General features: G+C 39.1%; 70 protein-coding genes (2 of these 70 running past the window's edge). 29 read left to right on the top strand and 41 right to left on the bottom strand.

Annotated elements, in window-relative coordinates:
* Together WIW72_RS01830 and amrS are read right to left on the bottom strand one after the other, a co-directional pair.
* Positions 1-620 carry the 5' portion of an enoyl-CoA hydratase/isomerase family protein gene (locus WIW72_RS01830; RefSeq protein ID WP_337701594.1) on the bottom strand. Its footprint begins 154 nt before the window's first position, so the window shows 620 of its 774 coding nt (coding positions 1-620); its start codon is at positions 618-620; its stop codon lies off the left edge, out of view.
* Between the two features lie 32 nt (positions 621-652).
* Complete coding sequence (amrS, locus tag WIW72_RS01835; protein ID WP_337701592.1) at positions 653-1708, bottom strand: AmmeMemoRadiSam system radical SAM enzyme; 1056 nt, start codon at positions 1706-1708, stop codon at positions 653-655.
* 55 nt (positions 1709-1763) lie between these two features.
* Here amrS and WIW72_RS01840 point away from each other — a divergent pair, with 55 nt between their 5' ends.
* Positions 1764-2228, top strand: coding sequence for a DUF309 domain-containing protein (locus WIW72_RS01840; RefSeq protein WP_337701590.1), 465 nt, complete (start codon positions 1764-1766; stop codon positions 2226-2228).
* Here the strand turns inward: WIW72_RS01840 and WIW72_RS01845 are convergent.
* Positions 2157-2645 (bottom strand): adenosine-specific kinase, encoded by a 489-nt coding sequence (locus WIW72_RS01845; RefSeq protein ID WP_337701588.1) that lies wholly within the window; start codon positions 2643-2645, stop codon positions 2157-2159. The genes WIW72_RS01840 and WIW72_RS01845 overlap by 72 nt on opposite strands.
* An 89-nt stretch (positions 2646-2734) precedes the next feature.
* Positions 2735-3130, bottom strand: a complete 396-nt coding sequence (locus WIW72_RS01850) for a hypothetical protein (RefSeq protein WP_337701586.1) — start codon at positions 3128-3130, stop codon at positions 2735-2737.
* A gap of 50 nt (positions 3131-3180) precedes the next feature.
* On the opposite strand from WIW72_RS01850, the gene WIW72_RS01855 reads away from it, so the two are divergent.
* Positions 3181-3735, top strand: coding sequence for a hypothetical protein (locus WIW72_RS01855; RefSeq protein ID WP_337701584.1), 555 nt, complete (start codon positions 3181-3183; stop codon positions 3733-3735).
* On the opposite strand, the gene WIW72_RS01860 is transcribed toward WIW72_RS01855, so the two are convergent.
* The gene (locus WIW72_RS01860; protein ID WP_337701583.1) at positions 3716-3910 is read right to left on the bottom strand and encodes a hypothetical protein; all 195 of its coding nucleotides are present in this window, start codon (positions 3908-3910) and stop codon (positions 3716-3718) included. The genes WIW72_RS01855 and WIW72_RS01860 overlap by 20 nt on opposite strands.
* Before the next feature lie 34 nt (positions 3911-3944).
* On the opposite strand from WIW72_RS01860, the gene WIW72_RS01865 reads away from it, so the two are divergent.
* The gene (locus WIW72_RS01865) at positions 3945-4508 is read left to right on the top strand and encodes a cupin domain-containing protein (RefSeq protein ID WP_337701580.1); all 564 of its coding nucleotides are present in this window, start codon (positions 3945-3947) and stop codon (positions 4506-4508) included.
* 35 nt (positions 4509-4543) lie between these two features.
* Here WIW72_RS01865 and WIW72_RS01870 read toward each other — a convergent pair whose 3' ends face one another.
* Complete coding sequence (locus WIW72_RS01870; protein WP_337701578.1) at positions 4544-5500, bottom strand: 3-hydroxyacyl-CoA dehydrogenase family protein; 957 nt, start codon at positions 5498-5500, stop codon at positions 4544-4546.
* A gap of 99 nt (positions 5501-5599) precedes the next feature.
* Here WIW72_RS01870 and WIW72_RS01875 point away from each other — a divergent pair, with 99 nt between their 5' ends.
* Positions 5600-6190: a haloacid dehalogenase gene (locus WIW72_RS01875; protein WP_337701576.1), complete on the top strand. Its 591-nt coding sequence runs from the start codon at positions 5600-5602 to the stop codon at positions 6188-6190.
* Here the strand turns inward: WIW72_RS01875 and lysX are convergent.
* The 15 genes from lysX to purC all read right to left on the bottom strand — a co-directional run bounded on the left by lysX (position 6178) and on the right by purC (position 23303).
* Positions 6178-7026 carry a lysine biosynthesis protein LysX gene (gene lysX / locus WIW72_RS01880; protein WP_337701574.1) on the bottom strand — a complete coding sequence of 283 codons (849 nt, stop codon included), beginning with the start codon at positions 7024-7026 and terminating at the stop codon, positions 6178-6180. The genes WIW72_RS01875 and lysX overlap by 13 nt on opposite strands.
* Complete coding sequence (gene carB / locus WIW72_RS01885; protein ID WP_337701572.1) at positions 7023-10178, bottom strand: carbamoyl-phosphate synthase (glutamine-hydrolyzing) large subunit; 3156 nt, start codon at positions 10176-10178, stop codon at positions 7023-7025. Before carB ends, lysX begins: the two co-directional genes overlap by 4 nt.
* Complete coding sequence (gene carA, locus WIW72_RS01890; RefSeq protein ID WP_337701570.1) at positions 10171-11289, bottom strand: glutamine-hydrolyzing carbamoyl-phosphate synthase small subunit; 1119 nt, start codon at positions 11287-11289, stop codon at positions 10171-10173. Before carA ends, carB begins: the two co-directional genes overlap by 8 nt.
* Positions 11273-12610, bottom strand: coding sequence for an argininosuccinate lyase (argH, locus tag WIW72_RS01895; protein WP_337701567.1), 1338 nt, complete (start codon positions 12608-12610; stop codon positions 11273-11275). Before argH ends, carA begins: the two co-directional genes overlap by 17 nt.
* A 1-nt stretch (position 12611) precedes the next feature.
* Positions 12612-13787, bottom strand: a complete 1176-nt coding sequence (locus WIW72_RS01900; protein ID WP_337701565.1) for an argininosuccinate synthase — start codon at positions 13785-13787, stop codon at positions 12612-12614.
* 89 nt (positions 13788-13876) lie between these two features.
* A complete protein-coding gene (locus WIW72_RS01905; RefSeq protein WP_337701563.1) occupies positions 13877-14017 on the bottom strand; it encodes a ribbon-helix-helix domain-containing protein in 141 nt (46 codons plus the stop codon).
* 87 nt (positions 14018-14104) lie between these two features.
* Complete coding sequence (locus tag WIW72_RS01910) at positions 14105-14551, bottom strand: hypothetical protein (protein WP_337701561.1); 447 nt, start codon at positions 14549-14551, stop codon at positions 14105-14107.
* A gap of 57 nt (positions 14552-14608) precedes the next feature.
* Positions 14609-15571, bottom strand: coding sequence for a phosphoribosylformylglycinamidine cyclo-ligase (gene purM / locus WIW72_RS01915; protein ID WP_337701559.1), 963 nt, complete (start codon positions 15569-15571; stop codon positions 14609-14611).
* Complete coding sequence (purD, locus tag WIW72_RS01920; protein WP_337701557.1) at positions 15565-16998, bottom strand: phosphoribosylamine--glycine ligase; 1434 nt, start codon at positions 16996-16998, stop codon at positions 15565-15567. The genes purM and purD overlap by 7 nt, the downstream gene beginning before the upstream one ends.
* A gap of 4 nt (positions 16999-17002) precedes the next feature.
* Positions 17003-18214 carry an amidophosphoribosyltransferase gene (locus WIW72_RS01925; protein WP_337701556.1) on the bottom strand — a complete coding sequence of 404 codons (1212 nt, stop codon included), beginning with the start codon at positions 18212-18214 and terminating at the stop codon, positions 17003-17005.
* A gap of 4 nt (positions 18215-18218) precedes the next feature.
* Positions 18219-19547, bottom strand: a complete 1329-nt coding sequence (gene purF / locus WIW72_RS01930; protein ID WP_337701554.1) for an amidophosphoribosyltransferase — start codon at positions 19545-19547, stop codon at positions 18219-18221.
* Positions 19540-21663, bottom strand: coding sequence for a phosphoribosylformylglycinamidine synthase subunit PurL (gene purL, locus WIW72_RS01935; RefSeq protein WP_337701710.1), 2124 nt, complete (start codon positions 21661-21663; stop codon positions 19540-19542). Before purL ends, purF begins: the two co-directional genes overlap by 8 nt.
* Positions 21660-22340 carry a phosphoribosylformylglycinamidine synthase I gene (gene purQ, locus WIW72_RS01940; RefSeq protein WP_337701708.1) on the bottom strand — a complete coding sequence of 227 codons (681 nt, stop codon included), beginning with the start codon at positions 22338-22340 and terminating at the stop codon, positions 21660-21662. The genes purL and purQ overlap by 4 nt, the downstream gene beginning before the upstream one ends.
* The gene (gene purS, locus WIW72_RS01945) at positions 22315-22584 is read right to left on the bottom strand and encodes a phosphoribosylformylglycinamidine synthase subunit PurS (protein ID WP_337701552.1); all 270 of its coding nucleotides are present in this window, start codon (positions 22582-22584) and stop codon (positions 22315-22317) included. Before purS ends, purQ begins: the two co-directional genes overlap by 26 nt.
* Positions 22585-22598: 14 nt before the next feature.
* Complete coding sequence (gene purC / locus WIW72_RS01950; RefSeq protein WP_337701550.1) at positions 22599-23303, bottom strand: phosphoribosylaminoimidazolesuccinocarboxamide synthase; 705 nt, start codon at positions 23301-23303, stop codon at positions 22599-22601.
* Between the two features lie 111 nt (positions 23304-23414).
* On the opposite strand from purC, the gene metG reads away from it, so the two are divergent.
* Genes metG through WIW72_RS01965 form a run of 3 tightly spaced genes read left to right on the top strand, consistent with a single transcriptional unit; the run spans position 23415 to position 25358 of the window.
* Positions 23415-23756: a methionine--tRNA ligase subunit beta gene (gene metG, locus WIW72_RS01955; protein ID WP_337701548.1), complete on the top strand. Its 342-nt coding sequence runs from the start codon at positions 23415-23417 to the stop codon at positions 23754-23756.
* Positions 23750-24739: an NOG1 family protein gene (locus WIW72_RS01960; RefSeq protein WP_337701546.1), complete on the top strand. Its 990-nt coding sequence runs from the start codon at positions 23750-23752 to the stop codon at positions 24737-24739. Before metG ends, WIW72_RS01960 begins: the two co-directional genes overlap by 7 nt.
* Positions 24708-25358, top strand: coding sequence for a 7-carboxy-7-deazaguanine synthase QueE (locus WIW72_RS01965; protein WP_337701544.1), 651 nt, complete (start codon positions 24708-24710; stop codon positions 25356-25358). The genes WIW72_RS01960 and WIW72_RS01965 overlap by 32 nt, the downstream gene beginning before the upstream one ends.
* Here the strand turns inward: WIW72_RS01965 and WIW72_RS01970 are convergent.
* Positions 25272-25913 carry a tRNA(Phe) 7-((3-amino-3-carboxypropyl)-4-demethylwyosine(37)-N(4))-methyltransferase gene (locus WIW72_RS01970; RefSeq protein WP_337701542.1) on the bottom strand — a complete coding sequence of 214 codons (642 nt, stop codon included), beginning with the start codon at positions 25911-25913 and terminating at the stop codon, positions 25272-25274. The genes WIW72_RS01965 and WIW72_RS01970 overlap by 87 nt on opposite strands.
* A 35-nt stretch (positions 25914-25948) precedes the next feature.
* On the opposite strand from WIW72_RS01970, the gene WIW72_RS01975 reads away from it, so the two are divergent.
* Genes WIW72_RS01975 through WIW72_RS01995 form a run of 5 tightly spaced genes read left to right on the top strand, consistent with a single transcriptional unit; the run spans position 25949 to position 29606 of the window.
* Positions 25949-26347, top strand: coding sequence for a hypothetical protein (locus tag WIW72_RS01975; protein ID WP_337701540.1), 399 nt, complete (start codon positions 25949-25951; stop codon positions 26345-26347).
* Positions 26337-27695, top strand: a complete 1359-nt coding sequence (locus WIW72_RS01980; protein ID WP_337701539.1) for a dihydrolipoyl dehydrogenase family protein — start codon at positions 26337-26339, stop codon at positions 27693-27695. The genes WIW72_RS01975 and WIW72_RS01980 overlap by 11 nt, the downstream gene beginning before the upstream one ends.
* Before the next feature lie 26 nt (positions 27696-27721).
* Complete coding sequence (locus WIW72_RS01985) at positions 27722-28027, top strand: winged helix-turn-helix domain-containing protein (protein WP_337701537.1); 306 nt, start codon at positions 27722-27724, stop codon at positions 28025-28027.
* A 25-nt stretch (positions 28028-28052) separates the two neighbouring features.
* Positions 28053-28562: a cell division protein CdvB3 gene (gene cdvB3 / locus WIW72_RS01990; protein WP_337701535.1), complete on the top strand. Its 510-nt coding sequence runs from the start codon at positions 28053-28055 to the stop codon at positions 28560-28562.
* A gap of 12 nt (positions 28563-28574) precedes the next feature.
* A complete protein-coding gene (locus WIW72_RS01995) occupies positions 28575-29606 on the top strand; it encodes a phosphate uptake regulator PhoU (RefSeq protein ID WP_337701533.1) in 1032 nt (343 codons plus the stop codon).
* Here WIW72_RS01995 and WIW72_RS02000 read toward each other — a convergent pair.
* Genes WIW72_RS02000 through pyrE form a run of 3 tightly spaced genes read right to left on the bottom strand, consistent with a single transcriptional unit; the run spans position 29569 to position 31430 of the window.
* Entirely contained in the window at positions 29569-30222 is a 654-nt protein-coding gene (locus tag WIW72_RS02000) for a hypothetical protein (RefSeq protein ID WP_337701531.1), read from the bottom strand. The genes WIW72_RS01995 and WIW72_RS02000 overlap by 38 nt on opposite strands.
* Positions 30188-30850: an orotidine 5'-phosphate decarboxylase gene (locus WIW72_RS02005; RefSeq protein WP_337701529.1), complete on the bottom strand. Its 663-nt coding sequence runs from the start codon at positions 30848-30850 to the stop codon at positions 30188-30190. The genes WIW72_RS02000 and WIW72_RS02005 overlap by 35 nt, the downstream gene beginning before the upstream one ends.
* The gene (gene pyrE, locus WIW72_RS02010; protein ID WP_337701528.1) at positions 30843-31430 is read right to left on the bottom strand and encodes an orotate phosphoribosyltransferase; all 588 of its coding nucleotides are present in this window, start codon (positions 31428-31430) and stop codon (positions 30843-30845) included. Before pyrE ends, WIW72_RS02005 begins: the two co-directional genes overlap by 8 nt.
* A gap of 72 nt (positions 31431-31502) precedes the next feature.
* On the opposite strand from pyrE, the gene pyrB reads away from it, so the two are divergent.
* The 10 genes from pyrB to WIW72_RS02060 all read left to right on the top strand — a co-directional run bounded on the left by pyrB (position 31503) and on the right by WIW72_RS02060 (position 37737).
* Positions 31503-32396 (top strand): aspartate carbamoyltransferase, encoded by an 894-nt coding sequence (pyrB, locus tag WIW72_RS02015; protein WP_337701526.1) that lies wholly within the window; start codon positions 31503-31505, stop codon positions 32394-32396.
* A 1-nt stretch (position 32397) separates the two neighbouring features.
* Positions 32398-32898 (top strand): aspartate carbamoyltransferase regulatory subunit, encoded by a 501-nt coding sequence (gene pyrI / locus WIW72_RS02020; RefSeq protein WP_337701524.1) that lies wholly within the window; start codon positions 32398-32400, stop codon positions 32896-32898.
* 3 nt (positions 32899-32901) lie between these two features.
* The gene (locus WIW72_RS02025; protein ID WP_337701522.1) at positions 32902-33543 is read left to right on the top strand and encodes a hypothetical protein; all 642 of its coding nucleotides are present in this window, start codon (positions 32902-32904) and stop codon (positions 33541-33543) included.
* A complete protein-coding gene (pyrC, locus tag WIW72_RS02030) occupies positions 33527-34693 on the top strand; it encodes a dihydroorotase (RefSeq protein ID WP_337701520.1) in 1167 nt (388 codons plus the stop codon). Before WIW72_RS02025 ends, pyrC begins: the two co-directional genes overlap by 17 nt.
* Positions 34671-35579, top strand: a complete 909-nt coding sequence (gene pyrD, locus WIW72_RS02035) for a dihydroorotate dehydrogenase PyrD (protein WP_337701518.1) — start codon at positions 34671-34673, stop codon at positions 35577-35579. The genes pyrC and pyrD overlap by 23 nt, the downstream gene beginning before the upstream one ends.
* 11 nt (positions 35580-35590) lie before the next feature.
* Positions 35591-35890 carry a hypothetical protein gene (locus WIW72_RS02040; protein ID WP_443294804.1) on the top strand — a complete coding sequence of 100 codons (300 nt, stop codon included), beginning with the start codon at positions 35591-35593 and terminating at the stop codon, positions 35888-35890.
* The gene (locus tag WIW72_RS02045; protein ID WP_337701514.1) at positions 35862-36170 is read left to right on the top strand and encodes a hypothetical protein; all 309 of its coding nucleotides are present in this window, start codon (positions 35862-35864) and stop codon (positions 36168-36170) included. Before WIW72_RS02040 ends, WIW72_RS02045 begins: the two co-directional genes overlap by 29 nt.
* Complete coding sequence (locus WIW72_RS02050; RefSeq protein WP_337701512.1) at positions 36167-36769, top strand: MarC family protein; 603 nt, start codon at positions 36167-36169, stop codon at positions 36767-36769. Before WIW72_RS02045 ends, WIW72_RS02050 begins: the two co-directional genes overlap by 4 nt.
* Positions 36770-36828: 59 nt before the next feature.
* Positions 36829-37296 carry an Lrp/AsnC family transcriptional regulator gene (locus tag WIW72_RS02055; RefSeq protein ID WP_337701510.1) on the top strand — a complete coding sequence of 156 codons (468 nt, stop codon included), beginning with the start codon at positions 36829-36831 and terminating at the stop codon, positions 37294-37296.
* 135 nt (positions 37297-37431) lie between these two features.
* Positions 37432-37737 (top strand): zf-TFIIB domain-containing protein, encoded by a 306-nt coding sequence (locus tag WIW72_RS02060; protein WP_337701706.1) that lies wholly within the window; start codon positions 37432-37434, stop codon positions 37735-37737.
* 4 nt (positions 37738-37741) lie between these two features.
* Here the strand turns inward: WIW72_RS02060 and WIW72_RS02065 are convergent, their stop codons facing one another.
* Positions 37742-38161 carry an HIT family protein gene (locus tag WIW72_RS02065; protein ID WP_337701508.1) on the bottom strand — a complete coding sequence of 140 codons (420 nt, stop codon included), beginning with the start codon at positions 38159-38161 and terminating at the stop codon, positions 37742-37744.
* Positions 38162-38219: 58 nt separating this feature from the next.
* On the opposite strand from WIW72_RS02065, the gene WIW72_RS02070 reads away from it, so the two are divergent.
* Positions 38220-38456: a hypothetical protein gene (locus tag WIW72_RS02070; protein ID WP_337701507.1), complete on the top strand. Its 237-nt coding sequence runs from the start codon at positions 38220-38222 to the stop codon at positions 38454-38456.
* Positions 38457-38502: 46 nt separating this feature from the next.
* Positions 38503-40026, top strand: a complete 1524-nt coding sequence (locus tag WIW72_RS02075; protein ID WP_337701505.1) for a B12-binding domain-containing radical SAM protein — start codon at positions 38503-38505, stop codon at positions 40024-40026.
* Here the strand turns inward: WIW72_RS02075 and serS are convergent, their stop codons facing one another.
* From serS to hisC, 11 genes are read right to left on the bottom strand one after another with little or no spacing between them, the layout of a single operon-like run.
* A complete protein-coding gene (serS, locus tag WIW72_RS02080) occupies positions 40027-41391 on the bottom strand; it encodes a serine--tRNA ligase (RefSeq protein ID WP_337701503.1) in 1365 nt (454 codons plus the stop codon).
* Between the two features lie 24 nt (positions 41392-41415).
* Positions 41416-41817 carry a metal-sulfur cluster assembly factor gene (locus WIW72_RS02085; RefSeq protein ID WP_337701501.1) on the bottom strand — a complete coding sequence of 134 codons (402 nt, stop codon included), beginning with the start codon at positions 41815-41817 and terminating at the stop codon, positions 41416-41418.
* A gap of 33 nt (positions 41818-41850) precedes the next feature.
* Complete coding sequence (gene hisI / locus WIW72_RS02090; protein ID WP_337701705.1) at positions 41851-42246, bottom strand: phosphoribosyl-AMP cyclohydrolase; 396 nt, start codon at positions 42244-42246, stop codon at positions 41851-41853.
* Complete coding sequence (gene hisH, locus WIW72_RS02095) at positions 42246-42857, bottom strand: imidazole glycerol phosphate synthase subunit HisH (protein WP_337701499.1); 612 nt, start codon at positions 42855-42857, stop codon at positions 42246-42248. The genes hisI and hisH overlap by 1 nt, the downstream gene beginning before the upstream one ends.
* Positions 42857-43147 (bottom strand): phosphoribosyl-ATP diphosphatase, encoded by a 291-nt coding sequence (gene hisE, locus WIW72_RS02100; RefSeq protein ID WP_337701497.1) that lies wholly within the window; start codon positions 43145-43147, stop codon positions 42857-42859. Before hisE ends, hisH begins: the two co-directional genes overlap by 1 nt.
* Entirely contained in the window at positions 43137-44321 is a 1185-nt protein-coding gene (gene hisD / locus WIW72_RS02105; protein WP_337701495.1) for a histidinol dehydrogenase, read from the bottom strand. The genes hisE and hisD overlap by 11 nt, the downstream gene beginning before the upstream one ends.
* Positions 44318-45067 carry an imidazole glycerol phosphate synthase subunit HisF gene (hisF, locus tag WIW72_RS02110; RefSeq protein ID WP_337701493.1) on the bottom strand — a complete coding sequence of 250 codons (750 nt, stop codon included), beginning with the start codon at positions 45065-45067 and terminating at the stop codon, positions 44318-44320. Before hisF ends, hisD begins: the two co-directional genes overlap by 4 nt.
* Entirely contained in the window at positions 45064-45648 is a 585-nt protein-coding gene (hisBd, locus tag WIW72_RS02115; RefSeq protein ID WP_337701492.1) for an imidazoleglycerol-phosphate dehydratase, read from the bottom strand. The genes hisF and hisBd overlap by 4 nt, the downstream gene beginning before the upstream one ends.
* Positions 45641-46333 (bottom strand): 1-(5-phosphoribosyl)-5-((5-phosphoribosylamino)methylideneamino)imidazole-4-carboxamide isomerase, encoded by a 693-nt coding sequence (hisA, locus tag WIW72_RS02120; RefSeq protein WP_337701490.1) that lies wholly within the window; start codon positions 46331-46333, stop codon positions 45641-45643. Before hisA ends, hisBd begins: the two co-directional genes overlap by 8 nt.
* Positions 46330-47187, bottom strand: a complete 858-nt coding sequence (gene hisG / locus WIW72_RS02125; RefSeq protein ID WP_337701488.1) for an ATP phosphoribosyltransferase — start codon at positions 47185-47187, stop codon at positions 46330-46332. The genes hisA and hisG overlap by 4 nt, the downstream gene beginning before the upstream one ends.
* A complete protein-coding gene (gene hisC, locus WIW72_RS02130; RefSeq protein WP_337701486.1) occupies positions 47159-48247 on the bottom strand; it encodes a histidinol-phosphate transaminase in 1089 nt (362 codons plus the stop codon). Before hisC ends, hisG begins: the two co-directional genes overlap by 29 nt.
* Before the next feature lie 77 nt (positions 48248-48324).
* Between hisC and WIW72_RS02135 the strand changes: the two genes are divergently transcribed.
* Entirely contained in the window at positions 48325-48912 is a 588-nt protein-coding gene (locus WIW72_RS02135) for a hypothetical protein (RefSeq protein WP_337701484.1), read from the top strand.
* Here WIW72_RS02135 and leuS read toward each other — a convergent pair.
* Positions 48902-51775, bottom strand: a complete 2874-nt coding sequence (gene leuS, locus WIW72_RS02140) for a leucine--tRNA ligase (protein ID WP_337701482.1) — start codon at positions 51773-51775, stop codon at positions 48902-48904. The genes WIW72_RS02135 and leuS overlap by 11 nt on opposite strands.
* Positions 51776-51812: 37 nt before the next feature.
* Here leuS and WIW72_RS02145 point away from each other — a divergent pair, with 37 nt between their 5' ends.
* Positions 51813-52346 carry a cob(I)yrinic acid a,c-diamide adenosyltransferase gene (locus tag WIW72_RS02145; protein ID WP_337701480.1) on the top strand — a complete coding sequence of 178 codons (534 nt, stop codon included), beginning with the start codon at positions 51813-51815 and terminating at the stop codon, positions 52344-52346.
* Here the strand turns inward: WIW72_RS02145 and WIW72_RS02150 are convergent.
* Both WIW72_RS02150 and WIW72_RS02155 read right to left on the bottom strand, forming a co-directional pair.
* The gene (locus WIW72_RS02150) at positions 52322-53287 is read right to left on the bottom strand and encodes a TIGR00269 family protein (RefSeq protein WP_337701478.1); all 966 of its coding nucleotides are present in this window, start codon (positions 53285-53287) and stop codon (positions 52322-52324) included. The two genes, WIW72_RS02145 and WIW72_RS02150, sit on opposite strands and share 25 nt — an antisense overlap.
* Positions 53284-53568, bottom strand: a complete 285-nt coding sequence (locus tag WIW72_RS02155; protein ID WP_337701476.1) for a DUF211 domain-containing protein — start codon at positions 53566-53568, stop codon at positions 53284-53286. Before WIW72_RS02155 ends, WIW72_RS02150 begins: the two co-directional genes overlap by 4 nt.
* Before the next feature lie 120 nt (positions 53569-53688).
* Between WIW72_RS02155 and speD the strand changes: the two genes are divergently transcribed.
* The gene (gene speD, locus WIW72_RS02160) at positions 53689-54057 is read left to right on the top strand and encodes an adenosylmethionine decarboxylase (protein WP_337701473.1); all 369 of its coding nucleotides are present in this window, start codon (positions 53689-53691) and stop codon (positions 54055-54057) included.
* 137 nt (positions 54058-54194) lie between these two features.
* On the top strand, positions 54195-54983 hold the full coding sequence (locus tag WIW72_RS02165; RefSeq protein ID WP_337701471.1) for a hypothetical protein: 789 nt from the start codon (positions 54195-54197) through the stop codon (positions 54981-54983).
* Here WIW72_RS02165 and WIW72_RS02170 read toward each other — a convergent pair.
* Complete coding sequence (locus WIW72_RS02170; protein ID WP_337701469.1) at positions 54942-55157, bottom strand: PolB1-binding protein PBP2 family protein; 216 nt, start codon at positions 55155-55157, stop codon at positions 54942-54944. The genes WIW72_RS02165 and WIW72_RS02170 overlap by 42 nt on opposite strands.
* A gap of 43 nt (positions 55158-55200) precedes the next feature.
* Between WIW72_RS02170 and WIW72_RS02175 the strand changes: the two genes are divergently transcribed.
* Positions 55201-56013, top strand: partial view of a UbiA family prenyltransferase gene (locus tag WIW72_RS02175; RefSeq protein WP_337701467.1) — the 5' portion only. The gene runs 30 nt beyond the window's last position; only the first 813 of its 843 coding nucleotides appear in the window; it begins with the start codon at positions 55201-55203; the stop codon falls past the right edge of the window.

Consider the following 56013-nt stretch of genomic DNA (forward strand, 5'->3'; position numbering starts at 1 on the left):
ACTAACTTTAGAGCTACGGGAGGTTTCTCAGCAAGTTTTATGGCGAAGTTTCTTGTTTCCTTCTCGAGCTCTGTAAGAGGCACGACTTTATTAACTAATCCTAACCTTTCCGCCTCTCTTGCTGGTATCCTATCACCAGTCATCATCATCTCCATAGCTTTTCCTTTCCCTATCAGCCTAATTAACCTCTGAGTACCACCGAAACCCGGATATATTCCTAACGTGATCTCTGGTAATCCTACTTGAGCTTCCTCAGCAGCTATCCTTATATCACAAGCCATTGCTAGCTCTAGACCTCCACCTAGTGCATATCCGTTTATCATTGCAATCGTAGGTTTTGGAAGATTTTCTATATAGTCCATAAGTTCTCTGCCTTTTTTAGCAAACTCCCATGCCGTTAGCCCGTTTAAAGTCTTGAATTGAGAAATGTCTGCACCTGCACAAAAAGCCTTTCCTAGACCAGTTATAATTATTACCCTAATCTGATCATCTGCAACTAACTCGTCTACTGCTTGCCTTAAATCTTTCATGAGTTGTTCGTTTATAGCGTTTAACTTATCTGGTCTGTTAAGATATATCCAACCCAGTGGAGGCTCCTTTTTTAATTGAACCGTCTCCATCATAATCTAAATAGAGATGAACATAAAAAATGTTAGATAAACACTGGCTCAAACCTGTCCTCAAAAGCATGCTTAGATAGTTTCCCTTTGATGGGTAGTTTATATCCACAATATTGGCACCTCATATCCTCAGTCAAATGCCACTCTAATATTCTGAAACCATCACGCCTGATAACCATCTTACCACAGTTTGGACAATAGGTGTTTTCGTATGGATGGCCAGGTACGTTACCTATATACACAAAACGGAAACCTAAGTCCTTAGCTAAACGATAATGTTTTTCCAGTGTCTCTACTGGAGTCCAGGGTAAGTAGTCTAACTTGTAATCGGGATGAAACCTTAGGAAGTGTATCGGGATATCAGGACCAGCTATGTCCATTATTTTCAAAAGGAGGTTTTTCGCGGCATTTAGATCGTCTCCGATTTTAGGAATAACTAGATCGGTGATCTCCACATGAATACCGTAAGCTAATAGACTCCTGATAGTCTCAATAATAGGTTCTGGACCCGAAGCACCGGTGTATCTTTTCATAAACTTTTCTTCACCGTTCCCCTTAAAGTCTATTGTAACAGCATCTAGAAAATCTCTTACATAATCGACCAATTCGTCACTCCAGTATCCGTTACTTACCATAGTGTTGAAAAGACCGAATTTTCTTGCTATGACTCCAGTATCGTGTGCGAATTCTGCAAATATTGCAGGTTCATTATATGTATACGTCATCCCCTCTGCTTCATAAGCCCTCGCCATATCCACCAGCTCTTCTGGTGATAACTCAACGCCCTCTGCTCTCCTCCTTTGGCTTATATCGAAGTTCTGGCAATACATACACATCCAGTTACAGCCAAATGTCGAAAACGAGAATACTCTAGACCCAGGGTAAAAGTGAACTAGAGGCTTTTTCTCTATGGGGTCAACATGGGCTGCTGCTACTTTACCGTAAACATCCAAATAGAGTTTACCATTCCTAACACTTCTCACCCCGCAAAAGCCTACTTGACCTTCGCCGATAAGGCACTTCCTAGCACAAGCCAGACATCTTACTTTGTTACCTTCAGTCTTATATAGCACTGCTTCTTTGCTCATTAAGTATTATATCGTGAACGAGACTTTTAAATACTTGCAATCTACCATCAAGAACGTGAAGAGGAGAATATACTATTATGATAAAGATGGGATTTCTCTTACAGCGGAGGACTTAAAGAGCCAACTGAGGTCATACGGTGTGGAAGTAATAGACGTTAGGACTTGTAAATACGTTGAGGTAGATTTCGCTTATAGTGAAGAAAATGAGAAGACGATTAAAAGCGTTTTAGGTGAACCATTATTTACAGACTGTAGCACTTGCTCGTTTGAGGAACTCTTCTTCGATTTTAGATTTTGGGAGTCCCACGAAGTATTAGAAAAGAAGTGGAAGGAAGAAAAAGATACCCAAAAAAAGAAGTACATACAAGCTTTAATCCTAGTTTCAGCCTCGCTTATAAAGTACTGTAAAGGGCAAGTAAATGTTTCAGATCAACTTCTTTCTAAAGCGTTATCTCTTATATCCGAACTTCCTGAGGAGTTCTTTCCTCTCTTTTATCTCAGCATCGCCTTCGATCCCTAGTGGTGTATAACCGTCTACAACACCTATTACTCCTCTTCCTTGGTCTGTCTCAGCGACTAAAACTTGCAGGGGATTAGCTGTAGCCGCAAATATCCTAACTACTTCTTCAACATTTTTAATCCTATTTAATACGTTTATCGGGTATCCGTTCTTTATGTATATCACAAAGGTATGTCCTGCAGCTATCCTCATAGCAGTTTCTTGAGCTTTCTTAATTAAGTCCTCATCGTTTCCATCCCATCTTATTAACCTTTTGCCGCTAGCCTCACAGAAAGCTATACCAAATTTCAGAGTGGGACTGGATGAGGCGAGAGTCTCGTATAAATCCTCCACAGTCTTAATGAAATGAGATTGCCCTATGATTACGTTAGTACCTTCAGGGATTTCTACTTTCACAACATCAATTTTTACACTCATCATGATTTGTAAACACTAGAGAAAAATAAAATCTACCTATTATTCAGACGAGGACCACCACATCACTGTTCAGGCGTACTCCGCGTTCATCACGACTTCAAATAAGCATAATCTAACACAACTTCAGTATTACCGTTAACTTGTACGTCTCTTTCTAGGTGGAAAATCGTGAATAATAAAGTATAATTCCCGGGCTTTACGTAAAAGACAGCAATTCCACTGCTGTTAGTCAAGGTCTGATTTAAGTACTTCCCGTTATAATATAGCCATATATTAGCTGAGCCTAAAGGCTTCGAACCTCCTCCTAGAGGACCGTAATTAACTAAAATTTTGACTACTAGCTTATAGTCCCCGTTAGGTAATGCATTTCCACCTAGATTATTAACGTAAATAACTGTTTTATAGGAACTATCAGTAACATAAACACCTACGGCAGTTATTATTATGACTATTAACGCCAACACGAGGTATATGTTATGATTCATCGCTAATGTTTGTTTAAAGCCTAATATATAAGTTCGTTCATCAATAATGTGTGTTTGATAAGCTGTTAGAAGCTTTCAAAGTATCTTTAAGAAATGATAGACAATTAATAAGACGTTATCTCATACTTGGAGCGTTTGACGGAATTCTGGTAGCTGTAAGCGTTTTAATAACCTCAGTCATTGCAGGAGAAAACATTGAAAAGATTACACCTATAGTTTTATCAGGAATCACAGGGGTCACTATTTCCTCTATGTGGAATACCATGGTAGTGGAGATAAAAGAAAAGAGAGAAGAACTGAGACAGCTAGAGCTTCAAATGATGAGAAAATTAAAGGGAACAATCTATGACTATTCTTTCAAATTGTCTATAATACTCACAACTCTCTCCCATTCCTTATCTCCGTTCCTAGGACTGATCAGCCTCTTGATTTATCAAGCTACAAGAAGCGTTACCCTAACGATCATCTTCTCCGCCATTACTTTATCGGGGTTGGGAATAATTTATGAAGGAGACATAAAGGAAAAAATAGGCACTGCGATAATGATGTTTATTGCGGGAATTATAGCCTCTTTACTTTCACTCCTTATATCCACCAACCCGTGATACTCCAACAACCAAACTTACTATATAACTCGATGCAACTCTTCTTCTCTCCCTTTCTACATTTGTCGCACAACGGCATGTAATCATTAACCGTTTCATCGTCACATACAATATTACCGCAGATTTCTACACATTTTCTCCCTTCTATCTCAATATAACAATCACTCACTTTCATACACTTTTTTAAACTTTTTAAACAATATGAACATATGTCTAAAGTTATTCAAAGAGTCGATAAACAAGGAGAAATAGTAGAAAGGAGAGAACAAATTAAAGAAATAATTAAAGAGATTGAAGATGGAACTGAAGACCTCAAAATAGTAGCCTTTATGGAGCACACCACACCACCTGAAACCGTAAAGCCAAAAGTAATAAAGTTCCAACAAGTAATAAAACTACTTAAACTCTTAGCTGAAGATAACCCAATAGAGAAAGGAGTAGCTAAGATAATGCTCTATTCACCATCCACAGGAAGATCTAGAGGATTAACACCAACAATGATGCCAGGTTTCCAGTATATAAAGGCTGGGATGCAGACTAAACCTCATTCGCACAATATGTCTTCCATATACCTAGTCGTCAGAGGGAAGGGATATAGCGTGGTAGGAGGAAAGAAGCTAGAGTGGGAAGAAGGAGATGTGTTCGTAGTTCCAGCTAACATGGTGCACTATCACGTAAACACTTCTAAGGACGAAGATGCAATCTTATTCGACGTAACAGACTCAGGCTTGTTAGAGAACTTAGGTATTCTAGAATTTAAAGAGGAGGAATAAAACTAGAAATCTTTTTAACTTACTTTTTTATCTTTTTACACTTTTCCTCTCAGTAACTTAATTAGAGATATTAACTTTTCGTCTCTCCATTTAGAGAGTTCTTGGAAGGTTTTACCCTTAAGGAACTCATACTCCTTCATTTGCTGCACAGACCTAATAACTCCCGTATACGGGAACTTATCGTACTTTGCCAGTGTGTGCATCCATTCGTTAGCACCATATCCGAAACCTCTACTAAAGAAGTACTCTAATCCTCCTTCTCCTCCTCCTAAATGATAAGTTAAGAAAGGCCCCATGAATGCCCATCTTAAACCGATTGCAGCTGTCATGACTTTATCAATATCCTCTACTGTAGCAATACCCTCATCAACGAGGTAAACCGCTTCCCTAAATAGAGCGAACGCAAGCCTGTTGCCTAAAAAGCCTGGAACCTCTTTTTTCAGCACCACCACTACTCTTTCTAATTTGTTCTCCATAAAGTCTTTAGATGCATCTAAAACTTCTTTAGAGGTTTTCTCCCCCGGGACTATTTCTACCAATGGTAATAAGTGCGGAGGGTTCCAAGGGTGAATTATAACACCTCTTTCGGGGTGTTTCGGCATTGCTTTCTGAATTTCGGTCATTAATAAACCCGAAGTGCTGCTCCCGAGTATTACATCCTTATCTAGCCTTTCGTCTAATTCCCTGAATAGTTTTTTCTTAACGTCATAGTCCTCAATAACTGCCTCTAACACTAGATCTGTATCTTTTATCGCCTCGTCAAAGCTCGTAGTTGGATGGATAAATTTCATGTAATAATCTGGCTCTTTGTCGACTAGCTTGTTCTCGTATAATACGTTTAAGTAACCTTTGATCTTTACAAGACCCTTATCTAATGTCTCTTTCTTCTCTGTGTAGAAATAGTTTTCGTATCCCTTTAGTGCTAGAAGGGTGCTCCAACCCGCACCTATTACGCCCGCACCAATCACAGAGACTTTACGTATTTGTCTCATAGCTTTTAAAAAAGTTTAGAGAGTATAAGTATTTTTTGTCCGAGAACTTTACAACCAAACGGTTGCTTTTATTTATGCTATGGGTAATTGACTAATGCAATGGACTTAGTAAACCAAATTAAGGATTACGTAGAAAAGATAACCCCCAAGCTACAAGAGAGGTTCGATAGTAGGGAAAAGCTTCTTCTACTTTCAAGAGAAGTAATAAGATATGCAGGAGAGACAATATCGTTATCTCATAAAATGAAAAAGGAGGAAGCGACTAAGAGATACGAAATGGCACTACAAAAGTTAAAGGAGCTAAAGGAGGTAGTATGCAACTACCCTGAACTGCTTTATGGGGATGTAGGAACTGCTTTCCAAGAAGTAGCTGAAGCTAGCGTAGTTTACTCTATTTATTTCGATCAGAGAGTACCTACGGGAGAGGAGCTCGGTATTCCAGATATATACTACATCCTCGGAATAGCTGATGCTATAGGGGAGCTGAGGAGAAGAGTTTTAGAATTGCTAAGGAAAAGAGAGGTTGAAAAAGCTGAACAAACTTATACTATAATGGAGGAGCTATACGAAATACTTTGGGAGCTTGAATATCCTAAAGCTCTTGTTCCTAATCTAAGGCAGAAAATAGACTCCCTTAGAAGACTTTTAGAGGAGACTAATCATGATTTATTTCTAGCTCACTTGGAATAGGTTTCTTTTATGTAGTCCACTAATTTTTCAGCCACATTAATGTTAGTTGCTACCATAAACCCTTTGAATTCTGGTACGTCGTTTAACTCGTTTACTACGTATCCCTTTGTTGGGTGTTCTAGGATATCTATAGATACAAACTCTCCTCCTACTACTCCAACTGCCTTTAATACAGTTTCTTCCAATTTACTATCTACGTCGATTTTAGAAGGATAACCACCTAAGGCTATATTTGCCCTCCATTCATTGGGAGGTACGTTTCTCGCATAACAACCTAATAAGGTTTTGCCCATTACTATACATCTTATATCTCTCCCTTTGTATTGTATATACTCTTGAACAATGTGAACCTTTAATGCTGAATTACCCATAAGTTCTCTATGCTCTACAATAGTCTTTCCCTCGAAGTTATCTCTGACGAGAGAAACAAGTCTTCCCCAGCTACCTATTGGAGGTTTGTCTATTAGAGGGAAACCTTTTTGCTCATAAGCTTTTAGAGCAGCATCTGGAGACATTGCAATTATGGAGTCTGGTATAGGTATTCCATGTTTATATAACCTTGAGTATGTTAGTATCTTGTCTCCACAGATATTGATGGCATCAACGGAATTTATCGTATGCACACCAGCTGCTTCGAATACCGCAGATGAATATAACGCTCTGTACATACTAACAGGCCTTATTATTGCAACATCATATCTTCCAAGTCCCTTATTGAATGGTATAGGTTCTTGGCCTATGTTTATTATATCGTAGGGAACTTGTTTTACATCTAGTGCTTTTGCTATTAACTTCTCTTCTTGTCTTATTATATCCACTATCAACGCCGCTCTCATATTCCAGCACCATACTCCTTTACTTCATTAAATGTTAACTTATCTTGTATAGAAAAAGACTTAGTTACCTCATTCCCTAATCTACCGTTTAAAATTAAAGGTATATTATAATCGACGGCAATACGCCTCACCTCATAATCTAACTTCTTAAGATATCCATCAGTTACCACAATATCAACTTTTCTATCCTTAATGAGGGAAATTGCTTCCTTAACATCGACGCTTTCGATACCTTCTATCTCAGCTCCTTGTATCGTATAAGTAGTTAAACCAAACTCGCTTAGATTCTTAGCTGAAAGTGCTAAATACTCCTTGTTAGTCCTTCCATAAACCAGTGCAACTGAACCTCTTGAAGGAATTCTGTTAGGAGCTACGGCTAACCAACTCTTAAGCAATGCATCGTAAAAGTCTACGCCTAAAGCCGCTGCCTCTCCAGTACTCTTCATTTCTGGCCCTAAATATGGATATGCACCTTTCAATTGTGCCCATGAGAACTGAGCAGACTTTACTCCCCATACTTTAGGCTTTAGTTCCTTAAACCCATCGAAATCAAACCCCTTCAGAATACCCTCTAGGGCTAACGATATTATATTATTTCCTACTACCTTACTACTGAAGGGCATGGACCTACTAGCTCTTAGGTTAAGTTCAATAATATAGGGTTCTCCGTCTTTTACTACAAATTGTACATTAAACGGACCCTTAATCTCCAACTCCCTCATAATGGCATAAACACTGTTCTTCATTTTTTCAACTGTAATTTCACTTAACTTTCTATACGGTATAGACATAGTTGCATCTCCACTGTGGACTCCTGCCTCTTCTACATGTTCCATTACTATTCCGTAAACGGCCTTGCCATCAGATGCGCCATCTATCTCTGCTTCTATAGCGTTTTCTATGTACTTTGATACAACTACTGGATGTTCTGAGGATAGCTCTGTAGCCTTCCTTAAATAAACCATTAACTCGTTATCATCATAAACTATCTTCATTGCCGAACCACTGAGTACGTAGCTAGGTCTTACTAAGACTGGGTATCCAACACGAGATACGAATTGCTTTACTTCCTCGAGTGATTTAGCAGAAACCCATTCAGGTTGTTTAATGCCGAGCTTATCTAAGAGTTTAGAGAACTTTTCCCTATCTTCCGCATTATCAACACTTTTTCCGGAAGTTCCCAATAATCTAATTCCTTCATCTTCTAGCTTTTTAGAGATACTGTTACCTATCTGTCCACCCGTAAAAGTGGCTACATATGTAAACCTTTCTTTCTTTACAATATCTAATACTCTCTCCACGTTAATCTCGTCAAAGTACAATTTCCTAGTTATATCCCAGTCAGTGGATACGGTTTCAGGATTATAATTAAGAATTGAGACCTCATCAAAGTAATCCTTTGCCGCGTCAAGAAGCGAAACTACACTCCAGTCAAATTCCACTGATACACCTATTCTAAAGCCACCTGCACCTATGATCAGGAGCTTTGAACCAGTCTCGGAAAACTCTATATCATCTTCTGTCCCGTTATAAGTTAAGTAGAGATAGTTAGTAACTGCAGGCCATTCACCTGCCAAAGTATCTATTTGTTTGACTTTCGGTTCAATTCCTAGTTTCTGTCTCGCAGCTCTGATTTCCCTTTCGCTTATGTTCAAAGCTTTTGCTAACTGGTAATCGCTAAATCCGAGCTTCTTAGCCTTCAGTAACGTCTTTTTGTCGAGCTGTTTAGTCTTCTTCAACTCCTCATAGAACTCCACTACATTCTTAATCTTGTTGAGGAAGAATTTCCCTATTCCAGTAGCGTCGTATACTTCATCTATAGTAGCTCCCTCTTTGAAAGCCTTTGCTGCATATAAGAACCAGTATGGTCTTCTGTTCTTTAAGTTCTCTAGAGCTTCAGTCTTCTTCATCTTGGACTCATAAATTTTACCGCCCACTAGACCCGGTTCACCTATATCTAGCATTCTTATGGCTTTCTGTAAAGTTTCCTCAAACGACCTCCCTATGCTCATTACTTCTCCTACACTTTTCATTTCTGATGCTAGAGATTGTTCCACGTTCTCGAACTTATCCAAATCCCATCTGGGTATCTTTATTACTAGGTAATCCAAACTCGGCTCAAAACAAGCACAAGTAGACCCGGATACTTTGTTAAGAACCTCGTATAAGTCGTATCCCAATGCTAATTTAGCTGAGACATAAGCTAACGGGTATCCGGTAGCTTTGCTTGCTAAGGCACTCGACCTTGACATTCTTGGATTTGTTTCAATTACATAATAATTGTAACCTTTAGGATCAAGGGCAAACTGTACGTTACACTCTCCTACTAGATCTATGGACTTAGCTACGTCTATTGCCATGCTTCTCATATCTTGGAACTCTTTGTTGTCTAACGTCTGACAAGGTGCAATTACTGTAGACTCTCCAGTATGAACACCCATTGGATCGAGGTTCTCTATACAAGCTATTACGGCTGAGTTACCGTGTTTATCCCTCATGACCTCGTATTCTAGCTCTATCCAGTGGTGGAGGTATTTCTCGATTAAGACTTCGTGAATGTAACTTTGACTTAACGCTCTACCTATATCTCTCTTTAAATCCTCTTCATTCCATGCTACTGTTGAACCTCTACCTCCTAAATTGAAGCTAACTCTTACCATTACTGGATAACCTATTTGTCGAGCCTTTTCCAGTGCCTCTTCTTCACTTCTAGCTGAAAGACTTGGAGGAACCGGTATCCCTACTTCTATCATTGTTTCCCTGAACTTTTCTCTACTTAGAGCCCTCTCAATTCCTTCGATGGGAGTTCCAAGTACTTTAACACCGTATTTATGAAGAACTCCTTTCTTATAGAGGTCTACACCAACGTTGAGAGCAGTCTGTCCTCCAAAGCCTATCATTATAGCATCAGGTCTTTCCTTCTCAATTACTTTTTCTACAGCCCACCACGTCACCGGTAACAAGTAAAGCTTGTCTGCGAACTTATAGCTCGTTTGGACTGTTGCTACGTTGGAATTTATAAGGATTGTAGTTATTCCTTCCTCTTTCAATGCCTTTAACGCCTGACTGCCTGAGTAGTCAAACTCTGCCGCTTCCGCTATTTTAATAGGACCTGAACCTACTACTAGGACTTTCTTTAGGGACTCATGCATTTTTAACCACCATTTTCTTGAATTTATCAAATACCCACGTTACATCCCAAGGTCCGGGTCTAGCTTCGGGGTGGAATTGGGTAGTGATTATGGGTAATTTCTCGTGAATCCAACCTTCAACTGTGCCGTCATCTGGGTTATAGAACCAGAGTTTTGTATTAGGAGGTAAATCCTCTTTTGACAATATGCCATATCCGTGGTTGTGGGTTGTAATATAACATCTATTTGACGTAGTATCTATAACAGGTTTGTTCACTGCCCTATGACCGAACTTCATTTTCTTAACTTTTCCGCCTAGGGCTATAGTGGCTATTTGATGACCAAGACATATACCTAATATAGGAAGTTTGTATTCTGTTACTTCTCTGAAATTTTGGGCTAGGTCTTTAAGTAAATTCGGATTACCTGGCCCGTTCCCGAACACTATTCCCTTAGGGTCAAAGTCCATTAATTTATTAACGGAATAATTACAAGGAACTCTTACAATGGTAAAACCTCTCTGGTATAGCTGGTACAATATACCATGTTTTATACCACAATCAACTAACACTATAGTCTCTTCCGAATTCCCTTGGTGTATAATAGGGGCTTTAGGTGAAGTATATTGTGTGAAGTCTATTTCATCGTACTTTTTCTCAAGGTACTTTTTAACGTTGACATCATCAAAGTCGATCCCAGAAGCTAATACGCCCATCATTACACCAAACGACCTCACTTTCTTCACTATAGCTCTAGTATCAACATCTTGTAATCCTGGTACTCCTTCTTTTTTTAACCACGAATCCAAGGTCATTGCTGAGTTCCATTTGAAAGGTTCCGTATGCTCCGCAATTACCACACCTTCTACCTGAATTACTTCAGACTCAAAATTGGTCAAAATACCATTTACGGTTCGTTTCTCTGGAATTCCGTAATTTCCTATTAACGGATGCGTAAAGACTAGGATTTGCCCTCTGTAGGAAGGATCTGTGAGACTGTCTGGATAACCATTCATAGCTGTAGTGAAAACTATTTCCCCAGCTCTGATTCCCTTAGCTCCGAATCCTTTCCCTTTAATTAGTGTTCCATCCTCTAGATACAGAAAACCTATTTCTTCATTGTAAAATGTCATCTTCTATCACCTTTAATTCCGAAATTTTATCTATAAATTGTAATTTATATTCTCTGAAATTGTTCCATTTTTGCTCTATGTTCTCTTTTTTCAACTCTATCTCTGTTTTTATTAATTCTGGATTTGGAGAACCTATTACAGCCTTTTTTTCTATAGAACTTTTTAATGAAATTTCGGACTGAAAAGTGCCCGCTCTAATCTTGTTAGCAACCTCCATATAAGCTTTTCTGTAAGGTACTCCAGTAAGAGCTAAGTCCTCCGCTACATCTGTCGCCGTAATACTTTTATCGTCAAATTTCCCTGTAACTTCCATTTTCTCTAAAACGTCTTTAATGACGTAGATACTCGGAATCACATGCTTTACGCACTCCCAATAGTGTCTGTTAAGTTCTTGTAAGTCCAAATTGTATCCTGAAGGTAAGGCTTTATATATTGTAACAAGTGAGGAAAGATGTCCGAAACACTCCCCAGCCTTCGTCCTCAGAATTTCCATGGTTACTGCGTTCCTCTTCTGGGGCATTAGGCTACTGGTGCTTACATGAGAATCTGGTAATTTTATTATTCCAACAAAGGAGGAGGAGAGTAATATTAAGTCCTCTGCAATTCTGCTAAATATCAACATTAACAGAGTCAAAGACGAGATTGCAGAGATTATATCGAGCCTCGAGGCGGTAGCTGATATAGTGTTATAAACTAGACCTTCAAAACCTAGCATTTCAGCCTCTCTTTTTCTATTGAGTTTCACATTAGTACCAACTATTGCACCACTTCCTAAGGGACTTCTGTTAACAAGTCTTAACGAGGTAAAAAGTTGATCCCAAACAGAATCCAACTCCTCATCTACGTAAAGCAAATAGTGGGCTAGAGAAGTGGGTTGAGCCGGTTGAAAGTGAGTGTAAACTGGGATAATTACCTCAGTAGTTTTCTCAGCTCTTTCTAAAACAGAGATACGAAGTGAGTACAACGCCTCAAAAACGTTTACCAAGTAGTCCCTCATTTTAAGCCTTAATGCCGTGGATACGTGATCGTTTCTACTTCTTCCTAAGCCAACCCAACCCCCTTCCTCACCAACTAATTTTATTATATAGTCTTCCATTGCTTCGTGAATATCTTCATAGTTTCCCGTGTACTCCCTAAAGGAGTTTATTGCTTGAAGGATTTTCTTTGCCGTGTCCTTTTTAATATATCCAGAAAGGTAAAGCTCAATTACATGAGCCTTCATTACCGTCTTTACTTCTTCTAATATCTCTCTGTCACTCTCGTTAGAGGAGGTATAAGAAACAACGAAGTCCTTATCCGTTCCCCACTTTCTATATAACACGTTAATCACTCCTTACTTCTCTCGTGAGAAGTGAATGCATACCGAATATCTCAATGAAACCTCTTGCCATCTCATCCGTGGGGTACCATCCTTTATTATAACTTGCTACCTTCTCCGAGAACGGCGAATATTTAGGCTTCCTTCCGAGTATCCTCATTCCATTACCGTCAATCTCTACTTGGACTTCACCCGTAATCCACTTGTTTAAGTTATCTCCAGCTAACTCTAGGGTTTCCCTCAGAGGCTCGTACCAGAGACCTTGATATACCAAGTCCGACCATTGAGAGTCGATTAGCTTCTTAAATCTCAGCTCTAGGGGGGAGTATGTTGACTTCTCTAAGTCTTTATGTGAGTATATTAACACTAATGCAGCTGGAGCTTCGTAAACTTCTCTAGACTTAAAGCCTACAACCCTATTCTCGAGGTGTTCAACCCTCCCGAAGCCTCTTGAACCTGCTAGTTCGTTAAGTATCTGAACTAATTTTACGAAATCCATTTTCTCGTTATTAACTGATACCGGTATACCTTTATCAAACTCAATAACGAGTTTCAGCTTTTCGTTAGTTTTTCTTTTCGTCCATTCAAAAGCATCTTCAGGTACTTCTACGGATGGGTCTGAAATTATATCTCCTTCTATACTTCTCCCCCACAAGTTTTCATCGATACTGTATTTACTACTCTCTGATTTAACCGGAATTCCCTTCTCTTTGGCGTACTGTAATTCAGTCTCCCTCGTCATTTTCCATATCCTTGCAGGAGCAATAATCTTGGCTTCGGGATAAAGGGCTTTAACTGCTAAATCAAACCTAACCTGATCGTTGCCCTTTGAAGTGGAACCGTGGGCTACAGCGTCTGCTTCTTCTTTTTTAGCTATCTCAACAACCTTTTGAGCGATGAGCGGTCTGGCTAGTGCTGTCGCTAAGGGGTAAACGTCCTCATAAAGTCCGTTCATCTTAACGGCATAAGAAAGAAACTTATCGGCGAACTCCTTTTTCGCGTCAATTGTATAGTGCTTCTCTGCCCCAGCTTTATATGCTCTTTTTTCTATATCTTCAAAATTATCTTTTTGCCCTACATCTACTGTGACTGTTATAACGGTAGCGTTGAAGGTTTCCTTTAGCCATTTTATGGCAACTGTTGTGTCAAGACCTCCTGAGTATGCAAGGACTGTTTTCATTTCCGTGTTTACAGAGAAAATTTAATATTTAAGATATGGTCATCATCAGAAAAACGAATTCTCTAGGTAGGGAATGTTGAAGGAGTCCTTTAGCCCTTCTTTTTGTGTACATAATAATCAAGTGCTTGCCTAAGAAAATCAGTTCTACTTTCTAATCCCAGTTCTTCAATGTACTTATCAATCTTTGAAACAATTTCCTCTCTGAGTCTAACACTTACAACTTTCTTCATGATCTCAATAAAAAATGGTCATGCCATCTTATAAGAGTAATGACTGAAAAATATACCATAAAAAGCGATTAATTAGAGTAAAAAGTTTTAACTTACTGAAGTAAGTATTACGGCGTTCTTGGCTTTCTTGTATTCCTCTAGCCTTTCTGTCATAGTTTTAATGGTAACTGTAAGTATATCTTTATGATATTTTCTAACATGTTCCTCAGCATCTTCCTTAGGAACTGAGATATCACATATAGTACACGTATAAAGTTCATCCTCTCCCTTTTTAATTATCGGTTTAATGTCCTTTGAGATTTCCTTAATAATCGGAATAATCTTCTTAGCCCTTGCTTCACTACCACTCTTTTCAATAATCCTCTGAGCGTAACCCCTAAGCTGATGTTTTGATATCTGATATTCATAGGCAACTGACGCTGGACCTTCCCCCTTCACTAGGTATTTCTCTAGAGCATCTATTATGTAGTCGCTACCTCCTAGTATTTTTAATGCTATATAATTAATTAGAGATTTTGTATCCATCTGTTTCATATATAGTCACTAGACACCTTTATTATCGCCAGAGTTTAAAAGGAATACTGTTACTTTTCATAGATTTAGAACTTGACCCTTATAAGTAGTTATTTTAATACCTTCTCCTTCTTCTACTTTTCCCAATTCTATTACTTTCTCTTTTCCTTCTAAAGTCCTTATTATCTCCTCTACATTTTCCTTAGATACGAATAGAACCATGCCGACTCCCATATTGAATACTTTATGCATCTCTTCATGTGAAACCCCACTATTTTCTATAACTTTAAACACTTCAGGTGGATCTGGAAGTCGTATAGAAATGCGGTAATTTGTTATCCTCCTAAGTTTAGTGAAGGAACCGCCAGTGATATGGGCAGCAGCTTTAATTTTGTCTAAGACAGACAAAACAGAGTTTGAGTAAATCTTTGTGGGTTTTAATAGCTCATCAGCCCATTTTTCTAATCTAACTTTGCCTTCGTCTATAAGTTTTCTCACTAAGGAGTATCCGTTAGAATGAATTCCGTTACTTGCAAGACCCAAAATTACGTCACCAGGCTTGACATCCTGACCGGTCTTGAGTTTATCTGCAACTCCCACCACGGAGCAAGACAAATCATAGCCAGTTATAACCCCAGGCATAATAGCGGTCTCACCGCCAACAATAATAGCCTGTGACTCCTCAGCTCCATGTTTTAGGCCTCTCACAACTTTCTCCACTACATCGTCCATAGGTTTCTCTAACGCTAGATAATCAACCAAAGCGATTGGCTTAGCCCCTACACAAGCAATATCATTAACATTCATTGCTACACAATCTACGCCAGTAGGCTCGATAATCCCTGTCTTTAAGGCTAACAGTGTCTTAGTACCTACTCCGTCGACATGCATTACGATATACTTATCTCCTAATTTAACAGCTCCAGCGTAATGGCCTATTTTTATTGGAAGGTTAGAAGAAGAGAGGTAAGAAGAAATAAAAGAGTGGTAACTTCGTAACTTGTTCAAATCCACACCAGATTTAGAATATTCGCTCACCAAAGACCACCGTTAGGAGACCAATCCGCAGATATTCCCAGCATACCGTTCTTTTCCCTCGATTTGTAAGTATACCTCACTATCTCAGCCTTCTCCACTTGAGCTTCTAAAGTGTTCCCTATGTCATGCCTATAAATCAGCTTCGTATCGGAACTAACCAGAGAGAAGCACTGATCTAATTTATTACTTGCATTGATAAAATCATCTATAACAACTATCTCTATCGCTCTTGAACCCTTGGTCACTAAGGACATCCCCTCTAAAGCTACAGAACCAAAGTAAACATTACAGCCCAATTCTCTCGTCTTAGGTAGATCTAAGGAGATCTTGTGGCCCGAAGCCATTTTCTTGTCTAAAGGATAGCCTAAGGGAGCTACAGCCCTAACTATCGAAGGCTTCTCTTCAACCTCTAGCTTTGCTTTGCTCAAGTGCCTTGTAGCAGTTAACTCGAGGATCTCACCGAAATCAGATCTAATTCTAGGGATTATTGCTGAAGCCTCTGGGTCTCCTAGTCTCGAATAATACTCGATTATGGTTGGTCCCCACAGACCTGTCAACATCATCTGACCAGATAATACGCCTATATAGTCCATTCTGGTTTCCTTCCTTATGGCTTCTGCAGTCAGCTTTACTATCTCTAAAGATTTCTCGTACTCTTCCTCGTTTATGAACGGTAATAAGAAACCAGGGCCTGATATAGAGCCCATTCCACCCGTCTCTGGACCTATACCGTCTTCGTATGCGTTCTTATAATCCTGAGCTAGAGGCAGAGGCAAGTATGAATATCCATCGGTTAATACGTGGAGGGTATACTCAGGTCCGTCAACTTTCTCTTCAATGATAAGTTTAACATCATCCTTAACTAAACCTGCTATGTTATTTACACCCTTACTCAAGGCATTTCTCTTTTCCTCGCTTAGATAAGCTTGAAGATCCGCAACGACCTTCACTCCCTTTCCCCCTACTTGCTCCGATGGTTTTATTGCTATCGAGCCTCCAAATTCTAAGATAAATTTAGACGCTTCAGCGAGGTTATTAAACGCCTTAAACCTAAGCCTACCGGGGATGTTGTATTTCCACATTAACTGCCTCATCCATACTTTAGACTTCTCTATCATAGCCCCCTCTTTATTAGGACCAACTACCGGGATTCCTTCCTCTCTAAAAGCGTTTGCAACACCTTCAAAGAGTGGATCTTCCGGACCTATAACTCCAAAGTCCGGATTAACCTCCTTTATAACTCTCTTAACATCCTCAACGGATAGAATATCCCCAGTATAATACTTACCGCCAGTCTTTGCTACAACTTCTTTTATACCTGGATTTACGTAACTGGACATTGCATATACATTATAACCTCTGTTGGATTTGCCCAGTGAATCTGCTAACGCGTTCTCCCTAGCTCCGTCTCCTATCAGAAGTACTTTCATGCTCTCACACCTCCTTGGGATAAGACTTAGTCATACATCCTATACATAAGGATCTATGACCAATGACCTTATACAAGCCTTCTAAGCTTAACCAGTAAATGGAGTCTGCTCCTATTACTTTTGATATTTCCTCATCTGACAGGTTAGCAGCAATCAAGTCTTTTTCTTCAGGAACTTCCATTCCGTAAGGACAGTAAGAAATTAACTTAGGGCTACCGATCAGCACATGAACTTCTTTAGCTCCCAAAGATCTTAAGCTAAAGATGGTGTTCTTTAGGGTTCTTCCAGTCACCATTGAATCGTCAACAAGGATTACTCTCTTCCCCTTTACAGAAGCCTTTATTGGGTTAAGCTTTAGCTGAACTCCGATTACTTTAAGGAAGTCATCTGAGGCAAGCATAGTCCTTATAGGGCTACCAGTCCTCGTAAAGCCGAGAGTGAAGGGGATTCCAGTCTTTCTAGAATATCCTATCGCATAAGGAATTGCAGTGTCTGGAACTCCTATAACCACATCGGCATCTATCCTTTTTTCCTCGGCTAATTGCTCTCCTATTTTAACTCTAATGTCGTATATATCTAACCCGAATACGTGGCTATCTATCCTGCTCTGGTATATTATGTCAATGGAACAATACCTAGGTTTAGGATCTTTTATTCTAGAATATGATACATTATAAGTGTCTATGTAAACCATTTCGCCCGGCTGGATTTCTCTCTTGAACTCCCCTCCTATCACGGAAATTCCAGAGGTCTCTGAAGATAGTATTGCCAAATCGAAACCGAAACCCCCTATTTCCAAGGGTTTCACTCCGCTCTCGTCTCTGTAACCGATCATCCTGCCGTCCTTGGTAAGGAATATCATTGAAAAAACCCCTTTACTTGCTTGTAATCCTTTCTCCGGGTCTGTGTAAACGCTTTTAAGCAAACCCTCTACATCTCTGACAACGCCGTCTATAACAGCAACACCGTAATCGGTCACTAAGGGATATCCTTGTTTAGTCCCATTATAAGCTACCCCGGCCCACCCTTCTAGACCTTTAACTTCTAGATCCTCCGGAGCCACGTTACTGGTAATGGTTGAAAAGCCCTTGTCGTTAAGAGTCGATATACCGCTGTAGGAATAACCCCTATGCTGGAGCCCTATTGAACCGTAGTATAAGAACTTACTTATGTTCCATATCTTATCAAACGCATATATACCTAATATACCTCCCATTTTTTCACCTCTTAAACACGGATTCCAGTTGGGACATATCGTACGAGAATTTAAGGGGATATACCCCAGAAAAACACGCGTGACATAAGTCTTTCCTACCTATCGCACTTATCATCTCCTCAATAGTGAGGTACTCTACACTATCTGCACCTATTTCACTTGCTATTTCTTTTTCCGTCTTGCCATAAGCTATTAGCTCACGTGATGTTGGGAAATCGATCCCCATATAGCAAGGATAACGTATTTTAGGGGAGCCGACTCTTACGTGAACCCCCCTTGCCCCGTTATCCCTCATCAATTTAACGATACGCTTCATCGTATTCCCTCTCACAATGGAGTCGTCGATCAACACAATCCTTTTGCCTTGAATGACGTCCTTAACTACCCCAAACTTATCCTCAAGAACGCTTTCCCTCTTATCTTGTGTAGGCATTATGAAAGACCTCTTAGCGATCATACTCCTTACTAATGCCAACTCTAAAGGAATCTTAGACTTTCTTGAATACCCTACGGCTATTGGGATAGAGGACTCCGGAACTGGGACAACTATGTCAGCATCCACGTAGTGTTTCTCGGCAAGAATTTCACCAAGCCTGACTCTTGCTGAGTAAACGGAAACTCCGTCAATCACAGAGTCAGATCTGGCGAAGTAAATGTACTCAAAGGAGCAGAAAGACACCAAGCTAGAAGCTATGATTTCGCTTTCGATATTTCCGTTCTTATCCACATAAACCATCTCTCCTGGTTTAACATCTCTTATTATACTCCCTCCTAATTGTCTGATGGCAGAGTCCTCGGACGCAATCACATAATTTTCTCCTATCTTACCTATAACTAGAGGCCTAAAGCCCTTGGGGTCCCTGAAGCCTATTAACTCTCCGTCTGAGGTTAATATAACTATAGAGTATGCACCGTCGGCAATGTCTGCAAGTTTCCTTATCCCTGCCTTAATATCCTCACTCCCACTTAATACCTTAAGTATGAATTCCGTATCCGTATTAGTGCCAAACTTGTAATAATTAGGAATAGTGCCGTTAAATGCTAAGGATATCTTTCCGTTGCTGAGGGGTTGTGCCTCGTCTATCGTCCCCTTTCCGGTAGTAGAATACCTTACATGACCTATGGACAAGCTAGAGGATTTAAGAAATATGGGATCTATCGCGTCCTCAACTAAACCCATGCCTTTTAAGGTCTTAATGCCTCCGTCGATATAGGAAATACCGGCAGATTCCTGACCCCTATGTTGTAATAGCTTGAGCACTTCGTATACAATAAACGTAGCCTTATTATCCTTACTCCACACTCCAACTACTCCGCAATGCTCCTTAATCATTCTCGATCACCTTGTAGAGATAATGATGATAATTTTCAACCTCCCGCGATAGATCTAAGGGCTTTCCGTCTATCTTAAGTATATGTGATTCGGAATTGACTTTACCGATTATTGACGCTACGACCCCCTTCTTATTCCTGATGAACCATTCTGGGTCATCAGTTAACACCACGAATCTACCGCTGGATTCAGAGAAGAGTTTCACAAGTAAATCGTCTCCTGCATCAGTCTTTATCTGTCTGGTTTGAATCTCTAACCCGAAGTCCTTTATAAGGATAGGAAATAACGCTGTTACTAATCCTCCTCTACCCACATCTTTCGCGAACTTAACTTTACCCTCATTTATCCCTTGGATGATCAACTCACTTGCTAATAGATCCTCGTTTAGCCTTACCTTAGGAACATCCCCAAAACTACCATAAAGTTTAGTCAAGGAGGTACCGCGTAATTCGTTTCTCGTTAATCCCAGCATCACGACACTTAAACCATTCTCTACCGAGGGTCTAAGGAATTTGTTTTCAACTAGCCCAGCCATTACAACGAGCGGTGTAGGCTTTATCGGTTTACCCTCTTTGTTTACATTGTGGAAAGAAACTTTGCCGCCTACTACTGGTGTATTAAAGAACTTCGCAGCCTCTGCAATACCTCTTAAAGCTTCTACGAATGTGTAGTAAACCTCCGGCTTTCTGGGGTCACCGAATTGAAGGTGGTCTACAATCCCTATTCCTTTAGCTCCTACTGTGGCTAAGTTCCTATAAGTTTCTGCTACTATGTATTTACCGCACTCATAAGCGTCCTCTTCACATAAATCTGGATTCGCGTCTCCCTTCACAGCCAACAATTTCTGGTTCGGTAAGACTATTACTGACGCATCAGCTTCCCCCGGCTTTATTACTGTCGAGGTACCTACTTCGTAGTCGAACTGGGAGTAAGCCCATTCCTTACTTACGAAATCGGGATGAATCAGCATCTTTCTTATAGCTTCTTCTATGTTAATTTCTGGTCTCTCCTTAACTTGTTTTGTAGGTCTCTTTACATCCCACATGAAAAGGGGTGGGGAAAGAAGTAAATTAGAAGGCAACTTTACGACGTCTTTACCCTTATACCGAAACCTAACTATACTATCTTCTGTAAAGTAGCCTATTTCCGCGCATGGATATTCATAATACTCAAACTCTTTACATACTTCCTTTACCTTTTCTTCCTTTACAGCAAACAGCATTCTTTCCTGAGTCTCCGAGACGAGAATTTCTTCAGGAGTTAAATCAGAAACTCTTAACGGGACTTTGTCGAGATCTACTACGGCACCGAGCCCGTTAGCCATTTCGGTGACCCCGACTACTAGTCCTCCACCTCCTAAATCCTTAATGGCATCAACCTTATCTGCTACAGCCAGAGTAACGTCGAGTACTATCTTGCCCGCAAAGGGGTCAGCAATTTGAACAGCACCTATCTCATTCTCTCCGCTTAGCTTCCTAGACGCAAAAGATGCTCCTCCTAAACCGTCCAGGCCAGTAAGACCGACTATAACAATCCTGAGCCCAGGTTGTTTTGCTATACTGGGAACTATTTTATCCTTTCTTACGATACCTATACCTGCAACATCTACTAGAGGGTTATCATCGTAAGTTTCGTCAAAAGACAGTTCACCGCCTACTACTGGAACGCCAATACTATTACCGTAAAATCCTATACCCTTAATAATGTTCTTCAGGAGCCATTTGTTCCTGTCTTTATTTAGGTTACCGACTCTAATCATATCCAATAAGGCTATAGGAACAGCACCCTTACTTATAATGTCCCTAATAATGCCCCCTACTCCGGTAGCAGCACCATTAAAGGGGTCAATTGCTGAAGGGTGATTGTGACTCTCCAGTTTTAATACGATTGCCCAGCCATCACCTACGTCCAATGCTCCAGCATCTTGCCAGTCCTCTATTCCCATCACTACTCTTTCCCCAGTACTCGGAAAGCTCCTCAGATAAACCTTAGACGACTTGTAAGAGCAATGCTCAGACCACAATGCGTCTATTGTAGCCCATTCAGCCTCAGTAGGTTCCCTGCCCAACTTTTTCCTTACTAGTTCCATCTCGTAAGCTGAAAGACTCAACCTCACCATTTTCTCAACCCCCTAAACAATAATAACCCGTCCGTAACACCGTCAGGGGAAGTCAACTTGAAAGAAGCCCTCTCAGGATGGGGCATCATCCCAATTACATTTCCTTCCTCATTAGCTACAGAGGCTATATTAAAAAGAGAACCGTTTGGATTGTACTTCTCGTCCACAGTACCGTCTTGACCTGCATAATAGAGTACTGCAAGTCTTTTAGCCCTTTCCGGATCGGTGTGATAGTACCTTCCCTCAGTATGGGCTATGGGCATTTTAATGATATCTTTCTCGAAACCTTTAGTCAGGACAGTGTCTTTCCTTCCTACCTTCAAATAAACCCATTTGCTAATGAACCTCAAATTCAGGTTAGGCAACAAAGCACCTTCAAGCAATCCACCTTCTACTAAAATCTGGAAGCCGTTACAAATTCCTATGACGACTTTCCCCTCGTCAGCCATTTGCTTGACTTTTTTCATTGTCTCCGTGCTAGCCGCTATACTACCCGCCCTAAGATAATCACCGAAGCTAAACCCCCCTGGTAGAACTACAGCCTTATATTTATCGGGATCGAAATCCTTAAATTTCACTATTTCCGCATCAACTGAAGCCTCGAGAAGTGCTTTATAAACATCAACTTCACAAGTAGTCCCGGGGAATTTAATAATCGCCGTCTTCGTCCCTATTCACCCTTACAATTATCTTGTGGACTATAGGATTGTACAACCTACCTTCCTCTGCAATTCTCTTTACCGTCTTTTCAGCATCTTCTGGACTGGAAGATTCAACGTTAAAAAGAATGTATTTGCCAGCTCTAGTACTATTTACGTTTTTACTGATCTTTTCTACGACATATTTCTGTATCGTTTCTCCTTCTGGATCCCTTATCCCATCCTTATTAAGTATTATTAGCTCAACCTTGTAGATCACTCATTTCCACCTCTTCACGACGTTATTCTCTTGAAGAACTCCTCGTAACTCCTCTTTACGGTCTCCAGATCGGCTCCTTTCCTATATAGATCCTTATCGAGAATTCTTAGGGTATCTTTTTCCCTGATTCTCATAGAGTCTAACGTAATTTCGTCTCCTATAACGAGCTTGTCACCAAGCCTCCCGAACTCCAGTTTAAAGTCATAAAGTAGTAGCCCCTTTTCGAGAAATAACTTATACAGCACGTTATTTACTTGCTTCATTACTTCCTCTACTTGTTCAGCCTCCTTTCTCGTAAACAGCTTAAAGTATTCCATGTGAGAGTAGTTAAGTAAAGGATCGTGCCTTTCATCGTCTTTTAGGAAGAACTCCACTATCGGAGGGTTGAACTTTTCGCCCTCTTTTATAGGAAGCCTTTTCACAATACTTCCGGTGGCTATATTCCTCAAGACGACTTCTACTGGAACCATGCTTAACTTTTTCACTATCATAGTCCTTTCATCATACATTCCTACATAGTGGGTCTCTATCCCCTTAGACTCTAGAAGTCTGAAGAGGAAAGCTGATGTCTGAGCGTTTAATACCCCTTTTCCCGGCATTTCATCCTTTCTAGCTCCGTCTCCGGCCGTTATGGAGTCCTTGAAGTAAAGAAGGTAATGATCTTTATCGTAATCATATACTATTTTCGTTTTACCTTCTGCGACCTTTGTAAAATCCATAATCGTGATTTACACACGCGGTATAAAAAACTATTGTAAATGAAGGAAGAGTATTTACTTAACCAAGTAAAAGACAGTATTTTATTTTAAGCCTACAGCTAAATACTGGCCATGAGCGAGATAACTATCGACGATTTCGCAAAGTTAGATTTAAGAGTAGGGATTGTAAAAAGCGCTGAGCATATAGAGGGGACAAAGCTCCTGAAACTCATGGTAGATTTGGGAACGGAAACTAGACAGATAATAAGCGGAATTGCAGAATTTTACAGACCAGAAGAATTAGTGGGGAAGAGAGTAATCTTAATTGCTAATTTGAAACCAAGAAAAATAAGGGGCTTTGAAAGTCAGGGAATGATCCTCGCTGCCGGATGTAAAGAAGATGAGGAGAAAGGAATAAAACCGAGAATTATAACAGTAGATGGGGAAGTACCCGCAGGAACAAAAGTATGTTGAACCCCTTCGAGAAAGTAAAAATACCTCCAGAAGTTGAGGACTTTATAAAGTCTTACCTAAACAAGATACCTTCTATTGGTGGAAACACTCCTAAAGATAGAGAATTAAGGAGAGTGAAATCGTTAGAGGATTCTTTATCGAGATACAGCGAATTTGTGAGCACGTTCCCAAAAGTAGATGAGCTCCACCCTTTCTATCAAGAAATGGTGAGAATAGTAGCTGGAGACGTCGATAAACTTAAGATGTGTTTAAGCGCAATTAACAGAGCAGTAATTCTGTCTAGAAAGATAACGAGACAGTATATGGGATTAATAAGGAAGAGCCAAGATGAAGAAGCAAATAAGCTTATGAGACAGTGTGTAGGAAGGATAAACTCGATTCTAAGGAAAAGAAGTGAATGTGTTAGCTGGACTATACAAGTGGCAAAATCGTTGAAGAAATTCAAAGCAATAGATCCCTCATTACCTACAATTGTCATAGCTGGAGCCCCTAACGTGGGTAAGAGCACGTTAGTAGGGAAAATATCAAGTGCTAAACCGGAAGTCGCATCATATCCTTTTACTACTAAGGAAATACACGTAGGACATATAGACTTAGGGTTTTTTAAAGCCCAAGTTATAGATACACCAGGGATATTAGACAGACCTATGGCTAAAAGAAACAAGATCGAGTTACAAGCAATTAATGCGATCAAAAATCTGGATGGTATAATTCTTTTCATTTTCGATGTATCTAAAACCTCATTATACAGCGCGAAAGAACAGTTAGACTTGTACGAAGAGGTAAGAGAGTTAGGAAAGAGGGTAATACCCGTACTAAATAAGATCGATGATAAAGACGAAAAATTATACGAAGAGATAAAAACTAAAGTCAATCCTGAATTCGAGATTAGTGCTGAAAAAGGGGACGGCATAAATGAACTTTTAAATTATGTAATATCCTTAATGAAACGTGAGATCGGAAGTAAAGTACTGGATAAGTGAGATTTTTCAGTCCATTCAGGGAGAAGGAGAGGTAATTGGTACCCCCTCAAACTTTATCAGGCTTGCTGGTTGTCACTTAAGATGTATATGGTGTGATACGAAGTACTCTTGGTTTAAATATGAAGGAAAGGAAATGACACTGGATGACATTTTGTCTCAGCTAAACAGAAATTTACCGTTAACTACAATAACGGGGGGAGAACCGCTTCTCCAGAACATTATACCTCTTGTTACGGCGATTAAACTACAGCTAAAGCAGAAAGTCTTGATTGAAACCAGCGGAACTATTAGACCACCGAAAAAACTTGTGGAACTCGTAGACATCTTCTCTGTATCACCTAAACTCAGTAACGCAGGTTACAAGTTTAACTATAATTTTATTGAGGATAAATGGCCGACCTATTACAAATTCGTGATAGTCAACCCAGAAAAAGACCTCAAGGAAGTAGCTGAATTCGTCAGAAGGAATAACATAAACCCCGAAAAAGTCATCCTACAACCTGACGGTAGGGTGAATAATTACGAGGAATCCTTAAGGAGACTGGTCGATGCCGTAATGGAGTTCGGTCTCCCTTTTAGAGTTCTCCCTCAGCTCCATAGACTCATTAGATATAGATGACTCAACACTTTCCTTTAATTTCCTAAGTTTTTCCTTACCCTTACGTAATACCTCTAATGAAATGGATACTAACTCTTCCAGCTCTTTCTGGCCTAAAGAAGGTGAGAGGTAATGAACCATCTTTACTCCAGTTCTTAACTCGACCAGAAATCCTTTATTATTTGAGGTTAGAATACCACTGTGCTTGAACCCTGCACCTCTAGCTATCTTCAATAACTCCCACGCTTCTTCCTTATCTTTAGTATACACGTGTAGGATTGGACCTTGCACAATCAACCAGAGCCTTCTAACATAACCCTTAGATATTGTGTCTTTTAAATCTTCCAAACTAAAGGTAATATGATTCTTATAAACTACAGTGGAATCTTTTCTCTCCCACGGTAAATACGAGTCTATAATGGAAACCCTACCGCTACAGCTACTCTGTGTATATGCCTTTTGCCTTTTAAAGAACACCTCTAATACTTCGAATATGTCTGGATCTAGGTACCCAATCTCCTTGTCTCTCAGAATTCTCTCCCATGCTTTCTTTTTATAATCTTCCCAGTTTTCCACGACACTTTTTACTCTTAATGACCTAAAAAGTATTAATGAATAGGGTAGTTGAAAAATTTCTAAGGGCTGAGGAATCCATCATTTTTCTTTCCACAGATGAAATCTCAATAAACGACCTATACGACGATATTCCTATAGGAGTCAGAGTAGTTGTTGTGAACAATAAGAACGGTAGAAAGAGAGTGATGGATTTAGGTTTACTAAGCTTCATCATGAAGAATTGTGAAAACGGAAGATATTTTGTTGAGAGATATTTAGACCTTACTAGTTCTTTAGACGACATTCAAGAAGAGTTTAAAGTCTTTACGGAGCTGGAGTACCTTGCTCTTTGTCCCGATGATAAAATAAAGATGTTGGATAAGGACTTACAAAGCGTTTTGCAAAAGCTTAAAACCTATCTTACTAGGAGAATTAAGAAAAATAATGAATTATGATGTAGTGGTAATCGGTGGAGGGATAGGAGGTTTAACTGCGGCGATAAGAAGTTCGGAATTAGGTAAAAAAGTCGCTATAATTGAAAAAGATGAACTCGGAGGAGAGTGTTTAAACAGAGCTTGTATTCCGTCAAAGACCCTAATAGATGCCGTAAAGCTGGTTAGCAAAACTGCAAAATCAAACTGGATTTCGGGAAAGGTAGAGATAGATTACGATAGACTTGGAGTATTCAAAAACGAAATAATAAAGAACGTCAAGAATTCTTTCACTTCAGTCCTCAAGAAGTATAACATCGACGTCATAAAAGGACAAGCCAGTGTAAAAAGGGAAGGGGAAGTAGAGGTTAACGGAAAAGTGATAACCACAGATATGATGGTAATCGCGACGGGTTCAGAGCCTCTTTCTTTAGCAGACTTTCCACTAAACGGGAGGAATGTAGTAGATCCATGGACTGCAATGAACTTACCATCCTTACCTAATGATATAATTATAGTAGGTGGAGGAGTTGCTGGCGTGGAGTTAGCTACCTTGTTCAGGGCTATGAATAAGAACGTTACTATTATAGAGTTAATGCCAAGACTATTGCCCGTTCCAGGGATAGATATTGAAGTTGCAAATGAAGTAAAGAAAAGATTGGAAGAAATAGGTGTTAAGATCTATCTTAACACCAAGTCAAAGATAGTAAAGAGTGATGATAAAGTTGTGTTTACTGCACAAACGCCTTCATCTACAGAAGAAGTCAAGGGAGATTTAGCTGTTATTACTATAGGGAGGAAACCAGTAACTAACGGCATTGATCTAAAGGCTATAAAAGTAGACAGTGACCAAAGAGGCTACATTAAGGTAGACAATAAGGCGAGAACTAGTAATCCAAAAGTTTACGCTGTAGGTGATGTAGCTGGAGTGCCCCTCTCTGCAACGAAGGCATGGAGACAAGGAATTATCGCTGGAGATAATATAGGTGGTAAAAATACAGAAATGCCCAAATACATTCCGTCTTCAATTTTCGCAGATCTCGAAATAGGAGTAGTTGGGCAAACTGCTGAAGAGTTGAAGAAGGCTGGAATAGATGCTCGGGAGATAAAAGTCCTTATGAGGGAGATACCGAGAGCGTGGACACTTAATGAACCTGAGGGATTCCTGAAAGTTTACGTGGACTCTGAAGGAAAGATTCTGGGTGCTAATATGGTAGGTGAGGGGGCTACGGAAGTTATAAATACATTGGCTTTAGCTATGGAGTTATCCCTGAAGTTAAGTGATCTCTATAAAGTACAGTTCTCTCATCCTACTATTTCAGAAGTGATAACCGAGATCTCTCAACGCGGAATTTACGGAGAGATTTATTAATACTATAAACCCTTTTCTAAACCATAGTGAGTGATAAAGAGATCAGGCAAGTCAAAAAGCTTTTCAAATTTCTCTTTTTGTCCTCCAGAGGGGGAAATACTAGACTTAAAATTGTGAAATTACTTGAGAGCTCTCCAATGAATGCCAACCAGATAGCTAAGCTACTCTCTATAGATTATAAAACCGTAACCCATCATCTCGAGGTCTTGATAGATAATCAAATAGTATATAGAGAAGGAGACGGTTATGGGGCATTATATAAGCTTACTTCTTTCTACCGCATGTATGCAAACGTTTTGAATGAGCTTCTTAAGGAGACTAAATCCTCTTAAATGTTTGGGCTCAAATGTGGTATTTGTGAGAAGGAAAAAGACGCTATCAGAGTTACTTGCAGACGTTAAAATCGCAATTAATAAGATCGATTTCTGGGTAAGTAGAATCGATAGTAGAGTTAAAAATTTGGAAAGGCTCTCCCTATCTAATGTAGGTAGGTTCCCCTATCTAAGTAGGGAATATATAAAAGAGGCAGATATAAACAAGAATATAATATCTAGGCTTATCCAGTTGAAAATCATTTTGGAAATCCTTGAGATTAGACTGGAGACCGTGTTAATTCTCGGAGAGGTTCGTGGTTATCTAGCTCCAGTAGTAGAAGCCGTAAAGGTACTTAAGAAGGAAATAGGTTCTTCAATTGAATTTTCTCCCATAATAGACGAGATTTTAGATTCATTAATACCGATTGAAACTACTGAAACCCCCTTTATACAGAATATAACGGAAGAAGCAAACAAAATACTCTCTGAGTCGGAAAGTATTGCTAAACAAGAGGTAAATAAAAAATATAAAGTCTCCGAGGCAAGTATATAGTGAAAATAGACTATGATAAAGCCTATAGTGAGAAAAATACAATTAACTGGCGGTTCCACATATATAATATCCCTACCAAAAAATTGGGTGAAAGAACATTCCTTAAAACCTGGTGATGAGATAGAGATAAGGCAGGACAAACAACTACGATTAATACTTACCCCAAAAAACAGAGAGGGAGACGAGAAAAGAGAGAAAACTATAGGTCTCAACTGTAATAAACCTGATATCTCCTTTGTTATAAGAGAGATAATTGCATATTATATGGCAGGATATTCATTAGTTACAGTATCGTGTAACAGATTTACTGCAGACGATAGAGAGATGATAAAGGACGTAGTAAGAAAAAGGCTTCTTGGGGCTGAAGTTATTGACGAGAATGCTAGTAGTTTAATGATTCAATTTCTAGTTAATGAAAAGGATCTGTCTTTGACTAAGTCCATTAGTAGAGCATTCAACATCTCCTATAATATGTTGAGGGATTCGATGGATGCCTTGTGGGAAGGGGATGAGAAACTCAGTAAAGAAATCTCTGATAGAGATGATGACGTAGATAGGTTTTACTTTTACACTGTAAGACAACTTTCCTTGTCGGTTGAATACTCAGATATTCTCGAGAACGAAGGATATAACTTGACTCAGATAATAAATATATTCTCAGTTGTGAAATCTATAGAGAGGATTTCCGATCACTCAGTAAGGATATTACAACAGCTTCAGACCTTGGAGAGACTTGAGGACAAAAGAGTATATGATCATGGCAAAACTACTGCAGACTTCTATAAGACTTCAGTAAACGCATTCTTCAACAAAGACGGGAATATAGCCCACGACGTAATTAAGAAAGAGTATGACTTGTTGAATTCTAATGCTCTTATAACCCAATCTATTCTCTCCTCTCAACTTGATCCCAAGAAAACAGGGTCTCTACTGATAATCATGGACTCCCTTAGAAGGGCTATAAGATATTCCATCGATATAGCGGAAGCAACAATAGATCTTCTTGCTAAACAATCCGAACCATTTGAAGAGCTAACCGATTAAACCTTGAGTTTTTATAACCGTTTAGAACTTCCTGCAGTGTTTTACTCTTTTTAGTTATCCTTGCCAGTTTCTCCAGCTCGTTCTTATCCTCTAACGTGTAAGCACCTTTTCTGAAAATCAGTAACAAACATTCGTCCGTGGTTACTCCCACCGCTAGGTAATTCTTTATAAATAGGTGAGAAGCTGTTTCGAGATCCCTGTAGGAGAAAACGCAGACGTTAGGATGAGTATGAGTAGAGGCAATAGCTAAGGGATGGGGAATCACTACTCTATCCTCTTCTCCCTCTAACACGAGATAATTGCCATCATCAAGAAGTATATTAATGAACTCTATTTCTGTCTCTCTCGTCTTTGAGGCGTAAGTACTCATTACTTTACTGATAAACTCTATATAGATTTTAGCAAATTCCTCATATAAAGCAAAGTAACTGACTTTCCCTTTACCAATTTCGGTTCCTTCAACACCCCCTTGTGTGTATAATTTCTGAAAGTCCGTTGTAGGCTCTTCCCCCGTATCTTCATGTATTTCTTCGGCTTTGTAAATCAACTTTGCAATCTTTGCAAGTTTTAAACTTAAGTCATTATTTTCTATTTTCTGAAACTTCCTTGCACTCATTAACCCTTACCTCTTGCTTAGCAACTAATTCACGGGTAGTTTTAACAGGGTCAGTCGAGGAATATATACTCCTACCTACGATTTCATAATCGGCACCATTACATAACGCGTCTCCAAACAAAGCTCCCTGAACTCCCACACCTGGTGATATAATCAATTTTTCAGGGAAGTCATACCTGACTACCTTAATCATTTCTGGTTTAGTAGCTCCGACCACAAATCCCTTAGGATTGACGTGTCTAGCAATATCCTTCAAATACGGGTAGAAAGAATCGTTCCAACCTTTATGAGACATAGAAAGAACCAAATATAGTCCCTTACCTTCCTTTGATAAAAAGGATGAGAGAGTGTCAAGAGCTCCTTCGAACCCTATAAAGGAATGAGAGATAAAGGAATCTGAAAAACTAGTCAGCCTACTGACTATCCCAACCATAGTAGAGTCAATATCAGCAAGTTTTAAATCAAAGATCACTTCTTCCCAACCCAACTTATAAACTTCCTTTAGGTACTCCAAGCCTCCATCAAGCAAAGTAATATAGCTAAATTTCACCTTGGGAATATAGTCCCTGATACCTTTAAGTGTCTTAATTGGTAGGACTATATCCAAGGCTAGTATAGTTTTACTCAATATTATTCACCAAATACTCCTTTATAGCTTTCTTATCAGTGTCGTTTATTAAGTCCGAGGAAAGAAGGTAGTTTAGGATATCACTTATTTTATAGACTGAGATCAAATTTACATCTACGTTTTTTAGCTTTTTAGAAGCACCTTCTTGCCTATCTACTATAGCGAGTGAATAATTAACTAATCCGCCGTTCTTCCTCACCTCATCAACGGCCCTTAATATAGACCCCCCAGTAGTTACCACGTCATCAACTATGATAACTTTTTTTCCTTGTACTTCCGCCTCAACCAAACGATCTGTACCGTATCCCTTTTTCTCACTCCTTATATAACCTAAAGGTTTCTGAAGCTTGCATGCTAGAAATGATGCGAATGGAATCCCTCCAGTAGCTATTCCTATTATGATGTCGAAGTCCAGACCTTTTATTATCTCAGTAGCTTTATTCACTACTTCGTTAAATATCTCTGGATAATTAGGTAGTCTCCTGAGGTCTAAATAATATGGACTGACTTTACCAGAGGTGAGTATAAAATTACCTATTAGTAATAATCTTTTTTCCAGAATACTTTTAGCGAATTCCATCCCTTATCGGCTTTATACTTAATCGTAAAAGACTTTAAATAATCTTCCAACAAAGCTAAAACAAGGGCTTTTGTGAAAAGTATAATCTCTTCATATGACTTAACAAGAGAAGATGTAGAAGAGATCTTCAAATTAGCTTCTAAGTTCGTGAAGGAACAAAAAGGTGATTCATTAAGAGGAAAAACCGTAGCTCTAGCCTTCTTCGAGCCTAGTACAAGGACTTACTTGAGCTTTAATAAGGCGGTTATAAACTTGGGAGGAAATGTAATCGGTTTCTCTGGAGCTGAAGGAACTTCAGTAACTAAGGGAGAAAACTTAGCAGATACACTCAGGATGTTAGATAATTACTCTGACGCAATAGTAATACGACACAAATTTGATGGTGCAGCGAAGCTTGCATCTGAGGTTACGGATAAACCGGTAATTAATGCAGGAGACGGTAAACATGAACACCCTACACAAACTCTAATAGACCTTTTCACCGTGTTTAACCACTTCGGAACAACCGATGGTCTAATTTACGGACTACTTGGCGACCTTAAATACGCTAGAACAGTAAATAGCTTCCTAAGAATGCTAACAAGATTTAAGCCAAAAAGCGTGTATTTAATCTCCCCTCCACAACTTAGACCGAGAAATGAATTCTTAGAAGAGTTGAATTATCCCTACAAAATTACCTCAAACGTCTACGATGTCATTGAGGATTTAGACGTGCTCTACGTTACGAGAATACAAAAAGAGAGGTTCTTAGATGAACTTGAATACGAGAGGATCAAGGAGAGCTATATAGTAGACTTAAATTTAGTGAGTAAAATGAAGAAAGATAGTATCATTCTTCACCCATTGCCGAGAGTTAATGAGATCGACAGAAGAGTGGACAAGACAGCACATGCAAAGTATTTTGAACAAGCTTCCTACGGAGTGCCCGTCAGAATGGCTTTACTCGAAAAAATTTTAGGTGAGTAAAATGGAAGAACCTACAAAAAAAGAACTATTAGTAAGTAAAATTAAGAACGGAACGGTTATAGATCACATACCTGCTGGAAGAGCACTCGCAGTATTGAAAGTACTAAAGATAACGGGCTCGGAAGGATTAAGAGTAGCTGTTGTACTTAACGTAGAAAGTAAAAGAATAGGAAAGAAGGATATAGTCAAGATCGAAGACAAGGAAGTAAGTGAAAACGAGGCCAACTTAATTACACTAATAGCTCCTACTGCCACGATTAACATCATAAGGGATTATGAGGTCGTTGAGAAAAAGCAGTTAAAAGTGCCTGAGGTAGTAAAGGGAATTCTGAGGTGTCCTAACCCTCACTGTATAACCAATAACGATATAGAGGCAACATCTGTTTTCAGGACTGTTAAAGTAAAACCGTTGAAAATGAGATGCGAGTATTGCGAGACAGAAATAGATGAAAACGACGTAATTAGACAGATACTGGGCAACCCTCAAACAAAACCGGTGTAACTAATGCTGTTTAATGAGTTGATATATAGCGATGTAATTTCTGTTTCTTATGACAAGATGTTTGAGATAAACAGAGTTTCGGTTAAATACCCTTTCAAACCTAGAGCCGGTCAATACATCAGCATAATTTTTCCAAAAGAATTAGAAATCCCTTTAACCGTAGGTGATTACGATGAGGAAAATAAAGTTTTGACGCTCTTTATTGAAAGTCAGAAACTCATCACCATGATTCAGGGTAAAAAGAAATTATTAATAAAGGGACCTCTCGGTAAGCCGATTAACTTTAGTAAGACCGGAAATGTGATAGGAATTATTAGAAACAAAAAGAATTATCTCGATTTAAGGTACGCGTTAAAAGTACTTAGCGAAAGTGGGTCTAAAGTCAGTATATATTGCTTAGAAAAATGTGATGTCGGAGAATTCGAGACAGTAAAGAGCTTACAAGATAGTAAAGAATATGATTTAATCCTAGCATCCGTTCCTGAATCTGATGTAAAAACTCTCCCTCTAAATGCTCTGGTATACGTGAGATGGGTAAAAATGAACTGTAATTTGGGAGTCTGTGGTGAGTGTAATTATAACGGAATACTACCTTGTGTTGAAGGACCCTTTGTGGAAGTGAGGGAACTTGTGGATCAGAGGTAAAACCTACTATTACGGGGAAATTACCGAGCTGTGTATAAACATAGATAGAAACATAAGAGAGATTAGGAAGAACTGTAAACCAGATATTGAGTTCAGACCCGATGAGCTTATTTTACCCAGCTCTATCGATATTCACGTCCACGTTAGGGGGGGCAGGTTATCATATAAGGAGACGGTAACATCTGCGACCAGTGAAGCTGTTTACGGTGGAGTCGGTACTGTATTTGACATGCCAAACACAATACCGCCAGTAAATACAAAAGAAAGAGTTATAGAGAGATTAAGGGAATTCGATTTATATGCTAGAACAAACTATGGAATATATAGCGGTGTTACAAAGGAATTTGAGGAGGTTGATAAACTGCCTATAGCGGGGTATAAAATATTTCCTGAGGATCTAGAAAAAGAGGAAACTAAATTAATCCTTGAAAAGAGTAAAAAGCTTAAAATACTTCATCCTGAAATACCCCTTGCTCTAACTGTTGACAGAAGGCTCAGAGACAAGTGGATGGAACTTGCGTCACTTTACATGGTAAATGGAAAGATACACATAACACATATAACTAATTTAGAGACGTTGAGGCTCGCAAAAAACTTAGGATTTTCGACTGATATAACACCACACCACATGTTAGTAGAAGGAGAAAAGGATTGCCTAAGTAAGGTAAACCCCCCAATTAGGGATTATAAGACTAGACTGGAATTATTCCTTCTAGGATTACATGAGACGGATGCATTGGCAAGTGATCATGCACCACATACCGAAAGGGAGAAGTCTCTGCCAATCGACCTATGCCCACCTGGAATAGCGACTGTATCTTTCACAACTCCGTTTATTTATACGTTAGTGTTTAAGGGACTCTTAGAATTAGATAGGGCTGTTAAATTACTAGCCGAGAACCCTGCTAAGATCACGGGTATTAAAGCTGGAGAGATAAAGGAGGGGTACTCAGCTACATTTACAATAATCAAAAGGGAGAGTTGGAGATACTCTACTAAATTCAGTAAAGTAACAGAAACCCCTCTAGACCAGTTTCCTTTAGAAGCTAAGGTAACTAACGTTATTGTAGAAGGGAAGCTAGCATATGACGGAGAAACTGTATACCCCATTAAGGGGGTGAACATAATTGCTGAAAGTAGCAGGAATTGAATTTAAAGACCCTTTTATAATAAGCTCTGGCATAGTCCCTCTCGTAGATAAATTTATGAATAAAATTTGCGAAAAATATTCGCCTTCAGCAATAACGATGAAGACGCTAACATTAAACGCATTAGAGCCCCACAAACCTCCTACAGTGATTAAATTAAGTAATGGTTGTTACATGAATGCAATAGGTTTGGGAAACCCGGGGATAGACTCACTGGAGGGGTTTCAGGTTAAATCTGACTGTAATTTAATTCTAAGTATAGGGGGAAACAGTATAGGTGAAATAAAGAAAGTGGTAGAGAGATTCGAAGAGTTGAGAACTACTAACAAGGCTTTAAGAGAGAAAGTGAAGATGATAGAACTGAACCTAAGTAGCCCTAACAGAAAAGGTTACGGTGAATCAACCTCAAAATTTACACTGGACATCACTAAAGAAGTGAGCAGTGTAACTTCACTCCCCGTGTTCGTAAAATTGGGTCCTTGGGACAATACTGTAGAACTGGCAGGAAAAGCCCTTGAAGGGGGAGCTAAAGGAATTACCCTGATAAATACACTTAAGGGGTTAGCTTTAGATAGAGAGGAGTTTAAGCCTATCCTAAGCTACGGTACAGGTGGTATATCAGGGAAGTGCATACATCAGTTAGCTGTGAGGGTTATCCATGACGTGTATAAGGAGTACGATACAGAAATAATCGGGATGGGAGGAGTATTTACGTGGGAAGATGCGTTAGAACTAATCGCTGTTGGAGCGAAGTTAGTGGGTTTAGGAACAGCGATTATCGACAGAGGTTACGAAGTAATTTTGGAGATACGCGAGGGTTTTAACACTTATTTAAAGGAGAAAGGATTAAAGATTGAAGAAGTGATTGGTATAGGTGTGAGAAAGTGAACAGAATACCTATGAAAGGAAGAGACATAGAATCACTACTGTATATGGGCAAGATACAATCGGTAGACGTTGAATATTGTGACGAGGCTAAAAAAGAGGCTAAGGTAATAGCTAAGCTGGTGACGGGAGAGGAGGTAGAGACTGAGTGCATCCCAGTTAGGGCAGCAGGCAAGATAAGTATTGTCATTAAACACTATCTCAAGATGGGCGTAGATAAATTAATAATTCAAGATATAGATATGAAAGAAGTAAGAAACGTAGATACTGAGGGTGGAGAGGAAAATGAAGTTCAGGATAGACAAGATTCCTAAGAACGAGGACGATATAGCTGAAATACAAAGAGAAGTAGAGCAAGAAGAACATCATCACCATCATCATGAACACGGAGAAGAAGACATCATAACACAATTACTTTATTCTTTGCAAAGTTTAGAAAGCAAAGTAAATGAACTCCAATTAGGTAATGAACAGTGTAAGAAGGAAATTTCTACTATCTACAAAGTGCTCAGTAAGTTGGTTTTAGCTTCTTTCACCGAAAATAAAGAGGAAAGAATTAAAATTCTCAGAGACGTGTTAAGCCTACTAGAATGACAGATATATTTTCACCAATACCAATAATTACAGTAAAATTGTTTGCAATTATAGACCCTTTTTCTGTACTACCGTACTTATTAGCGGTTTATGAAGAGGCTGCTAGAGAGGAGAAGATAACGTGGAAATTTGTTGTGAATAAAATAACAGTTGCTATTGGAGTACTTTTAGTTTTGTTTTCAATACTAGGGAAACCCTTACTTGATTTTCTTGGAATATCACCTCAAGCACTGGAAATTGCAGGTGGGATTCTTCTAGTTTACCTGGGTATCGATACTATGGGTGGTTTCCAACAACTCAGATTCGTGAAAAAGTTAGAGGAAGCTCTAATCACTCCAATAGCAACACCACTTCTAGTAGGCCCTGGAACTATGACAGCTTTAATTACGTTATCTGTATCTTATAATCCAGTAACATTAATTTTAAGTAGTATTGTAGTTACACTTTTAGTCTATTTCTCACTCCTTGTAGGACCAATACTAGTAAGAGCATTAGGTGAAACTGGAACAGTTGCTGCGGGCAGATTCACCGCTATAATCATAGCTGCCTTTGGAATACAATTAATACTAGCTGGTATATCTCAGCTCAAGTTTGTATGACAAATCCTTATTAAAATGAAAATTTTTTAACGGGTAGTCATTTAATAATCATGAACTTCATGTCTGATAGAAAACGGGTTGAGATAGACACAGTTGATAGGAAATTATTAATTGAGTTACTAAAAGACTCTAGAGTAAGTTTAAGAAAACTAGCGGAAGAAATGAATGTATCACCCGCGACTCTTCATAATAGATTATTCAGGCTTGTCCAAGAGGGCGTAATAAAAGGATTTACAGCATTGATTGACTATTCAAAATTAGGCTATACACTTACAAGCATAATAATGGCTAAGGTAGATGGAAAACATTTAGTTGAATTTGAAAGAGAAATAGCCAATCTAGATAATGTTATCGCAGTCTACGATATTGTAGGAGAATATGATGTCGCAGTAATAGCGAAGTTCCGCAGTGTAGAAGATCTCGACAACTTTCTGAAGAGCTTATTAAAGAACCCTAAGGTGGAGAGAACTCACACGAGTATAGTTCTTAACGTAGTTAAAGAAGATCCTAGGATTAAAATTGTTTAAATCTATCCTTTTTTGATTAATTTATTATATAATAAACTATCCCTATTAATAAAGGGTTGTCCTAGGATCAGCCAAGATAAGCAAAAGCCTTTTATACATTTTCTAGGCTTTACTACAATATATGGTGACCAGTTAATGCAGTTCTGTCCTAAATGTGGAGGAGTGCTAGTACCTACCAAGAAGGATGGCAAAGAAATACTGAAGTGCAATAAATGTGGTTACGAGAAGGAACTCAGTGAAAAAGCGAAAAAAGAATACAGTGTGAAAGAAAAAGCTGATAAAAGCAACAAAGTCCTTACTACCTCCTTAGTGAGCGATAAAGGAGAAAGAAGGCTAGAGGAAGAACAACTAGAGCAGGAGAGAGAAGAATATTATAAGGAAATAGGACTTGAACTGCTCAGGGAAGAGTTTGAAGAAAGTGACGAATCTGAAGAGGAGTAAAGTACTAACTTAAAAACCTTCTAATCTTATCCGCATATTCTCTCATTTCATTTTCATCTTTATATCTGGTCTTATCCTCTATTGTGTGTATCTTAATACGGTCGCCTTTATATCTCGGAACCACGTGAAAGTGGATGTGAAACACTCTTTGCCCTGCTGCTTCATCATTATTTTGGATAACATTAACACCATCCGCACCCATCTTTTTTATTGCTATAGCAACCTTTTTTACTACTACAATAACTTTTTTTAATTCATCATCTGGAATCTCGTATATGTTATCGTAATGCTTTTTACTTACCACGAGTGTATGTCCTTTATGAATCGGATTAATATCTAGAAAAGCTAGCACATAATCGTCTTCATATACTTTTTGTGATTTAAGTTCACCTTTAATTATTTTACAAAATACGCAAGAATCCATTAAATCACCCGACATTAAAGTTAAAGCTTTAATCCCTATAAGTGTTAAATTAGAAATCATGAAGATATCATCCATCGAGGCAAAATATCTGGTAAAGATTGGTGGAAATGAATTGATTATACATCAAGCCAGAAATGAAAGAGGAGAAAAGATATATATATTCCAGACTTTAAAGAACATAAAATTGGGAGAAAGTGAAGAGTGGAAGGAAGACTTAAATAATGTACAGACTATAGACTCAAGAGACAAATTGCCTGATGATTTGAAAAAGATCCTTAGAAACGTGCTTAAATGACTTTTAAAAACGTCTTTATTAATATAAACTTACAAAGACATAAAAGGTGAGTTTTTTGGAAGAGAAATTTGACTTCATAATAACAACTGATCGCTGTCTAATGACTAACCATCATGGCAAGGAATTTTTAGGCTTCTTAGGTACTGGACCTGCAATAGGAATTCCTGAGAAGGCGTGGAAGTGGTTAGCTTGCCCTAAAATGAAGACAGATGAATTAGGAAGACCGAGAGAAGCACCTTACGGAATGAGGAAAATAGAAGCAGCACTAATCGACGCAGGTTATAAGGCAGCCATTATTGACCCAGACTATATTGGAAAATACTTACCACATGCTAAGGCCTTAATGTTGTCTCATCACGATTATTTTGCTTTTGGCCCTCCATCTTCCACATGGTGGGGGATAACAAAGAAGGAGCCTGTCAATTACAAGAGTTTCCAAGAGCTAATTCATAAACCGGAAATTAAGCAGGCAAAACAAAGAGGTATGAAGATTATAGCCGGGGGACCGTCAGTATGGCAATGGCTTTGGAGAACAGATATGATTGAAGAAGTAGAAGTAGATACCTTAGTAGACGGAGAAGCTGATACTTACATTGTAAAAATTGCCGAAATGATAATGAATAACGAACCGTTACCGAAATACGTGTATATTGGCGCGGAGGAAGCCCCTTCAGTAGATCAAATTCCTGAAATAAAAGGTGCTAGTGTTAATGGACTAATTGAAATAATGAGAGGATGTGCGAGATCTTGCAGATTCTGCTCCGTGACGTTAAGACCAACAAGGTATTACCCACTAGAGAAGATTGAAAGAGAACTACAAGTAAACGTTAAGAATGGCGTAAGACACGGGGTAATACATAGTGATGACGTTTTGTTTTACGGTGCAGTAGGAATACATCCTAGACCTGAACCGCTTATAAAACTGCATAAACTAGTTAAGAAATACTATAAGACCATAGCATGGAGTCATGCCAGCTTGGCAGCAATTCGTTACTCAGAAGAGAAGTACGGTCTTATCTCAAAGATAACAGAAATCGTATATGAAGACGGTCACCAGAACTACCTCGGCGTCGAAGTAGGAATTGAGACCGGATCCTCAAGACTTGCAAAAGAAATAATGCCCGCTAAATCGGCACCCTATAAAGTAGATGAATATCCAGAGACTGTAGAAGAAGCATTTAAGATAATGCATGATCACAACATAATACCTGCCGGTACCATGATAGTAGGATTGCCTGAAGAAACTGAGGATGACGTCTATAAGACTATAGAACTGGTTGATAACCTGAGGTCCTACCGTAGTATATTAGTTCCGATGTTCTTCGTACCTATGGGTTACTTCAAGAATAAGGACTGGTTCACTAAGGTTAAACTAAATGAGGCACATATTGAATTATATAAGAAAGTGTTCTGGCACGATGTATATTGGGCTGAGGATATTTTAAATAAGTTCTACCTCAAGTCACCCGTATATATGCCGGTAAGATGGACATTAAAGCTGTTCCTTAGAATTGCGAAGAAGCAAATGAAAAAAGTTGAAGTCCAATTGGAAGGTTACTTAAGGAAATAATCACTGCTTTTTAGGATATATGTAGTCTTTTGGTGCTGCACCAAATACCTCTAGGTACTTTCTGAGCACTTTAGGAATCTCCACCACACCATCCTCTCTTTGGTTGTTTTCCAGAATTGCAGTAATAGTCCTTGTACTAGCAATTGCTGTACTATTTAAAGTGTGGACATATCCCTTCTTGTTTGTCTTATAATCTACATATCTTATTTTCATCCTAAACGCTTGCCAATCCAGACAATTGCTACAACTCACCATCTCCCTAAACTTCGCTTGTGCAGGCATCCATACCTCTAAATCATACTTCTTTGCTGCACATGCTCCCAAATCACCAGAGGCAATATTTATAATCCTATAAGGAAGCCCAAGTCCTTGGAATATTTGTTCAGCATTTGAGATTAATTCCTCGTGATATTTCCAACTCTCTTCAGGAAGAGAAAATATGAATTGTTCCACTTTATGAAACTGGTGAACTCTGAATATTCCTTTCAAGTCCTTATTAGCTGCTCCGGCTTCCTTTCTAAAAGCAGGGCTAATACCTACAAACTTTAAGGGTAGCTTCTCCTTAGGAATATCCTCTTTAAATAATAGAGCTGCTATGGGGTGCTCTGCTGTGGCGATAAGATATAGATCCTCATTCTCTATCTTATAGATAGCGTCTCTAAAAGTATCTAAGTCTATAACACTCTTAATGACTTCACCCCTCAACATATAAGGTGGTAAAACTAGAGTATATCCCCTAGAGGTCATTATATCTATCGCGTAGTTCAAGAGAGCGATATCTAACCAGACTATATCGCTAAACAGATAGTAAAACCTCGACCCTGCTACCTCTCCAGCCTTTTTTGTATCCCCCAACTTAAGGACGTTTTCTAACATATCCGCGTGTCCTACAGGTTTCCACTTTATTACCTCATAATCAGCCTTTAATCCCTTAACTTGTTTGAGAAACTCATCAACGTCTTTCTCATAAACCTTGAATTTCCCCCAAACTTTTATCGGTACACTGTAATTTTCATCGGGACCTATGGGCACTGAATCGTCCACTACGTTAGGTAGCTCGGAAAGAATCTGATCTCTTTCTTCTTCAATTTTCTGTAATTCTTTCTCTTTATCCTCTAGTATTTTCAACAATTCTTTAGCCTTTCTTATAAGTTCTTGCTTCTGCTCTTTCGGTGCTCTAGGGATTTGAGAGCTTATTACGTTATGCTCATGCCTAAGCCTTTCTACTTCTTGTAGTGTAGCTCTCCATTGTTTATCTAATTCAACAGCTTTATCAACTAACGAAACGTCTATGAATCTTCGGCTTATACTCTCTTTCAACTTTTCAGGATTCGTCCTGAGTAGTTCCAATATACTCCAAGACACAAGTAAGAAATGGGTGAAAAGATTTTATGCCTTCTGTTCTTGTTGTTGCGTATCTTCGGTAGGTAAGCCGTAAGTTTGTACCCACATTTCTACTATATCGTAACCATATAATTTCTTGAACTTTTCTCTACCTTCAGGTGTCATCTTTAGAGGCGACCATACCGTTTCTAAATCTATATCCACCTCCACAGATTTTGCAGGAACTGTCTCCTTTATCACTTGTTCCACAGTATAAATCAGGTCATCTACGACAGGGCATCCGGGTGCAGTTAAACCAAGTTTTACGTAAACGTCTCCTTCGTCTGAAATTTTCAACTCATATATTAGCCCTAAGTTTACTATATCTACTGGGATTTCAGGATCATAAACTTGAGTTAATGCTTCCATGATTTTCTTTTTCCACTCTTCTTTGTTGACTTCAACCATCTTTAACCCAGTTAAAATATGTTAAAACAAGTATTAACTCTTTGCGTTTAACTCTTTTTCTTTCTCTCTTTCTATGACTATATCGTTATAGGATCTGTAAAAACAAGTCTTATTCCCCGTATGGCAGACCGGTCCTATCGACCGCACCAACAAGACTATTGCGTCTCCGTCACAGTCTATCTTAAAGTCTTCTACAATCTGATAATGGCCGCTTGTCTCCCCTTTAAGCCACAACTTCTTTCTACTTAGAGACCAAAAATGAGCGTAACCTTCAGTTAGAGTCCTAATCAAAGCTTCTCTATTCATATGTCCTACCATTAATACCTCTTTCGTTTCAACATCTTGGAGGACGGCTATTATTGTGGAATCTGTATGCCTGAACCAGAACTTTTCAGCTATTTTAGTAGCCTCCTCTAGGCTTAGCTTAATCACTTTTTCATCCACCTATATAGGTTACCTAAAAAGATCTTTCCAATTTTACTACTTTTTTCTGGGTGAAATTGTGTGCCTACAATGTTACCTGAACAAATAATAGCGGGGTAAACAATTCCGTAAATGGTTGTAGCTCTAACGATACTTTCGTCTTCGGGGTATGCTACGTAACTGTGGACGTAATAAACGTACTGGTTGTTTAACCCCTCAGTGAGCGGACAAGTAAGGTCAGTTACAATTAACTTATCCCATCCTATATGTGGTAGTTTTAACTTATCCTTTCCGTTGTTTTCGATCTTATCTACTTTGCCCTTAAACCAACCTAACCCTTTGGTTAAACCGCCCTCAGATCCTTCTTCGAACATTATCTGCATTCCTAAGCACACACCCAAAAAGTAGGTGCCTCGTTTTCTGAGGTCTTCTAATAGCTCTTTATGTGAACTCAGATAACTTGCAACTGCATTGAAAGAACCTACTCCGGGGAATACTATCAGGTCTTCGTTACCTTCGGGTTGAGAGTTTACCGAAACTTCAAAGCCTACCCTTTTCAACCCAGCTGAAATACTGAAAAGGTTACCCACACCGTAATTTATGACGGTGGCCTTCATTACTCTTTCATCCTCCTTTTTAACTCCTCATAAACATCCTCTGGTTTCACATTAGATACAGCCATTAAAACTAATAAATGATAAAGAAGGTCTGCAACCTCTTCTACAAGACGCTCCTTCGTTTCGGCTAAAGCTGCCACAATTACTTCGCTTGCCTCCTCACCAACCTTCTGAGCTATATAAGGCTTCCCTTTTTGGTACAATTTTACTGTGTAACTACCCTCTTTCTGCGATGAAATCCTGTCCTCAATTATCTCATATAACTTGTCTAATACCTCATTACCTGCCATATCTGGCACCTATACTCTCAGCATGAAATTCGAAACCTTCATGCTTAGCTAAGATTATAGCCGACTGTATTAATTTGTCATCCGGCTTCTCAAGATTGGCGTACATAATGGGCTTTAAAAAATCATAAACAGTGACCCCTCCCCTAAATCTAGCCCATTGATTAGTAGGTAGAATATGATTAGGACCTGCAGCATAATCTATAATAGCCGGTGGAGTAGAGCCTAGACTTACCGCGCCTGAGTTAGAAACAATATCTAAATATCTCTTGGGGCTAGTGACATACAAAGAGAGATGTTCAGGAGATATCTCGTTAGCAATCTTTATAGCTTCCTCAACACTACTCACTTTAATGACGTAGTACATGTTCCTCTCCCTTTCTAGTTCACGCTTTACTTCATCAACTATATACTGGGAAGTGGTTAGAAGGACTATAAAAGTCGATAATCCATGTTCGGCTTGAGCCCTCATATCTAGAATCAAGTCCTCAACCTTTGCTGTATCGTCCGCAATAATTACTAACTCGGTAGGGCCCTCAATTCCGTCTATTCCTATATCCCTACTCACTAAAAATTTCGCAGCTTGAACATATATGTTACCAGGACCTACAATCTTATCTACTTTCTTAACTGATTCCGTACCGTAAGCAAAAGCTGCTATCGCTTGTGCACCGCCTAATCTATAGAGCTTTTTCACGCCTAACTTCTTAGCGATATAGCATATCGCAGGGTCTATCTTAGACGGTGGAGTAGCTGCGTAAATCTCATTAACACCAGCTACCTTTGCAGGAATCCCTGCCATCAACAAAGTAGACGGGTAAGCCTTATTCCCGCCGGGTACGTATATGCCTACTTTCTCTATTGGTTTCCAGATTACACCAAACTCTACTCCCTTTGAGTTACCTCCAGCGTTATAGGGCTTAATAGTTTCATGAAATTCGACCAGCTGTTCGAATATGTAGTCTATAGCATCTTTAAGCTCTGGGGATATCCTTAACGCAAGTTCGTCTACCTTATCCTCTACTACAGAATCTAACTTCACATGATCCAGCTTCTCCTCTAGCTCAAGTAATGCTTTGTCGCCTTTTTCCCTAACTAGCTTAATTATTTCCTCCACTGTGGGTATTGCTTTAGTGAAATCGTTAGGTCTGTTTTTAGGTAATTCACTCAAAATCATAATCTTACCTCCAACCCTTGGGATTTTAAATACATTTTAAGGTTTTGTATCCTTATTACTCCATCATGAAAAACTCCCGCAGCCAAAGCAGCGTCGGCTACTTTTAAGGCTTCTAAAAAATGAACCTCTTTACCAGCTCCTCCGCTCGCTATTACTGGAATATTAACCGCTTCTGAAACCATCTTAGTTAAGGTAATGTCATATCCCTCCCTAGTCCCGTCCCTATCTATACTCGTGAGAAGAATTTCACCAGCTCCTAAAGCTTCAACTTCTTTAGCCCATCGTATCGCGTTTAATCCCGAGTTATAACTCCCAGATCTGGTGAAGACTTTGTACTCATCATCTACTTTTTTAGCATCTATTGCCACTACTACTGCCTGAGAACCAAACTGTAGTGCGGCCTCGGTAATTAGTTTCTTATTCTCCACAGCTGCAGTGTTTATACTCACTTTATCAGCCCCGTTTCCAAGGATAGTTGATACGTCATCAATAGTCCTTATACCACCCCCTACAGTCAAGGGGATTGAAAGAACACTAGCTGTGTTCTTAACTACTTCTAACAAAGCCCTCCTACCTTCAATTGTAGCAGTAACATCTAGGAAAACTATCTCATCAGCTCCTTCATCTTCATATCTCGCTGCTAATTCCGTAGGATCCCCTTTGTCCTTTAAATCTAGGAAATTAACTCCTTTAACAACCCTACCTTTTTTCACATCTAAACAAGCGATAATACGTTTTGCCGTCATAAGCTCCCCTTCAGACTTAATACGTCTTGAGAGATAATTCTACTTGCCTCGTATAAAGACATACCTAAAGCCTTGAAAGATGCCTCAATAATATGGTGAGTGTTTGTACCCCTTAGTTGAATTACGTGTAGGTTTACTCCACAGTGATAAGAAAACGTCTGAAAGAAGTGGAAAACGTTCTCTATTGCTAATCCTCCAATTTCGCTTCTCTGAAGATTTAACTCTATATTACTTACTCCCCTTCCCGAGATATCCACCGCCACTAGGACTAACGCGTCGTCCATTGGAACTATCTCGTTAGCAAACCTCCTTATTCCCCTCTTATCACCTAAAGCCTCCTTGAAGGCTTCTCCCAACGTTATAGCAACGTCCTCTACTACATGATGGTCATCATAACCTAGCTTGTCCTCGGCAATAACCGTGGAAGTCGAGTTCATGTAATACAGTAAAGTGGATAACATATGAGTAAAGAACTTGACTGGAGTTTGTACCCTGACTTCGCCTTTCTGATCAATATCTAATTCGATTTCTACCTTGGTCTCCTTTGTTTCTCTAACCTTTTTAACACTCCTATTATACAACTTTTACACCCCTAAGACTACCATTATAGAAGCTCATACCAATTATAGCATAATCGAAACCGAAAACCTTAAGCTTCATCAAATCCTCAATAGTGGATACTCCTCCTGCATATTCCTTAACTCCCTTGGTTATATTAACATATTTCTTTACGCTTTCATCTATCCCGCTCTTCGTGCCCTCTTTGGGAACGTAAGTAAATATAAAACCATAAACATCAAAAGATAGTATTTCCTCGACCTTTATCTTTCTCCTCTCTTTCCATCCTTTTATTAAAACGTCCCCTTGTTCATTGTAATCTATGGAGAGTAAAATCTTATCTTTGCCCACTTCACTCCAAATTTTCTCGAAAGTTTCTCTATTCGTAACGGGTAAAGTAGATAGAACTATGAAAGAACATTCATTAGCTATTTTTTGGGCTTTGTCTAAGCTCCTTATTCCTCCTCCTACTTGTGTGTGTTCGAATCCAATTTCTTTACAAATCATCTTTATAATTTCCTCGTTGTTACCGACTCCCTCTGCCGCATCCAAATCGACTAAGTGCACTTTCTTATATCCCTCGCTGTATATTTGTTCAGCTATACGCAAAGGATCTCCCAGAATTAGCCCAGAGCCCCTCTGACCCTTAATTCTCTTTACAGCTTTACCTTCACTGATATCTATACTGGGAATGACCTCTAAACTCATTTTATCACCTTTTCTATGTCGACTATTACTATATCACGTGCACCGTTAGCCACTACCTTTCCGATTATCTCGGGAAGGGAGTCTTCATCTATCACCGTGATTACTTCCCATGCATCACTCTTAGCCAATTTAGATAAAGTAGGAGAAAGCATTGCGGGGAGAACGGAGAGCACTTTGTCCAACTTTTCATCAGGTACGTTCATAAATACCATTTTCTTGTTTCTCGCAAATAAAGCACCTTTCATCAGGGTGAGTAGAAGGTTTATCCTTTCGGCTTCTTCGCTTTTTATCCAATCTTTATTTCCTATTACCACAGCCCTACTTTCCATAACCGTGTCTATTGCCTTCAGACCATGGAGTTTCAAAGTAGTCCCGGTGCTCATTACATCGATTATCGCATCGGCAGCCCCTAATGAGGGCATTACCTCAGCTGCCCCACTTATCTTAACTAATTTAGCTTTTATCCCCTTTTGAGCTAAGTAGTTTCTGGAAATATTAAAATACTTCGTCGCTATTCTGATTTCCCCTCTAATCTCCTCTGGAGAATTAATACCCCAAGATACTGGCACGGCGAGAACTATTTTAGCCTTACCGAAGTCCAGATGTACTAACTCCTCAACATCTACACCTGATTCCAAGACGTAATCAAAACCGGTTATACCTAATTCCGCAGCTCCCGCTTCAACTATATTAGGAATGTCCTCCGTCCTGACCATAACTAGCTGTACTCCTTCCCAGTTAGTCGGTACTATTAATGCTCTCTCGTCACTAGCTAGGGGCTTAATACCCACACTGTTTAGGAACTGTAAGACAGGTTGTTGTAGCCTACCCTTGTTTGGTATTGCTATTTTCAAGGATCTCACCCAAGGTTTTTACAAGTAGTTCACACTGTTCTTTTGTTCCAATTGATATTCTATAATAACCAGAAATCAAATTCCTTATAGCAATGGATTTAGCCATAAGTGGGGTAAATAAATCCCTATTATCTTTTACGAAAATAAAATTAGTGTAGGAGTTAAACACTTTTAACCCGAGCCCCCTTAACTCTTTGATTAAATACTCTTTGTTGGTGTTTATCTTGTTAACGACTTCCTTTACATAAGAAGGATCCTCTAATGCCTTAATCCCAGCGATTAGACCGGGTAGTGAGACGTCGAAAGGCGTCGAAGTCTTCTTTAGTGCTTTCACTACTTCTTCATTTCCTATTAAATAACCTACTCTAAGAGATGCCATGGAGAAAGCTTTACTTAAAGTCCTAACTATTAACACATTCGGATAGTCGTAGATCATCCTTGCAAAAGTCTTCCCGTAGAATTCGTAATACGCTTCATCAATAACTATAAACCCTCTAACATTTGTAGCCAGCTCCTTAACCAACTCCTCATCTAACATCGGTGAGCCCGTGGGGTTATTCGGATTATCAATTATTACAAGTCTTGCACCTTTACTCTCGCTCAACAATCTCTCCCTATCTTCATACCACCATTCTTCACCTTCAATAAGTTTGATCTTCACGTGGTTGAGTCCTCTTACCGACGAGTAAACCTTGTACATGCTATATGCAGGGTAATTAGTTACAACTTTGTCTCCAGTCTGGGCTAAATTGTAAAATATTGACCTCAAAGCCCCGTCTCCACCTGGAGTAGGAAAGATATTTTCTGGCTCTACTTTATTATAGTCAGCTGCTAAGGCTGAAAACCTCTCAGATAATTCTGGGTGCTGGTATCTGTTAGCGTAAGGTAAATACTTCTGTATAGCTTCTAATATGTGCGGAGGGGGTGAATAAGGAGACTCGTTTAAGTGAAGCCTTATCCCATCCTTTATATCATCAAAATTATATTCTTCTGACTCCAGCAGCCAAGGATATATAAGTTCTTTCACGGTTGGTGCAATAGGAAACCCTACATATATCACTCTGTTGTAAAAATAAGCTTTACTCTGTCATGATAAAAGGACAACCTTAATTTTACCGTTTCCACTTTTCCGTTTATATGGATATAATCGAAAGGATTCTTCAGAAACCAAGGTTAATTAAGAGTTATTACTACGGGGTTAATTTGGTAATAGTAATTAACGCCGCTGAAAAGTTGTACGCTGAGGGGAAAAAGCCTTGTATAATCAACTTTGACAAAATTAAGTGGGAGTTTTACCCATACGAGATCAAATTCAAGATGTTTTGTGATAATGACTCAGAAAACTTGGTCTTTGAGGCGGAAAAAGTCAGTGAAATACCGCTGAAGTTCAGACTCGTTACGTCTGCTAAGGTCTTTAACATTAATTGTGACATAGCGACCGTAGAAAGGATCGGAAATAACTTATATAAAATATTATTAGATGGAGAAGTCCTCACTTTCCAAGTTAAAGAGGGCAAGTTAACCGAGAGAGCTATGAACAGAATCGATGAGGAAATCCTAAACCTTTTAAACGAAAATGGAGGAACCATGACCGTAAAAGAATTAGTAGATATTATCTCGTTTAAGCTGAGGGTTAGTAAAGATTACGTCAGAAACGAACTCGCACTCCTAAAAACTTCCGGAAAAGTTGAGATAGAAAAAAGTACAGTTAAACTTATTGGATAAATATAGCTGGTTTTAACGGTAATGCGTCTTTCTTATACTTGCTTTTGTCCATTTCTTTAACGCTCCTTATCTCGATCTCTTTACCGCCAAGTTTGTACTTAAGGTAATTAGCGCCTTCTCTTAGTATTTCTTCTTCGTTAAAGTCGTGTCCAAGAACAAGTTTACGCATCTTATCATCTAAACTTCTTGCTTCCTCGAATATTTTTTGGTACAACTTAGCGTCGAATTTCTCTTGAGTCTTATTCTTCTCTATAAACTCTTTCATACTTCCTCCTCTTGATACTACTTCTAATGCACTTCTTAATAACGAAAGTTCGTGAGGCGTTGCCACGAATATACGAACAACTTTTGGAGTTCCTTTATACACGTTTAATATCGACTGAATATCTTCAAGGACTTTCTTATGATATTCATGAATTAAGTCGACTAACATATCTACCGAAGTCTCGGGTATCTCAGGCCATTTCTCTACACTGACGAAAGTCTCATGCCCCAACTTGTGCCATACTTCTTCAGCAAAGTGAGGAGCGAAGGGCGAAATCATCTTGATCCATACTTCCAGAATCTCCTTTACTAATTTTCCATTAGGTTCCTTCCCTTCAGCCCTTACCATTTCCGTATACTCGTTCAGATAAGAAGAGAAGTTATAGAGCAGTTCATTTAGGGCATTTCTCAGGTCTAAGTTCTCAAGATATTTAGTAACGTTTATCACCATCTGGTTGAACTTATTCTTTATCCACTTCTCTGGAAAGCTTTCTTCACTTCCCTTGAACTCATCTACTTTCTCAATTAAATCGTAATAGTTCCTTAACGCGTCTGCTACTGATTTAGCATAGCTATCACTGAAGTTCACGTCGGAGCCCATATCGGCAGTAGAGGTTAGAGTAATCCTAACAACATCTGCTCCGTACATTCTTATAGCTTTTCTCAGAGGAATAATGTTTCGTAATGATTTACTCATCTTTTTACCTTCTAGAAGAACGAACCCGTTTACAGCGATAGCCTTAGGCCATAATTCTTCTGGGAATATTGCAGCGTGGTTGAAGATGAAGAAAGATAAATGATTAGGTATTAAGTCCTTACCACTGTGCCTTACGTCTAGCGGGTACCAATACGTAAATTCTTTTCTCATTTCCTCTATTACTTCTTTCGGAATTCCAGTAGAATTCGAAATAGAGAAAGGGTCACCTTGCCCTAACATTACATAGTCCCAAAAGTCCAAAGTCAGTTGTGAAGGCTTAAGCCCGTACTTCTTTATAAGGTGAGCGACTGTATAATAGGCCATATAAATGGTTGAATCACTTAAGCTCTCAATGATCCACTTCTTATCCCAAGGTAAGGGAGTTCCCAATCCCCTTGTCCTTGCACAAGCCCTTTTCTGTAACCAGTCCGCTACAAACTCAAAGTCTTTACGGGCCTCAGGAGGTATGAAAGTCATGTTAGATATTAATTTCTTAGCTAGGGCTTTCCACTGCAGGTTGCCATAATCTAAGAACCACTGGTCTTTTAGAATCTTTACTACGACCTCGTTACCGCACCTACAATAGACCGGTCTATTCATTATCTCATAAATTTTCCTTCCTAGTTTCTTCTCTATCAGGAACTCAGTTATCTTCAGCCTCGCGTCTGGTACACTTAAACCCACTAATCCCTTAACACTCTCTCTGAATTCAGGTCTAGCCAACTCAACGATATTCTCTTTCATTCTACCCTTATTATATTCCGTTCTATACACTTGTTCCGTTAGTTTTTCTAAGTCCTCCTTGCCTTTGGGATTAGTCTTATCCACTACTTCTTTAGCTAACGCATCCCCTTGTCCTTCAACCGTAATTATAGATATTACGGGCATGTCCTGCTTAATCTTTTTGAGGTAGTAGTAGTCAAAAGGTGCATGAGCTGGGACACTCATTACTACTCCAGTGCCGGTCATCGGATCTACGAAGTCCGCACCCAATATCGGGATTGTTTTACCAGTGATTGGGTTTACAGCATTATGTTTAGTTAGTTCTGAACCTTTCAAAGTAGTTATGGTCTTGACATTATCGATCTGGAAGGAAATCTTAAATGCAGCCCTTTCACTCATAACATACTTCTTACCGTCTATTTCGACTATTGCGTAATTGACGTCAGGATTAACCCAGATCGCGACTGCCCCGAATACAGTCTCAGGTCTCAAAGTCGCTGCAGGAAAGATACCTAAGTCGGAGTCAAAGTAGATAAGCGTAAACTCTCCTATTTCGGGCTCCATGTCTCCTTTTGTATCGTGCATACCTACGGGGATGTGATGAACAGGACACCAACCTACCGGGTGTGTATCCCTAACTATGAAACCCTTTTGCTGAAGCTTATTAAACTGCCAGACTATAAACGAGGAGAACTCGGGGTCTATTGTAGTAAACTCCCTTCTCCAGTCTATGCTGAGACCGATTTCTTTCATCGCTTTCTTAATTTCCTCTTTGAAGTAATTGGCCATAAATAACGGGTCTACCAGTTTAGAAATTACGTCATCAGGTATCTCATATATATTCTTAAAGATGTCTATTAGCTCTTTGTCTCCTTTTGCTACGTCATCGGCCATAGCTATAATGGGTGTTCCAGTATAATGGAAGCCCATGGGAAAAAGTACGTTATAGCCCCTCATTCTCATAAATCTGGCGTAAATATCACATGTTACGTAAGTCCTACCGTGACCTAAATGAAAGGGAGAGTTAGGATAAGGAAATGCAACTGTCGTATAGAATTTTTTACGAGAATAATCAGGATTAGCCTCGAAGAGTTTTATATCCTCCCAAGCTTTCTGCCATTTTTGAGATATCTCGTTAAGAAAATCAGAAAACCTTTTAGGTGCTGATATAAGGGTCACCAAAAGAGCTATATATTGTAGATATTTAAAGTATACTGTGTTTACTAGAGAAGGCGACGATGGTTCCACTAATGTAATTAACAAAAGAGTCGGTAAAGATTCCCCTTTGGTTAATCTATTAGGAGATTTAGACGAACTAAATTCTTATTTAGGTTATTTAGTTTCAAAACTACCCTGGGAGGACATGAAAAACGACATCAAGAAAGTCCAATACACGTTATTTGAGATAGGAGAAGACCTCTCAACTAACGGTGTAAAGAAGAGAATAACCATGGACTACGTAAAGTGGCTCGAGGATAGGACTGTAGCTTATAGGAAGGAAACCGGACCGGTTAGGTTATTTGTAATACCGGGAGGTTCTGAAGAAGCCTCACTCATCCACATAACTAGGAGCGTATGCAGGCGAATAGAAAGGAATACTGTAAAATATTCCAAGGAACTTCCGGAAATGAACAAGATGATAATTACGTATTTGAATAGACTTTCCTCACTGCTCTTCGCAATGGCTTTAGCCGCAAACAAGAGAAAAGGTGTAGAGGAAAATGTTTACGACATAGGCAAGTTCTGGTGATAATTCAACAAACCAGCTGATATCAAGAGTTCACAGTTCTTACATATTTCCCTTCCGTAGCTGGTCGGCTCCCCACAAATCTTACACGTAGGTAACTCTTCTTTTAACTGTGTCTGATTTCTAACCTTCTCAGCTAGTTTGTCGAACTCCTCAAGAATAGTCAATAATGTACCAGGTTTTTTATCCTCTAGCATGTAAAGGAGCTCCCTCACTTTGGCTCTCAACGTCGGTCTTGTAGATATGTAAGGACATTCTAGTTCTTGGAACTGGTAACCGCTATAATAGGCATAAAGTGTAGTCTCCCACTCATAGACCTTTCTTAACGGTTTTACCCTCAGGACGAATTTCGAACTCAATTTTATGGGTTTGTCTGCAAACCTTATCAATCTGAGCAAGTCGCCCCTAATCAGATTAATTACTATAGCCTGAACTTCGTCATCCAGATTATGACCGGTAGCGACATAATCAGCAGAGACCGCTCTACCTGCATTATTAATTAATTTCCTCCTAAAGCCTCCGCAAAAAGTACAAGCTGATACGTTTAACCCCTTACCGATGGAATATTTCATCATTTCATCTAACGTATAACCTACACTCTGCTTGAAGCTGTCTTCTATTAACTCAATTCCGAGAGAGGAAAGGTATTTTCTTAACTGCTCAATTTGCTCTCTTCTGTTATAACCATGAATCCCCTCAGTTATGTTGTAAGCAATTAACTTTTGAGGATCTATAAACGACGCCAAAGTGTCCGCTAATACGTAACTGTCTTTGCCTCCAGACACTGCAAGAAGTATTTTGTTTGCCTTATCTAGACCTATCTTTAAACTCTCCTCCTTCACCCTCGCCCTCACATCTTCAATAAAGCACTTTCTACAAAGTCTCTTACCACTATGTGGTTGGTATACCTCTGCTTCCCTAGCTTTACATACATCGCATATCATTTCTCTTTCACTCTGCCTTCAACCATTTTAGTCCCACTTACCACCTCGTCAATACTATGAATAGCACAGCCTTGGTTCTCAAGGGTTTGCTTAACTTCTTCAAAGTTTATGTTAGTCCCTTCGATCACTATCATTAATCCCATGGTCTCCACGTCCATATCGGTAACGCTTATGTTTACCCCCTCTACTCCCTCTAAGGAAGCGACCTTCTCGGCTAGGTCTACTAATGAAGTCCCCCTGATAGGCTTTAAGACATCAAGGACAAGTCTTCTTATAGCCAATTTATGATCAGCTGATCATATGTGAAATTCTCATTAAAAACTTGACCTACTTATAAGGCAAAAATAGGGTTAAAAATTTAAAAATAAGCGAATACCCCTTTAAAAATGGGGGGTTAGGGTATGATGGGGGTAATAAGCACACCTAAGGTAGTAGGAAAGCAAGTTTACGGATCATTATACGAGTGTGACCCTAATATCTTAAAAGACAGAGAAGCTTTGGAGAAGATTGTCAAAGACGCTGTAACAATAGGGAATATGACACTTTTAGACATAAAGTCGTGGAAGATAGGTGATGGGGTAAGTGTTGTAGCGATTGTACTTGAAAGTCACGTTACAATACACACGTGGCCCGAATATAACTTCGCTACTGTTGACGTGTATTCTTGTGGTGCACACACAGATCCTAAGAGAGCCTTCCAATATATAGTCGAGCAATTAAAGGCAAAAAAATATACTATGAATGAGGCTGATAGATCATCCGAGTTCTGATAGTAGGAGGAGGAATAGCTGGGTTACTTACCGCATATCATGTAAAGGACGTAAGCCCTGTTGTTTTTGACAGAAGGTATTCAGTAGGAAAGAAATGCACTGGAATAATCAGTAGGTCAACATTTGAGAGATTAAATGTGTCTAAAGAGTTTTTAGATAGAGAATTCAAGACAATTCTTCTTCACTACAAGAACAAGGTAATTGAAATTAGAACAAATGTAGTGAGACTTAACAGAGTTAATTTAGAAAAGTATTTGTCGGAGAACGTTAGCTTAAGGTTAAAAAGTGATGCAAAAATCGTTAACGAGTCTGCGGTAATCTGTAATGGAGAGAAGATAGAAGGACTTGTGATCAATGCCTCAGGGTGGAAAGGCGATGCCAGATGGGTGAAAGCTATCGAATATTTAACAGAGCCCATAGACTCGGAAGCAATTGAAGTCTTCTTTGATGATAGAAATAAAGCAGGCTTTTCATGGATAGTTCCCTTACCTTACGGAACGCTGATAGGAGCGATGGGTTATAAAAATCCCGAAAATTTTATCCCAGAAATTAATAAGAAAATAATAGAAAAACACGGTGGGGGGATACCTAGACCAAAACCGACCTATGTTAGAAGAGGTATTGGAGACGTATTGGGATTAATAAAAATATTCACCGGAGGTGGTATCTTCTCCATATCCGAAATTTTACCCTCAATAAGGAAGATAGTATACGAAGGGGATGAAAACGAGCATAGAGAAAAATTCAAAAAGTTATCGAAAGAGATCAGAAAGCAACATAACATATTATCTCTAACTGAGAAAGTTTGGAGCTTGGCTTTGAAATTCGGTTTTACAGTTTTTAACGGAAAAACCATATATGCAAACGAGGAGTTCGACTTACACTCACTTTTTGTCAGGAGAAGCCTCACTCCTATTTCTCACTAAATTGTAACAACCTTCGCCTTTCTCGATAATTCCCATTTCAATTAATTTAGCTATCGTAGTCTCGGGCTCTTTAACCCCTAGTGCCTTCAACTCTCTGACAGCTAATATTTCCCCTACTGAAATTACGTTCTTGAAGTACTTTATTGCAATATTTATGTCGTCTTGTGATGACATTAGTTCACCTTATAAGAACCCTTTCAATCTAATTTATTCGATTATGTCAATAAAACCTTATCTACAATTAGTGAGGATACATAACGTTATAGGTTCCGCATTGTCCGCACTAATGGGCTATTTAGTAGCTTCAGAATGGCATATAATCCCAGTCCGGATGATAATTTCCTCTTTAGTCGTTGCTCTCATCGCTGCTGGTGGTTATGTAATCAACGACGTGTATGATGTGGATATAGATCGTATAAACAAACCCTACAGACCTATACCTTCAGGGATGGTTAGCCTACAAACTGCGAAAAACTTGGCTTATGCAACATCAATAACGGGAATACTTTTGTCCCTTATTCTTGGTATCTATCCTGCATTTGTAGCCTTGATTACGGTGATCTTACTATTCGAATATGCGGTTTCCTTGAAGAAAAGCGGGCTAATAGGTAATTTGATAGTAGCTTCAACATCAGCTTTATCAGCCTTTTACGGGGGTCTGGCGTACTTTACTGGAAATTGGCTCTATTTTGTCTCGATCCCCACTTTGTACATATTTTTCTTCACTTTGTCTAGAGAATTCATAAAAGGAATTGAGGACTATGAAGGAGATAAGGCTAATAACGTGAGGACCCTAGCTGTAAGGTTAGGGATAAGCAAAGCTTGGAAAATCTCTAAGGCAATTCTAGTAGGGTTAATGATAACGTCTCCTCTTCCTTATTGGTTAGGCTTTAATATAATATATCTTATTTTGATTTTAATCTTAGATTTCCTATTAATTTACGTTATCCTTCTTAAAGAGACTATAGAAAACTCTTCCAAGGCTAGGGGTGTGTTGAAAGTATACGCAATAGGAACAATGATAGCTTTT

Source organism: Stygiolobus sp. CP859M (assembly GCF_037389975.1).
GTDB lineage: Archaea > Thermoproteota > Thermoprotei_A > Sulfolobales > Sulfolobaceae > Stygiolobus.

Bases quoted from the DNA above. Each gene is read 5' to 3' on its own strand.
- amrS (WP_337701592.1), bottom strand. From the start codon at position 1,708: ATGAGCAAAGAAGCAGTGCTATATAAGACTGAAGGTAACAAAGTAAGA.
- WIW72_RS01845 (WP_337701588.1), bottom strand. From the start codon at position 2,645: ATGAGTGTAAAAATTGATGTTGTGAAAGTAGAAATCCCTGAAGGTACT.
- WIW72_RS01850 (WP_337701586.1), bottom strand. From the start codon at position 3,130: ATGAATCATAACATATACCTCGTGTTGGCGTTAATAGTCATAATAATA.
- WIW72_RS01860 (WP_337701583.1), bottom strand. From the start codon at position 3,910: ATGAAAGTGAGTGATTGTTATATTGAGATAGAAGGGAGAAAATGTGTA.
- WIW72_RS01865 (WP_337701580.1), top strand. From the start codon at position 3,945: ATGTCTAAAGTTATTCAAAGAGTCGATAAACAAGGAGAAATAGTAGAA.
- WIW72_RS01870 (WP_337701578.1), bottom strand. From the start codon at position 5,500: ATGAGACAAATACGTAAAGTCTCTGTGATTGGTGCGGGCGTAATAGGT.
- WIW72_RS01875 (WP_337701576.1), top strand. From the start codon at position 5,600: ATGGACTTAGTAAACCAAATTAAGGATTACGTAGAAAAGATAACCCCC.
- lysX (WP_337701574.1), bottom strand. From the start codon at position 7,026: ATGAGAGCGGCGTTGATAGTGGATATAATAAGACAAGAAGAGAAGTTA.
- carB (WP_337701572.1), bottom strand. From the start codon at position 10,178: ATGCATGAGTCCCTAAAGAAAGTCCTAGTAGTAGGTTCAGGTCCTATT.
- carA (WP_337701570.1), bottom strand. From the start codon at position 11,289: ATGACATTTTACAATGAAGAAATAGGTTTTCTGTATCTAGAGGATGGA.
- WIW72_RS01900 (WP_337701565.1), bottom strand. From the start codon at position 13,787: ATGAAAACAGTCCTTGCATACTCAGGAGGTCTTGACACAACAGTTGCC.
- WIW72_RS01905 (WP_337701563.1), bottom strand. From the start codon at position 14,017: ATGAAGAAAGTTGTAAGTGTTAGACTCAGAGAGGAAATTGTTTCAAAG.
- WIW72_RS01910 (WP_337701561.1), bottom strand. From the start codon at position 14,551: ATGAAACAGATGGATACAAAATCTCTAATTAATTATATAGCATTAAAA.
- purD (WP_337701557.1), bottom strand. From the start codon at position 16,998: ATGAAAGTACTTCTGATAGGAGACGGAGCTAGGGAGAACGCGTTAGCA.
- WIW72_RS01925 (WP_337701556.1), bottom strand. From the start codon at position 18,214: ATGGGAGGTATATTAGGTATATATGCGTTTGATAAGATATGGAACATA.
- purF (WP_337701554.1), bottom strand. From the start codon at position 19,547: ATGATTAAGGAGCATTGCGGAGTAGTTGGAGTGTGGAGTAAGGATAAT.
- purC (WP_337701550.1), bottom strand. From the start codon at position 23,303: ATGGATTTTACAAAGGTCGCAGAAGGTAAAACGAAAATAGTATATGAT.
- metG (WP_337701548.1), top strand. From the start codon at position 23,415: ATGAGCGAGATAACTATCGACGATTTCGCAAAGTTAGATTTAAGAGTA.
- WIW72_RS01960 (WP_337701546.1), top strand. From the start codon at position 23,750: ATGTTGAACCCCTTCGAGAAAGTAAAAATACCTCCAGAAGTTGAGGAC.
- WIW72_RS01975 (WP_337701540.1), top strand. From the start codon at position 25,949: ATGAATAGGGTAGTTGAAAAATTTCTAAGGGCTGAGGAATCCATCATT.
- WIW72_RS01980 (WP_337701539.1), top strand. From the start codon at position 26,337: ATGAATTATGATGTAGTGGTAATCGGTGGAGGGATAGGAGGTTTAACT.
- WIW72_RS01995 (WP_337701533.1), top strand. From the start codon at position 28,575: ATGATAAAGCCTATAGTGAGAAAAATACAATTAACTGGCGGTTCCACA.
- WIW72_RS02000 (WP_337701531.1), bottom strand. From the start codon at position 30,222: ATGAGTGCAAGGAAGTTTCAGAAAATAGAAAATAATGACTTAAGTTTA.
- pyrE (WP_337701528.1), bottom strand. From the start codon at position 31,430: ATGGAATTCGCTAAAAGTATTCTGGAAAAAAGATTATTACTAATAGGT.
- pyrI (WP_337701524.1), top strand. From the start codon at position 32,398: ATGGAAGAACCTACAAAAAAAGAACTATTAGTAAGTAAAATTAAGAAC.
- WIW72_RS02025 (WP_337701522.1), top strand. From the start codon at position 32,902: ATGCTGTTTAATGAGTTGATATATAGCGATGTAATTTCTGTTTCTTAT.
- WIW72_RS02040 (WP_443294804.1), top strand. From the start codon at position 35,591: ATGAAAGGAAGAGACATAGAATCACTACTGTATATGGGCAAGATACAA.
- WIW72_RS02045 (WP_337701514.1), top strand. From the start codon at position 35,862: ATGAAGTTCAGGATAGACAAGATTCCTAAGAACGAGGACGATATAGCT.
- WIW72_RS02050 (WP_337701512.1), top strand. From the start codon at position 36,167: ATGACAGATATATTTTCACCAATACCAATAATTACAGTAAAATTGTTT.
- WIW72_RS02055 (WP_337701510.1), top strand. From the start codon at position 36,829: ATGTCTGATAGAAAACGGGTTGAGATAGACACAGTTGATAGGAAATTA.
- WIW72_RS02060 (WP_337701706.1), top strand. From the start codon at position 37,432: ATGCAGTTCTGTCCTAAATGTGGAGGAGTGCTAGTACCTACCAAGAAG.
- WIW72_RS02065 (WP_337701508.1), bottom strand. From the start codon at position 38,161: ATGGATTCTTGCGTATTTTGTAAAATAATTAAAGGTGAACTTAAATCA.
- WIW72_RS02070 (WP_337701507.1), top strand. From the start codon at position 38,220: ATGAAGATATCATCCATCGAGGCAAAATATCTGGTAAAGATTGGTGGA.
- WIW72_RS02085 (WP_337701501.1), bottom strand. From the start codon at position 41,817: ATGGTTGAAGTCAACAAAGAAGAGTGGAAAAAGAAAATCATGGAAGCA.
- hisH (WP_337701499.1), bottom strand. From the start codon at position 42,857: ATGAAGGCCACCGTCATAAATTACGGTGTGGGTAACCTTTTCAGTATT.
- hisE (WP_337701497.1), bottom strand. From the start codon at position 43,147: ATGGCAGGTAATGAGGTATTAGACAAGTTATATGAGATAATTGAGGAC.
- hisD (WP_337701495.1), bottom strand. From the start codon at position 44,321: ATGATTTTGAGTGAATTACCTAAAAACAGACCTAACGATTTCACTAAA.
- hisF (WP_337701493.1), bottom strand. From the start codon at position 45,067: ATGACGGCAAAACGTATTATCGCTTGTTTAGATGTGAAAAAAGGTAGG.
- hisA (WP_337701490.1), bottom strand. From the start codon at position 46,333: ATGAGTTTAGAGGTCATTCCCAGTATAGATATCAGTGAAGGTAAAGCT.
- WIW72_RS02135 (WP_337701484.1), top strand. From the start codon at position 48,325: ATGGATATAATCGAAAGGATTCTTCAGAAACCAAGGTTAATTAAGAGT.
- WIW72_RS02150 (WP_337701478.1), bottom strand. From the start codon at position 53,287: ATGATATGCGATGTATGTAAAGCTAGGGAAGCAGAGGTATACCAACCA.
- speD (WP_337701473.1), top strand. From the start codon at position 53,689: ATGATGGGGGTAATAAGCACACCTAAGGTAGTAGGAAAGCAAGTTTAC.
- WIW72_RS02170 (WP_337701469.1), bottom strand. From the start codon at position 55,157: ATGTCATCACAAGACGACATAAATATTGCAATAAAGTACTTCAAGAAC.